Annotated in this window: 48 protein-coding genes and 1 pseudogene (2 of these 49 only partly in view); 23 read left to right on the forward strand and 26 right to left on the reverse strand. The window is 71.7% G+C overall.

Annotation, left to right across the window (positions count from 1 at the left end; genetic code table 11):
* Positions 1-467: the 3' end of a pirin family protein gene (locus tag L3Q67_RS28510; RefSeq protein ID WP_499184511.1), read on the forward strand. 517 nt of this gene lie to the left of the window's left edge; only the last 467 of its 984 coding nucleotides appear in the window; the start codon falls outside the window, past its left edge; its stop codon occupies positions 465-467.
* 18 nt (positions 468-485) lie between these two features.
* Here L3Q67_RS28510 and L3Q67_RS28515 read toward each other — a convergent pair whose 3' ends face one another.
* From L3Q67_RS28515 to L3Q67_RS28540, 6 genes are all read right to left on the reverse strand, one after another.
* A complete protein-coding gene (locus L3Q67_RS28515; RefSeq protein ID WP_499184512.1) occupies positions 486-1706 on the reverse strand; it encodes a PP2C family protein-serine/threonine phosphatase in 1221 nt (406 codons plus the stop codon).
* Positions 1703-2710 (reverse strand): PP2C family protein-serine/threonine phosphatase, encoded by a 1008-nt coding sequence (locus tag L3Q67_RS28520; RefSeq protein WP_499184513.1) that lies wholly within the window; start codon positions 2708-2710, stop codon positions 1703-1705. The genes L3Q67_RS28515 and L3Q67_RS28520 overlap by 4 nt, the downstream gene beginning before the upstream one ends.
* Positions 2707-3135 (reverse strand): ATP-binding protein, encoded by a 429-nt coding sequence (locus L3Q67_RS28525; protein ID WP_499184514.1) that lies wholly within the window; start codon positions 3133-3135, stop codon positions 2707-2709. The genes L3Q67_RS28520 and L3Q67_RS28525 overlap by 4 nt, the downstream gene beginning before the upstream one ends.
* Positions 3122-3511, reverse strand: a complete 390-nt coding sequence (locus tag L3Q67_RS28530; protein ID WP_499184515.1) for an STAS domain-containing protein — start codon at positions 3509-3511, stop codon at positions 3122-3124. The genes L3Q67_RS28525 and L3Q67_RS28530 overlap by 14 nt, the downstream gene beginning before the upstream one ends.
* On the reverse strand, positions 3508-4395 hold the full coding sequence (locus L3Q67_RS28535; RefSeq protein ID WP_499184516.1) for an STAS domain-containing protein: 888 nt from the start codon (positions 4393-4395) through the stop codon (positions 3508-3510). Before L3Q67_RS28535 ends, L3Q67_RS28530 begins: the two co-directional genes overlap by 4 nt.
* A 123-nt stretch (positions 4396-4518) precedes the next feature.
* Positions 4519-5934, reverse strand: a complete 1416-nt coding sequence (locus tag L3Q67_RS28540; RefSeq protein WP_499184517.1) for an acyl-CoA carboxylase subunit beta — start codon at positions 5932-5934, stop codon at positions 4519-4521.
* Between the two features lie 218 nt (positions 5935-6152).
* On the opposite strand from L3Q67_RS28540, the gene L3Q67_RS28545 reads away from it, so the two are divergent.
* The 6 genes from L3Q67_RS28545 (at position 6153) to L3Q67_RS28570 (ending at position 18512) form a co-directional block, all read left to right on the forward strand.
* On the forward strand, positions 6153-6923 hold the full coding sequence (locus tag L3Q67_RS28545; protein ID WP_499184518.1) for a thioesterase II family protein: 771 nt from the start codon (positions 6153-6155) through the stop codon (positions 6921-6923).
* 518 nt (positions 6924-7441) lie between these two features.
* Positions 7442-10312, forward strand: a complete 2871-nt coding sequence (locus tag L3Q67_RS28550; RefSeq protein WP_499184519.1) for a helix-turn-helix transcriptional regulator — start codon at positions 7442-7444, stop codon at positions 10310-10312.
* Positions 10309-13026 (forward strand): helix-turn-helix transcriptional regulator, encoded by a 2718-nt coding sequence (locus L3Q67_RS28555; RefSeq protein ID WP_499184520.1) that lies wholly within the window; start codon positions 10309-10311, stop codon positions 13024-13026. The genes L3Q67_RS28550 and L3Q67_RS28555 overlap by 4 nt, the downstream gene beginning before the upstream one ends.
* 4 nt (positions 13027-13030) lie before the next feature.
* The gene (locus tag L3Q67_RS28560) at positions 13031-15850 is read left to right on the forward strand and encodes an ATP-binding protein (RefSeq protein WP_499184521.1); all 2820 of its coding nucleotides are present in this window, start codon (positions 13031-13033) and stop codon (positions 15848-15850) included.
* 512 nt (positions 15851-16362) lie between these two features.
* The gene (locus L3Q67_RS28565; protein WP_499184522.1) at positions 16363-17055 is read left to right on the forward strand and encodes a LuxR C-terminal-related transcriptional regulator; all 693 of its coding nucleotides are present in this window, start codon (positions 16363-16365) and stop codon (positions 17053-17055) included.
* 200 nt (positions 17056-17255) lie between these two features.
* A complete protein-coding gene (locus tag L3Q67_RS28570) occupies positions 17256-18512 on the forward strand; it encodes a cytochrome P450 (RefSeq protein WP_499191667.1) in 1257 nt (418 codons plus the stop codon).
* Here L3Q67_RS28570 and L3Q67_RS28575 read toward each other — a convergent pair.
* On the reverse strand, positions 18479-18868 hold the full coding sequence (locus tag L3Q67_RS28575; protein ID WP_499184523.1) for an STAS domain-containing protein: 390 nt from the start codon (positions 18866-18868) through the stop codon (positions 18479-18481). The genes L3Q67_RS28570 and L3Q67_RS28575 overlap by 34 nt on opposite strands.
* 138 nt (positions 18869-19006) lie before the next feature.
* On the opposite strand from L3Q67_RS28575, the gene L3Q67_RS28580 reads away from it, so the two are divergent.
* Together L3Q67_RS28580 and L3Q67_RS28585 are read left to right on the forward strand one after the other, a co-directional pair.
* Positions 19007-19627 carry an L-threonylcarbamoyladenylate synthase gene (locus tag L3Q67_RS28580; protein ID WP_499191668.1) on the forward strand — a complete coding sequence of 207 codons (621 nt, stop codon included), beginning with the start codon at positions 19007-19009 and terminating at the stop codon, positions 19625-19627.
* A 19-nt stretch (positions 19628-19646) separates the two neighbouring features.
* Positions 19647-20504, forward strand: a complete 858-nt coding sequence (locus tag L3Q67_RS28585; protein ID WP_499184524.1) for a hypothetical protein — start codon at positions 19647-19649, stop codon at positions 20502-20504.
* 13 nt (positions 20505-20517) lie between these two features.
* Here the strand turns inward: L3Q67_RS28585 and L3Q67_RS28590 are convergent, their stop codons facing one another.
* The 4 genes and pseudogenes from L3Q67_RS28590 to L3Q67_RS28605 all read right to left on the reverse strand — a co-directional run bounded on the left by L3Q67_RS28590 (position 20518) and on the right by L3Q67_RS28605 (position 23118).
* Positions 20518-21342, reverse strand: coding sequence for an ABC-2 transporter permease family protein (locus tag L3Q67_RS28590; RefSeq protein WP_499184525.1), 825 nt, complete (start codon positions 21340-21342; stop codon positions 20518-20520).
* Positions 21329-21838, reverse strand: a complete 510-nt coding sequence (locus L3Q67_RS28595; RefSeq protein WP_499191669.1) for an AAA family ATPase — start codon at positions 21836-21838, stop codon at positions 21329-21331. The genes L3Q67_RS28590 and L3Q67_RS28595 overlap by 14 nt, the downstream gene beginning before the upstream one ends.
* Positions 21824-22210, reverse strand: a pseudogene (locus L3Q67_RS28600) (ATP-binding cassette domain-containing protein); the annotation flags it as partial. The gene L3Q67_RS28595 and the pseudogene L3Q67_RS28600, both read right to left, overlap by 15 nt.
* A gap of 254 nt (positions 22211-22464) precedes the next feature.
* On the reverse strand, positions 22465-23118 hold the full coding sequence (locus tag L3Q67_RS28605) for a dioxygenase family protein (protein WP_499184526.1): 654 nt from the start codon (positions 23116-23118) through the stop codon (positions 22465-22467).
* A gap of 115 nt (positions 23119-23233) precedes the next feature.
* Between L3Q67_RS28605 and L3Q67_RS28610 the strand changes: the two genes are divergently transcribed.
* From L3Q67_RS28610 to L3Q67_RS28620, 3 genes are all read left to right on the forward strand, one after another.
* Positions 23234-25768 (forward strand): ATP-binding protein, encoded by a 2535-nt coding sequence (locus L3Q67_RS28610; protein WP_499184527.1) that lies wholly within the window; start codon positions 23234-23236, stop codon positions 25766-25768.
* A 136-nt stretch (positions 25769-25904) separates the two neighbouring features.
* Positions 25905-26159: a WhiB family transcriptional regulator gene (locus L3Q67_RS28615; RefSeq protein ID WP_499184528.1), complete on the forward strand. Its 255-nt coding sequence runs from the start codon at positions 25905-25907 to the stop codon at positions 26157-26159.
* 145 nt (positions 26160-26304) lie between these two features.
* Positions 26305-26847: a hypothetical protein gene (locus L3Q67_RS28620; protein ID WP_499184529.1), complete on the forward strand. Its 543-nt coding sequence runs from the start codon at positions 26305-26307 to the stop codon at positions 26845-26847.
* Here L3Q67_RS28620 and L3Q67_RS28625 read toward each other — a convergent pair.
* A complete protein-coding gene (locus tag L3Q67_RS28625) occupies positions 26834-27991 on the reverse strand; it encodes an amidohydrolase family protein (RefSeq protein ID WP_499184530.1) in 1158 nt (385 codons plus the stop codon). The two genes, L3Q67_RS28620 and L3Q67_RS28625, sit on opposite strands and share 14 nt — an antisense overlap.
* Positions 27992-28076: 85 nt before the next feature.
* Between L3Q67_RS28625 and L3Q67_RS28630 the strand changes: the two genes are divergently transcribed.
* Positions 28077-28499 (forward strand): SRPBCC family protein, encoded by a 423-nt coding sequence (locus tag L3Q67_RS28630; protein WP_499184531.1) that lies wholly within the window; start codon positions 28077-28079, stop codon positions 28497-28499.
* A gap of 48 nt (positions 28500-28547) precedes the next feature.
* Positions 28548-29840, forward strand: coding sequence for a nitric oxide synthase oxygenase (locus L3Q67_RS28635; RefSeq protein WP_499184532.1), 1293 nt, complete (start codon positions 28548-28550; stop codon positions 29838-29840).
* On the opposite strand, the gene L3Q67_RS28640 is transcribed toward L3Q67_RS28635, so the two are convergent.
* The 3 genes from L3Q67_RS28640 to L3Q67_RS28650 all read right to left on the reverse strand — a co-directional run bounded on the left by L3Q67_RS28640 (position 29756) and on the right by L3Q67_RS28650 (position 31373).
* Positions 29756-30226, reverse strand: a complete 471-nt coding sequence (locus L3Q67_RS28640) for a hypothetical protein (RefSeq protein ID WP_499184533.1) — start codon at positions 30224-30226, stop codon at positions 29756-29758. The genes L3Q67_RS28635 and L3Q67_RS28640 overlap by 85 nt on opposite strands.
* Before the next feature lie 91 nt (positions 30227-30317).
* Entirely contained in the window at positions 30318-30656 is a 339-nt protein-coding gene (locus tag L3Q67_RS28645) for a DUF1330 domain-containing protein (protein ID WP_499184534.1), read from the reverse strand.
* A 57-nt stretch (positions 30657-30713) separates the two neighbouring features.
* The gene (locus L3Q67_RS28650; protein WP_499184535.1) at positions 30714-31373 is read right to left on the reverse strand and encodes a GntR family transcriptional regulator; all 660 of its coding nucleotides are present in this window, start codon (positions 31371-31373) and stop codon (positions 30714-30716) included.
* Positions 31374-31496: 123 nt separating this feature from the next.
* Here L3Q67_RS28650 and L3Q67_RS28655 point away from each other — a divergent pair, with 123 nt between their 5' ends.
* Together L3Q67_RS28655 and L3Q67_RS28660 are read left to right on the forward strand one after the other, a co-directional pair.
* Positions 31497-32297, forward strand: a complete 801-nt coding sequence (locus tag L3Q67_RS28655; protein ID WP_499184536.1) for a carbon-nitrogen hydrolase family protein — start codon at positions 31497-31499, stop codon at positions 32295-32297.
* 126 nt (positions 32298-32423) lie between these two features.
* Positions 32424-33617 (forward strand): glycoside hydrolase family 64 protein, encoded by a 1194-nt coding sequence (locus L3Q67_RS28660; protein ID WP_499184537.1) that lies wholly within the window; start codon positions 32424-32426, stop codon positions 33615-33617.
* 65 nt (positions 33618-33682) lie between these two features.
* On the opposite strand, the gene L3Q67_RS28665 is transcribed toward L3Q67_RS28660, so the two are convergent.
* The 7 genes from L3Q67_RS28665 to L3Q67_RS28695 form a co-directional block, all read right to left on the reverse strand.
* Entirely contained in the window at positions 33683-34771 is a 1089-nt protein-coding gene (locus tag L3Q67_RS28665) for a hypothetical protein (protein WP_499184538.1), read from the reverse strand.
* Positions 34772-34796: 25 nt separating this feature from the next.
* Positions 34797-34967: a hypothetical protein gene (locus L3Q67_RS28670; RefSeq protein ID WP_499184539.1), complete on the reverse strand. Its 171-nt coding sequence runs from the start codon at positions 34965-34967 to the stop codon at positions 34797-34799.
* Between the two features lie 324 nt (positions 34968-35291).
* The gene (locus L3Q67_RS28675; protein WP_499184540.1) at positions 35292-37625 is read right to left on the reverse strand and encodes a SpoIIE family protein phosphatase; all 2334 of its coding nucleotides are present in this window, start codon (positions 37623-37625) and stop codon (positions 35292-35294) included.
* The gene (locus L3Q67_RS28680) at positions 37626-42137 is read right to left on the reverse strand and encodes a HAMP domain-containing protein (RefSeq protein ID WP_499184541.1); all 4512 of its coding nucleotides are present in this window, start codon (positions 42135-42137) and stop codon (positions 37626-37628) included.
* 87 nt (positions 42138-42224) lie between these two features.
* Positions 42225-42653, reverse strand: coding sequence for an ATP-binding protein (locus tag L3Q67_RS28685; protein ID WP_499184542.1), 429 nt, complete (start codon positions 42651-42653; stop codon positions 42225-42227).
* A gap of 65 nt (positions 42654-42718) precedes the next feature.
* Entirely contained in the window at positions 42719-43087 is a 369-nt protein-coding gene (locus L3Q67_RS28690; RefSeq protein WP_499184543.1) for an STAS domain-containing protein, read from the reverse strand.
* Between the two features lie 4 nt (positions 43088-43091).
* The gene (locus L3Q67_RS28695; RefSeq protein WP_499184544.1) at positions 43092-43982 is read right to left on the reverse strand and encodes a DUF3800 domain-containing protein; all 891 of its coding nucleotides are present in this window, start codon (positions 43980-43982) and stop codon (positions 43092-43094) included.
* A 252-nt stretch (positions 43983-44234) separates the two neighbouring features.
* On the opposite strand from L3Q67_RS28695, the gene L3Q67_RS28700 reads away from it, so the two are divergent.
* Positions 44235-44792: a dihydrofolate reductase family protein gene (locus L3Q67_RS28700; protein ID WP_499184545.1), complete on the forward strand. Its 558-nt coding sequence runs from the start codon at positions 44235-44237 to the stop codon at positions 44790-44792.
* Between the two features lie 2 nt (positions 44793-44794).
* Here L3Q67_RS28700 and L3Q67_RS28705 read toward each other — a convergent pair whose 3' ends face one another.
* Positions 44795-46261: an aminotransferase-like domain-containing protein gene (locus L3Q67_RS28705; protein WP_499184546.1), complete on the reverse strand. Its 1467-nt coding sequence runs from the start codon at positions 46259-46261 to the stop codon at positions 44795-44797.
* Positions 46262-46321: 60 nt separating this feature from the next.
* Between L3Q67_RS28705 and L3Q67_RS28710 the strand changes: the two genes are divergently transcribed.
* Positions 46322-47503, forward strand: coding sequence for a trans-sulfuration enzyme family protein (locus L3Q67_RS28710; RefSeq protein WP_499184547.1), 1182 nt, complete (start codon positions 46322-46324; stop codon positions 47501-47503).
* A gap of 6 nt (positions 47504-47509) precedes the next feature.
* Here L3Q67_RS28710 and L3Q67_RS28715 read toward each other — a convergent pair whose 3' ends face one another.
* Positions 47510-47794 (reverse strand): hypothetical protein, encoded by a 285-nt coding sequence (locus L3Q67_RS28715; protein WP_499184548.1) that lies wholly within the window; start codon positions 47792-47794, stop codon positions 47510-47512.
* 379 nt (positions 47795-48173) lie between these two features.
* Here L3Q67_RS28715 and L3Q67_RS28720 point away from each other — a divergent pair, with 379 nt between their 5' ends.
* Positions 48174-48929, forward strand: coding sequence for a chitinase (locus L3Q67_RS28720; RefSeq protein ID WP_499184549.1), 756 nt, complete (start codon positions 48174-48176; stop codon positions 48927-48929).
* Positions 48930-48980: 51 nt separating this feature from the next.
* Here L3Q67_RS28720 and L3Q67_RS28725 read toward each other — a convergent pair whose 3' ends face one another.
* Positions 48981-52253 (reverse strand): glucodextranase DOMON-like domain-containing protein, encoded by a 3273-nt coding sequence (locus tag L3Q67_RS28725; protein WP_499184550.1) that lies wholly within the window; start codon positions 52251-52253, stop codon positions 48981-48983.
* A gap of 116 nt (positions 52254-52369) precedes the next feature.
* On the opposite strand from L3Q67_RS28725, the gene sucC reads away from it, so the two are divergent.
* The 4 genes from sucC (at position 52370) to L3Q67_RS28745 (ending at position 56772) form a co-directional block, all read left to right on the forward strand.
* Positions 52370-53533 carry a succinate--CoA ligase subunit beta gene (gene sucC, locus L3Q67_RS28730; RefSeq protein WP_499184551.1) on the forward strand — a complete coding sequence of 388 codons (1164 nt, stop codon included), beginning with the start codon at positions 52370-52372 and terminating at the stop codon, positions 53531-53533.
* A gap of 3 nt (positions 53534-53536) precedes the next feature.
* Entirely contained in the window at positions 53537-54424 is an 888-nt protein-coding gene (sucD, locus tag L3Q67_RS28735; RefSeq protein WP_499184552.1) for a succinate--CoA ligase subunit alpha, read from the forward strand.
* Positions 54425-54465: 41 nt separating this feature from the next.
* On the forward strand, positions 54466-55323 hold the full coding sequence (locus L3Q67_RS28740) for an NAD(P)-dependent oxidoreductase (protein ID WP_499191670.1): 858 nt from the start codon (positions 54466-54468) through the stop codon (positions 55321-55323).
* A 246-nt stretch (positions 55324-55569) separates the two neighbouring features.
* Positions 55570-56772: an IS30 family transposase gene (locus L3Q67_RS28745; RefSeq protein ID WP_499184553.1), complete on the forward strand. Its 1203-nt coding sequence runs from the start codon at positions 55570-55572 to the stop codon at positions 56770-56772.
* A 143-nt stretch (positions 56773-56915) separates the two neighbouring features.
* Here L3Q67_RS28745 and fdhD read toward each other — a convergent pair whose 3' ends face one another.
* Positions 56916-57246, reverse strand: the final stretch of a protein-coding gene (fdhD, locus tag L3Q67_RS28750; RefSeq protein WP_499184554.1) for a formate dehydrogenase accessory sulfurtransferase FdhD. Its footprint extends 509 nt past the window's final position; 331 of the gene's 840 nt are visible here — the last part of the coding sequence; the start codon falls outside the window, past its right edge; its stop codon occupies positions 56916-56918.

Genomic DNA, 57246 nt, shown 5'->3' on the forward strand with positions numbered 1-57246 from the left:
GCGGCGTGGTCGCGACCGTGCTGATGGGTTCGCTCGGTGACGCCGTTTCGGCCGCCACCACCTACACCCCGTTGCTGGGCGCGGAACTGGCCGTGGCCGCCGGGGCGGAGGCCGTGCTGCCACTGCGTTCCGACTTCGAGCACGCCGTGCTGGTGATCGACGGTGAGGCCGAAGTGGACGGTGTGCCGGTCGGCGCGGGTCCGCTGCTCTACCTCGGGACCGGGCGCACGGAACTGGGCATCACCGCGACCGCGGACGCGCGGGTGCTGCTGCTCGGCGGTGAGCCGTTCCCCGGCGAGCTGGTGATGTGGTGGAACTTCGTCGGACGCGGGCACGACGAGATCGCCGCCGCCCGCGCCGACTGGGAGAGCGGCACCCGGTTCGGCGAGGTCGACGGCCACGACGGGCAGCGGATCCCGGCCCCGGTCCTGCCGGGCGTCCGGCTGACCCCGCGCCGCCGCCGATAGCCGGGTCAGGCAGCCGGGTCAGGCGCGGAAGCGGGCGGCCAGCAGCAGGGTGTCGTCGAGGTGCGTGACCACTTCGTGCATGTCGCGCACCACCGCCTCGGTCAGGACGTCGACCGGTGAATGCGCGTGCCGCCGGGCGGTTTCACGCAGGCGCTGCTCGCCTTCTTCGGCGTCCTTCCGGCTTTCGGTGAGCCCGTCGGTGTGCAGCAGGAGCAGATCGCCCCGGCGCAGCCGGTGCCGTACCAGGGTGTCGCTGCCCGGCGACGGGAAACCGATGCCGCGCCCCGGGGTCGGCAGGAACAGGCAGTCCTCTTCGGACACCACGAGCGCGGGCGGGTGCCCGCCACCGGCCAGCCACAGCTCACCGGTCTCCGGGTGCAGCCGGGCCACCTGGACGGTCGCCCGCAGCAGCGGCTCACCGGCGAGCACGGTGTGCGCGGTCCGCTCGATCAGCTCCTCCAGCGGCCGCCCCTCCAGCGCCAGCGCCCGTACCGCGTGCGTGACCTGCAACGCGTGCCGCGTGCAGGTCACCCCGTGCCCGACCGCGTCGACCACGGTGATGTGCAGGGTGCCGTCCGGCAGCAGGAACCAGTCGTAGAGGTCACCGCCGGTGGGTGCCTGCGGATCGGCCGGGTCGTACCGCACGCCCAGTTCCACACCGGGCACCACGGGCGGCGGCGGGCGCAGCGCGTGCTTGAGTTCGCGGAAGATCAGCGCGTGCGCCTCGCGCAACTGCTCGTCGCGTTGCTCCAGGTCGACGTACATCGCCAGCACACCGCTGTTCGTCTCGGCGATCTCGTGCTTGAGCTGGCGGTGTTCCTGCTCGATCCCGTCCATGCGCGCGAGCACGGCCCGCAGTTCGTCCTCGGTGGCCAGTTCCTCATCCGCCGCCGGGGCGCCGAATTCACCGGCCGCGGGGGTCACCGGAGCGGGTAGCCGCCAGACCAGCTTGCCGGGCCCTTCGGCCTCGGCGGGCAGCGGCAGTTCCGGCAGCCCGGCCGGGGGAGTGGTGAGTTCCACGGTGATCACCAGTACGGCCGGGGTGGTGTCGTGCTGGACGGTGGCGCTCAGGATGAGCGGTGAGCCCGGCGGCGCGGCGCGCGCCACCATCGTCGCGGCCAGCACCAGCCGCGCCCGCACCTCCAGCCCGATGCCGTGCCGGTCGCACAGTTGACGCAGGTTCGCCCGCAGCTGCGGCAGTCGCTGCTGCGGGGTGGTGGTCCGCAGTTGCCAGGTCATGCCGGCTCCCCGGGGAACTTGACCGCGAGGACGGCCGAGTCGTCGCGGGTCACCCGGTGCCGGTGCACCAGCGAGCCCACCAGCAGCGAGGGCACCAGCCCGGCGCTCGTGGTGGCCGCGGGCAGCCAGTCGCCGGAGATGCCGTCGGAGTGCAGCACCACGGTGGTGCCCGGCGGGAGCTCGACCGGGCGCACGGTGGCCGGTGGCAGGCGCAGGCCGACCACGCCGGGCAGGCTCAGCAGCTGGCGCGCCGAACCGCCCGCCAGCACGGCCGCGCTGACGTTGCCGATGCCGAGGAACTCGCCGCGGGCACCTCGCTGCCGCAGGACCGCGACCGCCGCGCCCCTGGTCTGCCGGGCGCCGCGGTGCAACTCGGTGAACAACGCGGGCAGCGGACGGGCCGGGTCACGGTCGAAGGCTTCGAGCACCGCGGCGGACGCCGCGGCGGCGTCCGGCCCGTGCCCGAGCCCGTCCACCATGAGCAGGGTGAAGCCGGCTTCGGTCTCGCGCACGGCGGCGAGGTCTCCGCTGACCTCCTCACCGGGGGCGGGCACGTTCACGTGCGCCACCGGCGGGGTGCGGGTGGTGCCCGGCGCCAGCACCCGCGCGCTGATCAGCGTGCCCTCGCCCGGCACGGTGTGCACCGCGAACTCGGCCGCCATCCGGCGGATCGCGCCCAGCCCGGCGCCGAGCGTGCCGGTGGTGGTGTGCCCGTCGGTCAGGCAGCGGTCCACGTCGAGCATGCCGGGACCGGTGTCCGCGGCGACGATGTCCACGCCGGTGCCGTGCAGGACCGGGGAGATGTAGAGCTGGCCCTCGCGGGCGTGCTTGTCCAGGTTGCTGGCCAGTTCCGAGGCCACCACCGCGGCCTGGTCCGGCAGCGACGACGGCAGCCCCGCCGCCTTGGCCACCGTGCGCGCCACCCGCGCGGCCACGTGGACCGCGCTGACGTGGTCCACGCGCAGGTGCCGGGTGAACTCGCCGGTGGCGAGCGGGGTGCTCATGCCCAGCGCTCCACCACGATGGTGGTCCCGCGGCCGGGTTCGGTGTCGATGGCGAAGCTGTCCACCAGCCGCCGGGTGCCGCCGAGGCCGTGGCCGAGCCCCGCGCCGGTGCTGTAGCCGTCGCTGAGCGCGGTGTCCACGTCCGGGATGCCCGGGCCCTGGTCGCTGACCACCAGCCGGACGCCCCGGCGCCTGCCCGCGCCGGTCAGCGGCACGATGCGCAGCACCCCGCCGCCACCGTGGATGTAGGCGTTGCGCACCAGTTCGCTGGCCGCGGTGACCAGCTTGGTCTGGCCGACCAGGTCGAACCCGGCGGCCACGGCCGCGGCGCGGACCGCGTGCCTCGACCGCAGCAGGTCCCGCTCGTCGGCGATGGCGTGGCGCTCCTCGGGCGCGGCGCCGGTGGTGGTCTCACCCTGCGGCATGGGCCTCCGCCCGCCGGGGTCGCTGTTCCCAGCCCAGCCGCGCCATCGCGCGTTCGGCGTTGAGCGCGGTCTCCACACCGGACAGTTGCAGGCCGAGTTCGGACAGGGTGATCGCCACCGCCGGGCGCATCCCGGCCACGATCATCCGCGCGCCGAGCAGCTTGCCGGTGCCCGCGAGTTCCATCAGCACCCTGGCCACGAACGAGTCGATGATCTCCAGCCGGGAGATGTCGATCACCACGCCCCGGCTGCCCTCGGCGGAGATGCGGTCGACGAGCTCACCGGTGAACTCCAGCGCGGTCCGGTCGTCGAGGTCGTTGAGCAGCCCGGTGAGGAGGATGTCGCCCAGGCGCAGGATGGGCACGGGGCCGGTCACCGGGCACCCGCGATCTGCTCCGGGCCCGAAGCCCCGTCCTCGGCGTGGATCACCCGCATCGCCTCGGCCAGCGCGTCGGCCAGCGTGCTGCGGGTGCTGATCATCGACAGGTCGATGCCGAGCTGGGTGATGGTCTGCGCGATCGCCGGGCGGATCCCGCTGATCAGGCACTCCGCGCCCATCAGCCGCACCGCGCCGACGGTCTGCAGCAGGTGCTGGGCCACCACGGTGTCCACAGTGGGCACCCCGGTGATGTCGATGATCGCCACCCTGGCCTCGTTGGCCTGGATGGACTCCAGCAGCCCGTTCATCACCACCTGCGTGCGCGCGCTGTCCAGGGTGCCGATCAGCGGCACCGCGAGGATGTGGCGCCACAGCTGGACGACCGGGGTGGACAGGTCGAGCATCTGCTCGTGCTGCAGCCGGATGATCTCCTCCCGTCCCTCTACATAGGACTGGAAGGCGAGCAGGCCCGCGGTGTCCAGCAGCCGGTTCACCTCGAGCGCGGTCTCCAGCAGCGCGGCCGGCTCGGTGGTCTTCCGGCGCACGGCGGTGAGCAGGACCTCCTTGAGCGACAGGATGGCCATCGCGGTGTCGCCCGGCGCGGCGCCGTCGCGGGCACGCCGGGAGGACAGGTCGGTGATCGCGTCGCGCAGCGGCTGGTGCTCGCGGACGATCCGGTCCACCGGCAGCTCCGACTCGAGCCCGGTGCGCAGCGCGCCGACCACCGCGGCGGCTTCGGCCGCCAGTTCCGCCCGTGCGGGCTGGTTTCCTTCGGCCAGACGGCCCAGCTGGGCCGTCACCCAGCTCTCGGTCAGTTCGTCGCCCGACGCCCGCAGCACGCGGGCCAGCTGGGTGCGCACAGCGTTTTCGGTCCCGGTCACGCTCATCCCTTCCGGCGGGCACCGGAGAACCCGCCCTGGCCACCACATCCCCGGTGCGGCAACCCTACCCAAGCGGGCGGGGGCACGCGGGATCGAGCGTGGTGACCAGCGGCGAAGGCCGTTCTACAGTGGGATGTTGCGGTGATCTCCCCGCGTGCCGGGGAAGGAGGCGAACAGCCCGGCCAGCCGGTCGCGGGTGTCCGCCGGTTCGATGACCTCGTCGACCACGCCGATGCCGAGCGCGCGGCCGACGCCACCGGCGATCAGTTCGTGCTCGGTGACCAGCGTCGCCAGCAGTGCCTCGCGCTCGTGTTCCGGGGCGGCGGCGAGCTTCTTGCGGTGCAGGATGCCCACGGCGGCCTCCGCGCCCATCACCGCGACCTCCGCTTCCGGCCAGGCCAGCACCGCGCTGGCGCCCAGCGAGCGGGAGTTCATCGCGATGTACGCGCCGCCGTAGGACTTCCTGGTGACCAAGGTGATCCGGGGCACGACGGCCTCGGCGAAGGCGTGCAGCAGTTTCGCGCCGCGCCGGACCACCCCGCCCCATTCCTGGCTGACGCCGGGCAGATAACCCGGCACGTCGACCAGCACCAGCAGCGGAATGCCGAAGGAATCGCACATCCGCACGAATCGCGACGCCTTCTCCGCGGACAGGGAATCCAGACAGCCGCCCTTGCGCAGCGGGTTGTTGGCGATGACGCCGATGGACTTCCCGCCGATCCGGCCGAAACCGACGACGATGTTCGGCGCCCACTTCGCCTGCAGTTCGGCGAAATCGCCGTCGTCGAGCAGGGCGCGCACGAGCGGTTTGACGTCGTAGGCGCGGCGCGGGGAATCCGGCAGCAGCGCGCGGAGGTCGCCGGCCGGTTTGATCGCGGTGGTGTCCACCGAACCCGGCCTGCCGACGAAACCGACGATGCGCCGGGCTTCGGCGTAGGCCTCGGCCTCGGACCCGGTGGTCACGTGCACCACACCGGACTTGCGCCCGTGTGCTTCGGCGCCGCCCAGACCGGCCATGTCGATCTGCTCGCCGGTGACCGAGCGGACCACGTCCGGTCCGGTGACGAAGACGCGGCCGGACTCGGACATCACCACGAGGTCGGTCAGCGCCGGGCCGTAGGCCGCGCCACCGGCGGCCGGGCCGAGCACCACGGAAAGCTGCAGGACGCGGCCCGAAGCCCGCACCATCGCGGCGAACATGCGGCCGATGCCGTCCAGCGCGGCGACGCCCTCGTTGAGCTTCGCGCCGCCGGAGTGCCAGACGCCGATGACCGGGCAGCCCTCCTCGACCGCCAGGTCGATGGCGTCCACGATCAGCGGTGCCTCGTCGACGCCGATGGCGCCGCCCATCCGGCTGCCGTCGGTGCAGTAGGCGATGACCGGGGTGCCGTCGACGAGCCCGCGCGCGACCGCCAGCCCGAGCCCTTCGCGCGAATGGATCGGTACGAGCGAACCCGCGTCCAGCAACTGCGACAACCGGTGCACGGGGTCGCGGTGGTCCACCGACTCGGTCGAGTCCGGCACGGCGAAAATCGTCATCACTCACCTCAGCGGTGCGCTCCGGGAAGGGGCGGCACCAGTAGAACCGCAGGACCGCCCGAGAAACGCCTAGTCTTCGCCGAGTTCCCCGGTTCTCCGCGGTGTTTCCGCGAATCGCGGACGCTGCGTAAGCCTCGGAAAGCTCCCGGGACTAGCAACTTCCTCGTCGGCACTGGTGTTCGCTGACCGGGCGCGTACCCGCTCGCCCAGGAGGACCCATGCCCAGCTCACCCGTGACCTCCACCCCGGACACCGACCTGTGGCTGCGCCGCTACCACCCGGCGCGCGCCGGGGCGCCGCGGGTGATCTGCTTCCCGCACGCCGGTGGTTCGGCCAGCTGGTACCACCCGATGTCGGCGGCGTTGTCGCCGAAGGCCGAGGTGTTCTCGGTGCAGTACCCGGGCCGCCAGGACCGCCGCGGTGAGCGGCCGGTGGACGACCTGACCGAACTGGCCGGGCGGGTGGCGGGGGTGCTGGCCGGGCTGGCCGACCGCCCGCTGGTCTTCTTCGGGCACAGCATGGGCGCGGTGGTGGCATTCGAGGTGGCGCGGGCCTTCGCCGCCCGCGGGCTCGAAGCCCCGGCGCACCTGGTGGCCTCCGGCCGCCGCGCCCCGGGCACCCACCGCGACGAACGGGTGCACGAACGGGACGACGACGGGGTGATCGCCGAGCTGAAGCTGCTCAGCGGCACCGACACCCGGGTGCTCGGCGACGAGGAGATCCTGCGGATGATCATGCCGGCCGTGCGCGCCGATTACCGGGCGATCGAGACCTACCGGTGCGCGCCGGGGTCGCCGCTGGACTGCCCGGTCACCGTGCTCACCGGGGACGGCGACCCGAAGACCAGCCTGGACGAGGCGAAGGCGTGGGCGTCGGTGACCACCGGCCCGTTCGCGCTGGAGGTCTTCGCCGGTGGCCACTTCTTCCTGACCCAGCACCTCGACGCGGTGCTGGCGCTGACCGCGGAGATCGCGGCGGGTGCCGGATAAGACACCTTCTGTTATTGTGCGAATGCGGTTGGTGAATGTCTGACGGTCATCGGGAAAATGGAGTGACCACAACCGGCGGTGCGCACCGTGTGCGCGTGACCCCGTTCCGTGCGAGTCCTCCCGGCCGGTTGAACGGGTTTTTCCACCGGTCGCCCATCGGGCGGTAACTGCGTCGCACCCCCTCGCGGCGGCGAATCCGGGCCCGGCGTCCTCGCCCGCGCGGCGGAATCGGTCATGCGGTGTCCTCCGTGGACCCCGGTGGCGGCGCGGAAGACCTGCTCGGCGGGGTCATCGGTGAATCGTTCACCGCCAACCGTTGCCGGGCGCCCGCGAATGCCGTCCGTGCCCGGCCGATTCACCGTACGAACGTACGGTTCCACCGCCGGATCACTGGCCCTGCGCGATGCCCCGCCGTCCACCTAACCTGAGACCGCGGATGCGGCGTGGGGGCCGGGATGCGGGGGTCGCCCGCCATCTGGCGAAGTCGTCACGGGCTGCGCCGCGCAAGGGAGGGCCAGTTGGTCGAGCGGACGGACGTCCCCGGCGACTCCGGCGTGCTCATCGGCCGGGGTGGCGAACTGGGGGCGCTCGCGCGGCGGTCCGCGGCCGCCCGCGAGGGTGACGCGGGCCTGGTCGTCCTTTCCGGACCGAGCGGGATCGGCAAGTCCAGCCTGCTGCGGGCGTTCACCGCGGTCGCGGCGCGCGAGGGCATGCGGGTGCTCCACGGGACCTGCGGCGAGGTGGTGGCGGGCACCGGGTACGGCGGCGCGCAGGCGTTGTTCGGTTCGCTCAAGCTGACCGGCGACTCACCACTGCTGCGGGGTGGTGCCCGGCGTGCCATGGTCGCGCTGGCCGCAGATCCCGACAACGCCGGTTCCTCGGCCGCGGACTACCCGGCACTGCACGGGCTCTACTGGCTCGCGGTGAACCTGATGGCCGAAGGCCCGCTGGTGCTGGCGCTGGACGACGTGCACTGGTGCGACGAACGGTCCCTGCGCTGGCTGGAATTCCTGATGCGGCGGGCGGACACGCTGCCGCTGCTGGTGGTGCTCGCCCAGCGCACCGAGATCGAACCCGTGGCGCCCGGCGCGCTCGCCGACATCTGCGCGCAGCCGCGCTCGGTCACCATCGGGGTGGGCCCGCTGACCGACGCCGACGTGGCCACCGTCATCGGCCGGGACTTCGCCGGCCCGGTGGACCCGTCCTTCGTGCACAACGCCGCCGTGGTCTCCGGCGGCAACCCGCTGGTGCTCACCCGCCTGTTGCAGGAACTCCGCGACCTCGGGGTGGCCGCCGACCGCGACGGGGCCCGCCGGGTCACCGAGGTCGGCCGGTACGTGGTCGCGACCTCGGTGCGCTCCACGCTGGACAGCAAACCGGAGTGGGTGCGCGCGGTCGCGGTGGCCGTCGCGGTGCTCGGCGACCAGGGCGAGGAACTGCTCGGCGCGCTGGCGGGCGTGCCGTCCGGTCAGGTGGAGGCCGCGCTCGAAGTGCTGCGAAGCGCGGACATCCTCGCCGCCGGCCGCACCGAACCGGTGCACGACGTGGTGCGGACCGCGGTGCTCGACTCGATCAGCCCGGCCGACCTCGGCGCCCTGCGCGTGCGGGCCGCCAGCCTGCTGAGCGACGCCGGGCGGCCCGCCGAGGACGTGGCGAACCTGTTGCTGCTGGTGCCGGAGGTGAACCGGCCGTGGATGGCGGGCGTGCTGCGCGCGGCCGCCGCGCGCGCCGAACTGCGGGGCGCGCCGGAAGCCGCGATCCGGTACCTCTACCGGGTGCTCGAAGCCGAACGGGAGAGCGTGCCGGTCCGGCTGCAACTGGCCAGGTCCCTGGCGGAGATCGACCCGCCGAAGGGCGCGGCGCTGCTGCGCGAGGCACTGGTGCTGGCGCTGGACGTGCGCACCAGGGCGATGGTCGCGGTGCAGTTCGGCATGACCTGCCTCCACGTGCAGAAATCGCCCGAAGCCGTGCAGGTGCTCAGCGAGGTGCTCGACGCGCTCGACCTGGAGCTGGGGCCCGACCCCGACCCGGCCGACCGCGAACTGCGCACCCACGTCGAGTCGGCGCTGCTGCTCACCGGGGTCGACGAGAAGGTCACCATCGCGCCGATCCGGGAGCGGGTCGCGCGGATGACCCCGCCGCCGGGGGACACCCCGGCACAGCGGCAGCTGCTCGGCACGATGACCGTGGTGACCGCGATGGACGGCACCTCCCCGGCGCTGGCGGTCGAGCAGGCGCGGCGCGCCATGCGCGGGCCCGGCGTCACCCTCGGCGGCTGGTCGCTGCTGTCCTCCGCGCTGGCGCTCAGCTTCGCCGACGAGGTGGGCGACTGCATGGACGCGCTCGACCGGGTCCTCGACCACGCCAGGGAGAACGCGGCGGTGCGTACCTACGTGCTGACGCTGTCCTTCCGCGCGTTCATCATGCACGGGCTCGGCGAGCTGGCCGACGCGATCTCCGACGCGCAGGTCTCGCTCGACGTGAGCCGCGGTGAGCCGTGGGGTGACGCGGTGACCATGCCGCCGACCGCGCTCGCGGCCGCGCTCGTCGACCGCGGTGACGCGGTCCGCGCCGAAGAGCTGCTGGCCGGTGTGGTCCGGACGGACCTCGACCGGTTCGTCTGGGAGTACCACTGGTTCCTGATGACCCGTGCCCGGGCGCGGTGGGCGATGGGCGACGCCGAAACCGCGCTGGCGCTGTTCGACGAGTGCGGGCGCTCGCTCAAGGACGCCGGGCTGGTGAACCCGGCGTTCGTGCCGTGGTGGGTGGAGTCGGCCTGCGTGCTCGCCGACACCCGGCGGCCGGGGGACGCACTCGAGATCGTCGAGTACGGCACCCGGCTGGCCCGGCGCTGGGGCACCCCGCGCGTGCTCGGGCTGGCCGCGCTGGCCCGCGGGGTGATCACGCCCGGCACGGCCGGGATGAACCTGCTCGCCGAAGCCGCGACCCTGCTGGCGCGCTCACCCGCCCGGCTGGAGCAGGCGCGGGCCGAATTCCGCCTGGGACAAGCACTTCTGGAGTCCGGGCACCGGGAACGGGCCCGCGGGCACCTGCGCACCGCGGCCGATCTCGCCCGCCGCTGCGGGGCGCTGGCACTGGCGAAGTCCGCCCGTCGCGGGCTGGTCGCCGCGGGCGGGCGGATGCGGGAGATCACCGAATCGCCGGTCGACATGCTCACCGGGACCGAGCGCAAGGTCGCCGCGCTGGCCGTGGCCGGGTCGAGCAACCGCGCGATCGCCGAATCGCTGTTCGTCACCGTGCGCACGGTCGAGTCCCACCTGACCAATGTCTACCGCAAGCTCGGCGTCGGCTCGCGGGCCGAACTGGACACCGCGCTGGCCGACATGCCGCGTTCGCTCGGCGGCCCGGCGAAGCGGGTGCTGTCGTGAGCGACGAGGTGCTGCGCCTCGAACGGGAGGCCGAGCGCAACGCGCTGACCGCCGTGCTCGGCGCGCTCGACCGCGGGATCCCGTCCATGGTCACGATTTCCGGCGCGCCCGGCCTCGGGCAGCTCGAACTGCTGCGCTGGCTGGCCCGGCTGGCCGCCGGGCAGGGGGTGCGGGTGCTGTGGGCCAGGGCGTCCCCGGCCGAGCACGCGCTGCGCTACGGCGTGGTGGCGCAACTGCTCGCGCCGCTGGTGCCGCGGGCGCGGGAAGTGCTGGCCGGGACGGAACAACTGCCGGGGCTGGCCGAACTGCTGCGCAAGGCGCGCACGCGGCCGACGATGATGATCGTCGAGGACGCGCAGTGGCTCGACCCGGCGTCTTCGGCCTGGCTGCAGGCGCTGATGCGCAGGCTGCCCGGCACGCGGATCGCGCTGCTGGCCAGTACCGGTGGCACCTGCGGGGATTCGGCGGGCGACGAGTACTCGGTGGCGAACCTGGTACCCGACGGGCAGGTCAACGCCGTCGAACTGATGCTCAGCCCGCTCAGCGCGCGCGGGGTGGCGGACGCGGTCGAACTGGTCTTCGGCGTGCCGGGGGAGCCGGAGTTCTGCGCCGCCGCGCTGGCGGCCACCGGCGGGAACCCCTGGCTGCTGCGGGAAGTCCTCGGCGATTTCCGGGACCGCGGCGGGCAGCCGGTGGCCGCCGGGGTGCCCAGGCTGCGCGCGATCGGCGATGCCGCGCTGGGCGAGTACACCACCCGGGTCGTGGACGGACTGTCCGAAGAGGCCATGTCGGTGCTGCGGGCCATCGCGGTCTGCGGGGACGTGCTGGACTTCCCGCTGGTGTGCCGCCTGGCGGGGGAGCCGTACCTGCACGAGTCGCGGATCCGCTCGATCATCGCCTCCAGCGGGCTCACCGTGAGCTCGGGGGAACGGCTGCGGGTCCGCGCGCCGGTGGTCGCGGCCAGGGTGCTGGAAAGCATGCCGGGACCCGAGCGCGCCGAACTGCACGCGCGGGCCGCCGAACTGGCCTACCGGGCCGACGTCCGCGACGACGACGTCGCGCGGATCCTGTTGTGCGCCGGGCCGATCGGCACGCGGTGGGTGGTGCACCTGCTTCGCCGCAGCTTCGCCGCGGCACTGCGGAACGGGGAGGACGGCCTGGCCGTGGCCTACCTGAACCGCGCGCTGGACGAACCGCTGGACCCGCTGTCCCGCGCCAAGCTCAGCTTCGAACTCGCTTCGGTGCAGGTGGCCAGGGTGCCGGTGGCCAGCGACCGCAGGCTGACCGAACTGGCCTCCACGCCGGGGCCCGAGTTCGCCGGGCTGCGCGTGCGCGCGGTGGACGCCAAGCTGAGCCGCGGCGACAGCCACTGGGCGCGCCGGGTGGCCGCGGAAGCGGTGCTGGCCGAGCACGAGTCCGAAAAGGACGCGATGCTGGCGCTGTACTGGCTGTCCGAGCAGACCCGGCAGGACGACGGCGAGCCGATGGTGCCGGAGATGCCTTCGCTGCCGGACCACCCGCTCGACACCGCGCAGGCCGGGGCCAGGGCCTGGCAGCTGGCCGCGTCGGCGAACGACCTGCAGGCCACCAGGGTGCTCGCCCGGCGGGCGCTGCGCCGGGAGGATTCGCGGCCCCTGCTGGTGATGCCCCGGCTTTCGGCCTGCCGCGCGCTGTTCCTCACCGACGACCTCGAAGAGGCGGAGGTCCAGCTGAACGCGCTGCTCGCCGACGTGCAGCGCGAGCACCTGCGGGCGGGCACCGCGCGCGTGCTCGTGGCGCGGGCGGAACTGGGCATGCGCACCGGCCGCAACGACGCCGCCGAACGCGACCTCGCCGCCGCCGAGCGGGCGCTGCCGCTGAGCGGCTGGCACCCCAACCTGGCTTCCTACCCGACCTCGCTGCAGCTCTGCATCGATGTCCAATATGGACGGCTCGACCGGGCCAGGAAGCTGGCCGCGCGGGAAAGCCCGGCCGAGGGCGCCTTCTCCGCCTACTTCATGTTCGCCAGGGCGCTGCTGGCACTGGCCGAAGGCCGCCCGGTCGACGCGCTGGACATGTTCCGCGAGTGCGGCAGGCGGCTGCTGCGGCAGAACATCGTCAACCCGGGCCTGCTGCCGTGGCGCTCGGTCGCCGCGGGCGCGGCCGCCGCACTGGGCCACATCAAGGAAGCGCAGCGGCTCAGCCTGGAAGAGTGGACGCTGGCCGAGAAGTGGGGCGCGCCGAGCGCGCTCGGCTGGGCGGAGATGGGCTTTTCCCGGTTGTCCGGCGAACACCGCGTGGTGCGGGCCCGCGAAGCGCTGCGCGTGCTGCGCGGATACCGGCTGAGCCCGGTGTACACGCTGGCACTGCTGGAAGTCGCGGCGGCCGAACTCGAGGACGGCGACCCGGCGGCGGCGCCCCCGCTGCTGGCCGAAGCCTCCGCGCTGGCCACCATCCACCGCTCGCACTGGCTCAGCGCGCGGCTGCGGGAGCTGAGCGAACGGGCGGGCACCAAGCCCGCCGCGCCGGTTTCGCCGATCTGGACCTCGCTGTCCGAACCGGAGCGTAAGGTCGCGGTCATGGTCGCCCGCGGGCGCGTCAACGGCGAGATCGCCGAGACGCTGTCGGTCACCAAACGCACCGTGGAGCGGCGGCTGAGCTGCGTCTACCGCAAGCTCGGCATCAGCGGGCGGGAGGAACTGGGCGCGCTGGTCCGGTCGATGGAGGGATTCTAGAACCATGTTGTTCGAGCGGGACGCCGAACTCGCGCTGGTGGGCGGGGCGCTGCGCGCCGCCACGGCGGGCGAGTCCGCGCTGATCCTGCTGCGCGGGCCGCTGGGCATCGGCCGGTCCGCGTTGCTGCAGCGGCTCCCCGGGCTGGTCACCGGGTCCGACGCCAGGGTGCTGCGGGCGAACGCGGCGCCGATGGAGCAGGACTTCGCCTTCGGGGTGGTGCGCCAGCTGTTCGACAGCCTGCTGGCGGGCACGCCGGAAGAAGCCCGCGAGCACTGGATGACCGAACGCGCCGGGTTCGCCAAGCTGGTGTTCGCCGACGACGCGATGCCGCCCGCGGAAGTCCACGACGTCGCCCAGTCCGACGCCGTGCTGCACGGGTTGTGCACGCTGCTGGCCAACGTCGGCGAGGAAACCCCGCTGTTGCTGCTGGTCGACGACCTCCAGTGGGCCGATGTGCCGTCGCTGCGGTGGTTCGCCTACCTCGCGCGGCGGTTGCGGGGCCTGCGCGTGGTGGTGGTCTGCACGCTGCGCGACGGTGATCCGCGCGCACAGCACGCGCTGGTGCGCGAGGTCGCCGACGCGGCGACGCGGGTGCTCACCCCGGCGCCGTTGTCCGTCGAGGCCACCAAGGAAGTGATCCTGGGGCACTTCGGCGAGGCGGCCGACGAGGAGTTCGCCCACGCCTGCCACGAATCCTCCACCGGCAACCCGCTGTTCCTCAACTCCATGCTGTTCAGCCTGGTCGCCACCGGCTGCCGCCCGGAAGCCGCGCAGGCGCAGCAACTGCGCACGCAGCGGCCGTCGAAACTCCGTGAGCGGGTGGAAAGCGGACTGCGCAACCAGCCGCGGCCGGTGCGTGACCTGGCCGCGGCCATCGCCACCTTCGGCGAGCAGGGCGATCCCGAGCTGATCGCGCGGCTGGCCGGGCTCGACGCGATCGGCTTCGCCGGTGCCCTGCGTTCGCTGCACCAGCTCGGCCTGCTGGCCACCGAACAGGAACCGCGGTTCTTCCACCGCGTGGTGCAGGACGCGGTCGAGTCGTCGATGACCGTGGTCGAGCGCGAGCGGCTGCACGATTCGGCCGCCGCCCTGCTCTACCGCTTCGGCGCGCCCGCCGAGCAGGTGGCGGCGCAGCTGATGGCGGTGACGGTTTCGCGTCAGCCGTGGTCGGTGGTCGTGCTGCGTGCCGCCGCCGACACCGCCCTGCGCCGCGGCGCGCCGGACACCGCCGCCCGGTACCTGCGGCGCGCGCTGCTGGACAGCTCCACCGAGGGCGAGGACCGCGCGCGGCTGCTGATCGACCTGGCCACCGCCGAACGCGGGTTCGACCCCGCCGCCTGCGAACGCCATGTCTCCCAAGCGGTTCCGCTGCTGACCACCCCGCGCGACCGGGCCGCGGCGGTGCTGCGGATCGCGCCGACCGTGCTCGGCGCGCCACCGGCGTCGATGATCGACCTGATCGGGCAGGTGGCCACCGACCTGGGCAGTGCGGACACCTTGGACGGTTCGGCGCGGGAAATCGCGCTGCGGCTGGAAGCCCGGCTCCGTCACGCCGGGCACGAGGACCCGGCGGAGCTGGCCTCCTCCAGCGAACGGCTGCGTGGTCTGGGCGAAAGCCCGCCGATGCGCTCGGGAGCCGAACGCGAGCTGATCGTGGTTCTGCTGCACGCCGCCACGATCAGCGCCCGGCGCCCGGCCGCCGAACTGGCTTCGCTGGCGAACCGGATCCTGGAGCGGGAACCGGCCACCCCGTCGCACGTGCACACCGCGCTGCCGTTGCTCGTACTCACCCTCATCGCGGCGGATTCGGTGCAGGGCATCAGTTCCTGGCTCTCCATCGAGCGGCAGGCACGGCGCCAGCACGTGACCGTGGCCGACGCGCTGGTCCATGTGGAGCATTCGCTGGTGCTCACCGCGCGCGGCAGGCTGCCGGAGGCACGGGACCAGGCCGAGCGCGCGATGCAGCTGGTCGACGCCGACTGGCACGAGGTCAGCGCGTGCGCCACGGTCTCGCTGGCCGCGGTGGCGCTGGAACTGCGCGACATCGAGCTGAGCAAGCGCATCGTCAGCGGCGTGGGCAGGCGGCGGTCGGAAAGCCTGAGCCTGAACGCGGTCTCGCAGATCCTGGAGTCCGCGATCGACGCGCACCAGGGCCAGTGGGTCAGCGCGCTGGACGGCCTGCTCACCGTGGGCAGGCTGCTGGAGGCCTCCGGCTGGCGCAATTCCTCGCTCTACCCGTGGCGGCCGTGGGCGATCAGCCTGCACCAGCGCCTCGGCGACCACGCGTCCGCGCTGGCGCTGGCCGAGGAGGAGCACGCCTGGGCGGAATCGTGGGGCGCGGCTTCGGCCGTCGGCCGGGCACTGCGGTTGCAGGGCTGGCTGCACGGCGGGGAACGCGGCGTCGAGCTCCTGCGTGACGCGGTGGGCACGCTGCGTGGTTCGGCCAACGACCTCGAACTGGCCAGGGCGCTGGTCCTGCTGGGCAGGCGGCTGGGCGAGTCGGCCGAAGCTGCGGCCGCGCTGCGCGAAGGCGCCGAACTGGCCACCGCCTGCGGGGCGAACTGGCTGGTGGAACGCGCCCGGCCGGGCACCGCGGGCAAACCGGGCACCGCGCCGGCCCCGAAGGCGTCGCTGACCCGCACCGAGCGGCGGGTGGCCGAACTGGCGGGCACCGGCCTGACCAACGCCGAGATCGCCGGCCGGCTCGGGGTGTCCTCCCGCGCGGTGGAAAAGCACCTGACGAATTCCTACCGCAAGCTCGGCGTGGCCGGGCGAGCCGGGCTGGCCGCGGCGATCTCGGCCGATGTGCCCGATGCGAGTTGACGAATAATTCCCGCCTCCGACGGGTGTTCGCGCTCACTAACCAGCTAGGGAAGTTCCGTCGTTTCCCGCCGGTAAACTCACCGTCAATCCAGGCGTTGAAAGCCGGATTCGGTGGCCGCGGCTAATCCACCGGTACGCCGCCCGGATGGTTCGGTGTCGGTCCCGCCGGTGTCGGTGGTACGGTACGGCCGACGGGGTAAACGCCTGGTGAACGGCCGTGTCGTCGCCGGTTGAACCGGGGTACGGGGGGACCGACCGTACCGAACCACCGAAGGGTCCCCCGTCGGCCCGTACTACTTCGACAAGTTCCCACAGGCTTCTCACCCAGTTACCGCCTTCATTGACGCCCCGCTGCCCGGCTGGCTAGTTTTTCCCTGCGACTTGACGGCGTAGAGCGCTCTAAGAAACGCAGGGCGGGAACTCACGCGGAACCGCCGCCGGGAATCGAAACACCGTTTCTGAATGGTGCTCCCGGCGTTGCTTCCTCGATGACCGAAGGGATGGGCAGTCACATGACGAGTGCAGCACTCGCGGAAGCCGGCCGGGCACCGGTCCGCGGCCTCGAGCACGAATTGACCGTGGACAGCGAGGCCCAGGCGCACGCCGAGAAGTCCGGGCTGATGGTGTGCCTGGACCAGGCGCTGCGGATCCAGCAGGCCAACCAGGAGTTCTTCCGCCAGTTCGGGATGGCTTCGGCGGACGTGTGCGGCCGCGGCTTCACCGAACTGGTCCACCCGAGCATGCAGCAGGCGCTGCGGCGGCAGTTCGCCGGGCTCGTCGAGGGCAAGCGCCACCGCTTCGCCGCCCACGTGGTGCTGGTGCGGGCGGGCGGGGTGGCCTTCCCGGCGACGCTGACCGGGGTGGCGGTGCGCGGCGGGGCGCCCGAGGTCGGCGGCTCCACCACCATCCTGGTGATGATGCGCCCGGCGCAGGGTGCCGCGGACGCCGGTGTGGTGACCAACCGCAAGAAGATCCTGTCCGAAATGGACGCCCGGATCCTGGAGGGCATCGCGGCCGGGTTCTCCACCATCCCGCTGGCCTCGCGGCTGTACCTGAGCCGGCAGGGCGTGGAGTACCACGTCAGCGGCCTGCTCCGGAAGCTCAAGGTGCCCAACCGCGCGGCACTGGTTTCCCGCGCCTATTCGATGGGCGTGCTCAACGTCGGCATCTGGCCGCCGAAGGTGGTCGACGACTTCGTCAAGTAGTCCGGGTCCTTCCCACCGCCCTGACCGGAGGCCATGACCCAGGGGGTCGTGGCCTCCTTCCAGTTCCCGGGAGCAGGCTCCGGCAACCGGGTGGATCGCCGGGTGGATCATTGTGGGCTGCCGCACCCGGACCCATGGGGGTGTGGGCGGTTTGCCGGAGTCGGGGTACCGTCGGCGGCGTGGGGCAGCTTCGGACGCGAGTGAGTGCCTGGCTGGCACGCCGGTATCTCAGCAGGGTGCGCAAAAAGGGCTTCGACCTGTCGAAACTGGGGGTGTTCCCGGAGTCGACGCTGATGCCGCTGCGGCGCGACGGGCTCGACCCGGTGCCCGAACTGGCGCGGCTGCGGGCGAGAGAACCGATCAGCAAACTCGACATCCCGTTCGGGGTGAACGTCTGGCTGGTTTCCGGTTACGAGGAGTCGAAGGCGGTGCTCAGCGACGTCGCCCGGTTCAGCAACGACTTCGCCAACCTGGTCGGGGACAGCGGCGCGAACGCCGACGCCAACCCCGGTGGTCTCGGTTTCGCCGATCCGCCGGTGCACACCCGGCTGCGCAAGCTGCTGACCCCCGAATTCACCATGCGCAGGCTGTCGCGGCTCAAGCCCGGCATCGCCCGGATCATCGACGAGCGGCTGGACGCGATGGCCGCGGCCTCGGTGGACGGCCCGGTGGACCTGGTCGCGGAGTTCGCGCTGCCGATCCCGTCGCTGGTCATCTGCGAGCTGCTCGGCGTGCCGTACGAGGACCGCGAGGAGTTCCAGCACCTCAGCGTGTCGCGGTTCGACCTGTTCAGCGGCGCGGAGGCCTCGCTCGGCGCGATCTCGGAGTCACTGGAGTACCTGCTCGGCGTGGTCCGCAAGCAGCGGGAGAACCCGGGCGACGGCCTGCTCGGCATGATCATCAAGGAGCACGGCGACGAGGTCGACGACCAGGAACTGGCCGGTCTCGCCGACGGCGTGCTGACCGGCGGTTTCGAGACCACCGCCAGCATGCTCGCGCTCGGCGCGCTGGTCCTGCTCCAGGACGGCGACACGTTCAAGCGCATCCACGACGACGACGCGGCCATCGGTGGTTTCGTCGAGGAAGCGCTGCGGCACCTCACCGTGGTGCAGGCCGCCTTCCCGCGGTTCGCCAGGGAGGACCTGGAGATCGGCGGGGTGCGGATCGGCCAGGGTGACGTGGTGGTGTGCTCGCTGAGCGGGGCGAACCGCGATCCGAAGTTCGGGCCTGCGCTGGAGGACTTCGACGCCTTCCGCGCCCCGACCTCGCACGTCGCCTTCGGGTACGGCGTGCACCGCTGCATCGGCGCCGAGCTGGCGCGGATGGAGCTGCGGGCGGCCTACCCGGCGCTGGTCCGGCGGTTCCCCGACCTGCGGCTGGCGGTGCCCGCGCACGAACTGAGCTTCCGCAAGGTCTCGGTGGTCTACGGGGTGGAATCGCTGCCGGTGCTCGTCTGACTCAGCTGCCCGATGGCTTGCTCGACGGTGTCGTAGAGCTGCAGCAGGCTGACGACGCCGGTCGCTTCCAGCGCCCGCAGCACCGGCCGGGTGGCCCCGGCGACGCGGAAGTCGACCCCGCGCTCGGCGGTCTCCCGGTGGACCAGCACCAGCGTGGCGATCCCGCTGCTGCCGAGGAACTCCACGCCTTCGAGATCGGCGACGAGCACGTCGGGCGGGGAGTGCAGGGCGCCGGCCAGCGCGGTGTCCCAGGTGGTCAGCGTGCCGAGGTCGATCTCACCGGCGGCGCGGACCACCACCACGCCCGCGGCGGGTCGTTCGGTCCGGACGTCGAGGGTGGTGACTGGTCGGTCCACGGCGATACCTCACTCACCCGTGCGCGCCCGATCGCGCATTGTGACGGCTTGCCCGAAACGGTACGGGTCCGGCCGGGCCCCGACAAGACTCGCCGCCCGGTCCGGCGCGCGGCGATCACCGTCTCTATGCTCGCCGCCATGGCCAGGTACTTCGACGTGCACCCCGACAACCCCCAGCGCCGGGCGATCGGCCAGGTGGTCCGGCTGATCCGCGAAGACGGCCTGATCGCCTACCCCACGGACTCGTGCTACGCGCTGGGCTGCCAGCTGGGGAACAAGAACGGGATCGACCGGATCAAGGAGATCCGCGCGCTCGACGACAAGCACCACTTCACCCTGATCTGCCAGGACTTCGCCCAGCTCGGCCAGTTCGTGCACGTGAGCAACGCGGTGTTCCGGCTGGTCAAGGCGGCCACGCCGGGCAAGTACACGTTCATCCTGCCTGCCACCAAGGAGGTCCCGCGCCGGCTGATGCACCAGAAGAAGAAGACCGTCGGCGTGCGGATCCCCGAGCACGTGGTCACCCAGGCGCTGGTCGCCGAACTCGGCGAACCGATGCTGTCGAGCACGCTGCTGCTGCCGGACCAGGAAGAGCCGATGACCCAGGGGTGGGAGATCAAGGAGCGGCTCGACCACCAGGTCGACGCGGTGCTCGACTCGGGGGAGTGCGGCACCGAGCCCACCACGGTGATCGACCTGTCCGAGGGTGAACCGGTGATCGTGCGCGTGGGCGCGGGCGATACCTCACGCTTCGAGTGAGGTGTGTTTTGCTGAACCGATGGACCTCGATTCGATAGCCGCCGAGCTCTACGCCGGGTCGCGTGAGGAGTTCACCGGCAGGCGCAACGAGCTGGCGGCGCAGGCGCGCAAGGCGGGGGACCGCGACCTGGCCGCCCGGATCAAGGAGCTGCGCAAGCCGACGAGCGCGGCCTGGCTGACCAACCGCCTGGTCACCGCGCACCCGGACGAGGTCGAGGAGCTGACCGAGCTCGGCGGGTCGCTGCGGCAGGCGCACCGGGACCTGGCCAGCGACGACATCCGCGAGCTGTCGCACCGGCGGCGCGAGCAGATCAACCACATGCTCGGACTGGCCCGTGAAGTGGCGCGGTCCGAGGGCGTGGCGATGAGCGAGTCGATCACGCGGGAGATCGAAAGCTCGCTCGAAGCCGCCGTCGCCGGGGAAGAAGCCGCGGAACAACTGGCGGCCGCCCAGCTGAGTACCGCGCTGACGCCGGACATGACCGACATGTGGCTGATGGCCGCCACCGCTTCGCCCCCGAAAGCACGGGAGAAACCGAAGCCGGAAAAGAAGTCGAAAAAAGCGGCGCCGGTCCACGACGAACTCGCCGCGAAACGCGCCGAAGCCGAACGACGGCGGCAGGAAGAACGGCAGCACGCCGAAGAACGCGCGAAGCGCACCGCCGCCGAACGCGACGCGGCCGAGCGCGAACTCGCCGAGCTGGAAGAGGAAGCCGAGGATCTCGGCACCCGCGTGGAAAACCTCGAAACCGAACTGGCGAAGCTGAAGCAGAAGCACCGGGAAGTCCGCAAAGCCGCCGCGGCCGCGGAGAAGGCCCTGGAGAAAGCGACCTCCGCCGCGGGTGCCGCCGACCGGGCCCTCTCGTCGCTGCGCTGAGAGCCAGCAGCCCTCAGAGCACGTCCCGGCGGTGCAGGAGCCAGCCGCCCAGGGTGGTGAAGGCGAGCAGGTAGGCGGTGAGCACCAGCGTCGCCTGCAGGGGGCTGGTCAGTTCCGCCACACCCGGCGACTGCGCCGAGGCGCCCAGAGAGGCCACCAGCGAACCCGCGTTCGAGCCCGGCAGGCCGAGCTGCAGGTCGTTCACCCAGGGCAGCAGCGGCGCGGCCACGCCCAGCAGCAAGTTCTGCACCACCAGCAGCCACACCAGGCCCAGGCCCATCGGCAGCGCCACCCCGCGCATCCCGATCGCCAGCAGCGCGCCCAGCACCGCCCACGTCGAGGCGATCAGCCAGCCCGCGCCGACGCCGGTGACCAGGTCGCCCACCGCGGGCCAGATCATCGGCGAGCCCTGAGACAGGGCGATCGCCGTGCTCACCAGCGCGCCGGTGGCGAAGATGGTCAGCACCAGCACGAGCATCGCCGCGGCCAGTGCGGCGAGCTTCCCGCCGTAGACGGCCAGCCGTGACGGGCCCTGGGTGAGCACGGTCTTCCAGGTGCCCCAGCCGTATTCGGTGCCGACCGCGAGCACCCCGATGACCAGTGCGATGGCGCCGAGGAACACCGGCAGCCCGCCGATCGAGTTGCCGACGAGCCGGTCGGGCAGGGTGGCCGCGAGCCCGCGATCGCTGTTCGGCGCCCCGGTCGCGCCGGCGGCCCCGGCCAGCGGGAGCAGGTAGGTGAAGGTCAGCCCGAGCGCGGTGCCCACGGCCAGCATCAGCCAGTTCGCCGGCCGCCGCGCCAGCTTGGTCAGTTCCGCGGCGGTGCTACGCAGCAGCATGATTCCCACCCTCTCCGGTGAGTTCGAAGAACACCTGTTCCAGGTCGCGTTCGATGACCCGCAGTTCGCTGACGCCCAGTCCCGCGGCGACCAGTTCGCCGTTGAGCCACGCCGCCTTCTCCGGATCGGTGGTCAGTTCGAGCGCGTCACCGCGCACGCGGACCCGGTCCGCGCCGAGCAGGCGCGCGGCCACCTCGGCGGCGCGCGGCAGGGGATCGGCCACCACGTGCAGCACCGAACCACCTCGCAGTTCGGCGACGGTGTTCTCCGCGACCAGCTTGCCGCGCGAGACCACCCCGACGCGGTCGCAGAGCTGCTGGACTTCGCCGAGCAGGTGGCTGGACAGCAGGACCGTTCGGCCGCTCGCGCCGAGGTCGCGGATGAGCGCGCGCATGTCGGCCATACCCGCCGGATCGAGCCCGTTCGTCGGCTCGTCGAGCACCAGCAGCCGGGGATCCTTGAGCAGGGCGGCGGCCACGCCCAGCCGCTGCTTCATGCCCAGCGAGTACGCGGCGTACCGGTCACCACCCCGCGCCCGCAGGCCGACCGTGTCCAGCACGGTCTCCACGCGTTCGTTCCCGGTGCCGGTGTAGCGCGCCAGCACGCGCAGGTTCTCGCGGCCGGAAAGGTACGGGTAGAACGCGGGGGATTCGATGAGCGCGCCGACCGCCGACCGGTCGCCGTCGTCCCGGCCGAACAGGCGGACCTGCCCGGACGTCGGGCGCAGCAGGCCGAGCAGCACGCGCAGCGTCGTGGTCTTCCCGGCGCCGTTCGGGCCGAGGAAGCCGTAGACCTCGCCCGGCCGCACGGTCAGGCTCAGCCGGTCCACGGCGAGCACGCCGCCGTAGCGCTTCGTGAGTTCGCGGATGTCCACCGGGAGGTTCATGCCGGGAATGGTGGCCGCCGGGCGCGGCTCGCCGCGTCGTGCGCGAGGCGGCACCCCGCGCTACGCCACCGGACGTAGCCGCGGTCACGAAGGAAGGCCGGGGCCGCCATGGGCCCCGGCCTTCCCCCGCGGTGCGGGGCAGACTCCGGTCCGGCACGAAGGGGCCGTCCTCTGCCACGACCGCTCCGGGGCCATCGCCGGACGGGAGTTCCGCCGCACCTGACCGGCGAGGACCCTCAGCTGATGTTCAGCACGAAGTCGAAGGTCGCCTCCCGGCCGCCCGTGGGGGCGTTCCGCACGGTCATCAGCAACCGCGGGTCGAAGATCGGATCGGTGTTGTTGCGGGGTTCGTTCGGGAAGTACAGCTGCGTGGTCAGGATCGGCCTGCCGGGCGCCTGCACCTTCACGTGCAGGTGCCGCGTCCGGCCCGGGTAGAGGCCGGGCACGATGGTGGACAGGGTGAACTTGCCGTCGGCACCGGTGAACTGGTGCCCGCGGAAGTTGTAGCCCACGTTGTCGTAGCCGCCCTGGCTGTTGGCCTGCCAGAAGTCCAGCAGCGCCTGCGCCACCGGTACGCAGGACCGGGTGAACACGTACCCGGTGACCAGCAGCCTGGTGCCCGGGGTCTGCGGCGTGACCAGCGTGGTGCGCCGCGGCGAGTTCGGTTTGAAGTAAGGGCCTTCCATCTGCGGGATGGTGGCGTCGTCGCCGTCGTCGCACTCCGGCGTCGGTTCCAGGTTCTGCGGTACGGCGTCGGACTGCGCGGTGGGCATGGCGGCGCTGAGGGCGGCGGCCGCCGGGACGGCGAGCAGGCCGAGTTGCAGTGCGCGCTTGCGGGAAATGCCGTTCTCGGGCGCTTCCCCTGGGGGCAGGTTCGGGTCGTCGGTCATCGCGGGGTCTCCTTGTGGGTCGCGAGTGGTTCAGACCATGCAGGACGGAACGCGACCGTTGCAATGCGTAGCGCTACGGACTTAAATGTCCGGTCTTGCCGCGAAGGAGCCGAAGTTGACCGAGCAGATCGCGATGGTCGGGCGCGCTGACGCGCTGACCGCGCTCGACGCCGTCGCCGCGCCCGCGCTGATCCTCGTCGGCGGAGAGGCGGGTATCGGCAAGACCCGACTGGTGGCCGGGATGCGGGAGACCGGGCGACGGCTGGCCGGGCGATGTTCGCCGTTGCGCGAGCCGCTGCCGCTCGGGCCGGTGGTCGAAGCGCTCGGCGTGGCCGGGGGATTCCCCGCGTTGCGCCAGGTGCTCGACGACGCCGGCCCGGCGACACTGGTCATCGAGGATCTGCACTGGGCCGACAACGCCACCTGGGAGTTCCTGCGGTACCTGTGCCCGCAGCTCCCGCCGAGGCTGCGGGTCGTGGTGACCTACCGGCCGCGGGAAACGCGGCCGATCGACCTCGCCGCTGGTGCCGCGTCGGCGGTGGAGATCGACCTGCGGCCGCTGAGCAGGGCCGAAGCCGCGGAACTGGCCGCCGCGCACCTCGGGGTGCGCACCGTTTCCGCGGCCTTCGCCGACCGGTTGTACGAACTCACCGCGGGGGTGCCGTTCGTCATCGAGGAAGTGGTCCGCGCACTGCCCGATTCCACCGCGTTGTTCGGCGACCTGCGGCCGTCGGTGGCGTTGCGCGGCTCGTTCGCCGAACGCCTCGGCCGGATTTCCGCGCAGGCACGGGCGGTGGTGGTCGCCGCGGCGGTTTTCGCGGTACCGGTGGAAGAATTTCTCCTGGGCGCACCCGAAGCGGTCGACGAGGCGCTCGACGCCGGGCTGCTGGTGACGACCAGCCCCGGCCGGTTCTCCACCCGCCACGCGCTGGCTTCCCGTGCCATCGAGGACCTGCTCTCACCCGCCGAACGCCGTGCCGTGCACCGGAGCGCCGCCGACGCACTGGCTGCCCTCGAACCGGCGCCCGCGCTGCGATTGGCGCACCACAGCCGCGAAGCCGGGCGGTTGCGGGACTGGGTGCGGTACGCGCTGGCGGCCGGTGAGCAGGCCTACCGGACCGGCGAAGGCGACGCCGTGGTCGACCAGCTGGCCGGGGCGCTGGCGGCGCCGGGGGTGGGGCAGGCCGACCGCCTGCGCCTGGCGACCCTGCTCGGCCGGGTGGCCGGGCACGGCAGCAGGCACGACGTCGCGATCAAGGCGCTGCACGGTCTGCTCACCGAGGAGTTTTCCCCGGTGCAGCGCGGAGAAATCCGACTCGCGCTGGCGATGTTGTTGTGCGGTCAGGGTTGTGACCGGCCCGCCGGACGGCACCAGCTCACCGTGGCGGCGGGGGAACTGGCGTCGCGGCCGGACCTCGCCGCCCGCGCCATGGCGGCGCTCGCGGTGGCCGGGGACGGCACGGAAGCCGTGGCGGACCGCCGGAAGTGGGCCGAACGCGCGCTGGCTTTGCTGGACCGGGTCGAGGATCGCGGGGTGCGCACCGCGGTACGGGTCAACCACGCGACCGTGCTGCTCTACGCCGGTGATCCCGGTGGCCGGGCCGCGGCGGAGCGGGTGCTCGCCGAGCCGGGGGAGCCCGCGCAACTGGCCAGGGGCGCGGTCAACTTCGCCGACGCGGCCGCCTGGCTCGGCCGTCCCGAAGACGCGCGGCGGATGCTCACGCGGGCGCGGGACCTGGCCGGTCCGGAGGAGGACGAGTACCTGGCCACGGTGATGGCGGGCGCCCGGCTGCGGGCCGATTTCGCCGCCGGGGACTGGGCTGGGCTGGCCGAGCGCGCCGAGGCGGTCCGCGTGGACGCGTGGCGATTGCCCGAACTCGCCGCGGAGGCCCGGCTGGTGCTCGGTGAACTGGCGCTGGCGCACGGCGACCTGGTGACCGCGCGGCACGAACTGCACGCGGTGGCCGAGGTCGCCGCCCGTGACCTGTCCATGCCGATGCTGCTGGCCGCGCGGACCGCGCTCGCGCGGATCGAACCGGAGCCGCTGACCGACTTGCTGGCCGCGATCCGCAAACAGGATCTGTGGGTGTGGGCCGCCGATGTGGTGCCGCTCGCGGCTCGGTGTTCACCCCGTGAAGCCGGGCAATTACACAGCGAATTCCGTGCCGGAATCGACGGCCTGGACGCCCCGATCGCGGCTGCGGCGGCCCACCTCACCAGCGGAATCGTGCACGGGCGGGAAAACAGTTTCGCCGCCGCCATCGAAGGGTACTCGAGCCTCGGCCGACGGTATTCCGCCTTGCGCGCGACTGAGGCCCTGGCGGAATCGCGGCTACGAGGGAGGGACGAGAAAACGATGGTTCGCACGGTCGCCGAATACACCGCGCTCGGCGCTTCCTGGGACGCCGCCAGATGTGCGGAGACATTGCGGCGAAACGGTTTCCGGCTACCGCACCGCAGAGGCAGACGGGGCTACGGACAGGCCTTGTCACCGCGGGAGGAATCGGTCGCCGAACTGGCCGGGCGCGGGCTGACCAATCGCCAGATCGCCGAATCGCTGTTCCTGTCCATCCGCACGGTCGAGGCCCACGTGGCCAGCGCGATGCGTAAGCGCGGCATCCGCGACCGGCGCCTGCTCGCCGGGGAATAACCCCCGCACCACCCGTGTTGGATGCGGTGTTCCCAGCACGGCCGCCGAAAATGGCGCGCGCCGTGCTGCCCTCGTCACGCAGAATCAAGGACCACCCGAGTTGCACCACCACCGTCCGGAAGGGGGCGGCTAACCCATGGAATTCGCTGACTGGACCGAACGTGCCGCCTGCGGCGACCACGAGCCCGAACTGTTCTTCCCGCTCTCCGACGTGGGCCCCGGGGCCCGCCAGGCGGAGCGGGCCAAGGCCGTCTGCGCCGGGTGCCCGGTGCGGGCCAAGTGCCTGAGTTACGCGCTGGACCACGGCCTCGACCACGGTGTCTTCGGCGGCGCCACCGAACGCGAGCGCCGGGCGCTCAAGCGCGCCACCGCCGCCCCGCGGGCCGCCTGAGTCCACCGTTTAGTTCACAGAGGAATCAGCACGGTGCCGTACGCTCCCCGGCGTACGGCACCGTGTCGCGTACCCGGCTGGGCGCAGGCGGCGAAGCCGGAACTCGGCGGACGACGAGAGCCCGCCCGCGGCCCACACTTTTCCCATGCACACCACCATTCCCGCCGCCCGGTCCGCGCCCCGCTTCCCCCGGCTCAGCCCGCGGGCGCGCAAGACCGTGGTGGTCGCCCACGTCGTGTCCTCGGTCGGCTGGCTCGGCCTCACGCTCGGCAACCTGGTGCTGGCCGTCACCGGTGTGAACGCCACCGACCCGGCCCGCCAGCACGCCGCCTTCCTGGCCATGGCGATGCTCGGCGAGACCCTGCTCGTCCCGATCAGCCTGGCCGCCTTCGCCAGCGGGCTGGTGTTGTCACTGGGCACCAAGTGGGGCCTGTTCCGGCACCGGTGGGTGGTGGCCAAGTTCGCCCTGACCCTGATCGCGGTGGTGCTCACGCCGCTGTCCTCGGTGCCGGGCCTGCGGGAACTGGGCGCGGTCGTCGCGGCCGCGCCCGCCGATCAGCTGATCGACACCGGGGAGTACGCCTTCGGCCTGCTCGCCGCCGGATGCGTGTCGTCGGGCATGTACCTGGCCTGCGTGATCCTGACCGCCTTCAAGCCCGGCGGGCGCACGAAGTTCAGGCGCGGCTGACCGGCTCGCCGTTGTGCCACACCGCCCGGATCCGGCTCGCCAGGCCGGCGGTGTCCAGCTCGGTTCCGTGCAGCAGCACCAGATCCGCGCGCTTGCGCTCGGTGATCTCGCCGCGGTCGGCCGCCAGTCCGAGCAGCCGCGCGGCGTCCAGTGTGGACGCTCGCAGGGCACCGGCCGCGCCGAGCCCGGCTTCGGCGAGGTAGTGGATCTCACGCAGCGCCTCGGTGTGCGGGGTCACCGGGTTGTCGGTGCCCAGTGCGATCGGCACCCCGGCCGCCAGTGCGAGGCGCACCGACTCCCGGTGTGCCTCGACCCGCTCGGCGGGGACGTCCTCCAGGCCGTGCGTGCAGGACAACGTCGGCACGAACCAGGTCCCGGCCGCGGCCATCGCCGCGACGGCCGCCTCGTCCAGGTAGATCCCGTGCTCGACGCTCGCCGCGCCCGCCCGCGCCGCCAGCTCCGCCGCGCGGGCACCGTGGGCGTGGACCATCACCTTCCGCCCGCCCTGCCTCGCCGCCTCGTCGACCAGCGCCGTCAGCTCCGCGGCGGTGAGCTGGCTGTCGTGCACCCCGGTCCCGGCGGCGACGGACCCGGTCGCGGCCACCTTGAGCCAGTCCGCCCCCGCGCGCACCATCCGCCGGACCACCGCGCGGGCCTGGTCGGGGCCGTCGAACACCGGATCGGGCATCGACGGGTCGCCGAAGAAGTCGACCTTCCCGGTGACCGGGGTCCAGTGGTCGCCGATGCTCCCGGTGGTCCCGATCTGACGCAGGCTGAGCAGTACCTGCGGCCCCTCGATCCAGCCCCGCTCCAGCGCCAGGCGCAGGCCGGCGTCGGCGCCCCAGGCGTCGCGCACGGTGGTGATCCCGAGGCCGAGCAGGGTGCGCAGCACCGGCACCGCGGACAGCGCGCGGGCCGAACGCGGCAGCCCGAACGGGTCGCCGAGGGTCTGCGACATGCAGACGTGGGTGTGGCAGTCGATGAACCCGGGCAGCAGCAGGCCGCCGGTGCAGTCGACCGCCTCGTCCCCGTCGAGGTCGGTGCCGACCGAAACGATCCGGTCGCCGTCGAGCACCACGTCGGCCCGGCTCACTTCGCCGGAGGCGGCGTCGAACACCGAGCCGCCGGTCAGGAGTGATCGCATCGGGGCATCCTGCCAGTTGCGCACCCGGGCCCGCCGTCCGTATGCTGCGGTGGCAATATTGCCACCAAGGAATATAGGAGGCGTCGTGCGGGGTGTCGGCGGAGTGACCGAGGACGGCCGGTTCGCGCTGCGGTTCGAACGGCGTTTCGAGCACCCGCGGGAGAAGGTCTGGCGCGCGCTGACCGAGCGGGACGAGCTGCGGGTGTGGTTCGTGCAGATCCTCGACTACGACCGGTCGCGGCTGGAGTTCACCGAGGGCGCCGAACTGGCCTTCGTGCCGAAATCGGGGGACACCGGGACGGGCACGGTCGTCCGCGCCGACCGCCCGCGGCTGCTGGAGTACACCTGGGACGGCGAGACCCTGCGCTTCGAGCTGGCCGCCGAGGGCGAGCACGCGTGCGTGCTGGTGTTCACCAATGTGCTCGACGACCGTGAGACCGGTTCCGCGGTCGCCCCGGGCTGGGAGGCCGGATTGGACCTGCTCGCCGAATCGCTCGGCCGGCGGTAAAACAATCACCGGCTTGAACTGAGTGCAGAAATGCGCTAATTCGAATTCATGAGGTACGCTGCCCCTTTGTCATTTTTCGGCCTGGCCACATTCGAGAAATGGGGTAAAAAGGTGACCGGAACCGCCGTACGAGTGGATTCCCCGCCGGGGCAGCGGCTGGGTGGTGAACGCAGCGTCACCTTCGCCGCGGCGGAGGAGTTCCTGCGTTTGCTGTACCAGGAGCAAGCTTCTGGCGGCGAGTTGTCCTTGCGGTTGAACGAAGTCCGGCGTGAGATCGAGCGGACGGGAACTTACCGGCACACCGGGGCCGAGCTGGAATTCGGCGCCCGCGTCGCCTGGCGCAACGCCGGCCGGTGCATCGGCAGACTCTATTGGCGGAGCCTGAAAATCCGTGATCGCCGCGCGGTCACCGACGCCGCCGGTATTGCCGAGGAATGCTTCGGGCACCTGCGGGAGGTGACCAGGGATGGACGGATCAGATCCGCGGTCACGATCTTCGGCCCCGATTCATCCGCAGGTCGCGGGCCACGGATCCGGAACGAACAATTGATCCGGTATGCCGCGTACCGCGGTCCGGGTGACACTGTTTTCGGCGACCCGCGGAACCTCGCGCTGACCGAGTTCGCCCAGCGGCTGGGCTGGTGCCCGCCGCGGCGGCGCGGCCGGTTCGACCTGCTGCCGCTGATCGTCGAGACGGCCGGGAGCGAGCCGCGCTGGTTCGCCCTGCCCGAGGACGTGGTGCTCGAGGTGCCGTTGAGCCACCCGGACCTGCCGTGGTTCGCCGAACTCGGCCTGCGCTGGCACGCGGTGCCGGTGATCAGCCACATGCCGCTGGAGATCGGGGGCGTGCGGTACCCGGCGGCGCCGTTCAACGGCTGGTACATGGGCACGGAGGTGGGGGCGCGCAACCTCGCCGACACCGGCCGGTACGACCTGCTCCCGCTGATCGCGCGGCGGCTGGGGCTGCGCACGGAAAGCGAGCGCACGCTGTGGCGCGACCGCGCGATGGTGGAGCTGACCGCGGCCGTGCACCACTCGTTCGACGTGGCCGGGGTGACGATCACCGACCACCACACCGAGGCGCACCGGTTCCTCGAGCACCTGCGGCGGGAGGAAGCCGCCGGGCGGCGGTGCCGCGCGGACTGGAGCTGGATCGTGCCGCCCCTCTCGGGCAGTCAGACGCCGGTGTTCCACCGCTACTACGACCCGCCGGACCCGGGGGTCCGCCCCGCGTTCCTGTCCGCCGAGCCCGCCGGTCAGCCCGGCAGGGCGAACAGTTCTCCCTGCACCGGCTCGGCGGCCGGTGGCCCGGCGTCGGCGGGCGGCTCGTCCGGGGCCTGAGCGCACCACCGTTCGAGCGCTTCGAGCGACTCGGCGGCCGCGGCCCTCTCCGCCGGGTCTTCGTGCGGGGCGCCGGCGAGCGCGGCGCGGGCGGTGAAGAGCAGGCGGTCGCGGTCGGCGGGGGACAGCCAGCCGGTCCGCTGCCAGGTCTCCAGCCGGTGGCGGGCCTGCTCGGCGAGTTCGGCGAGCAGCGCGAGGTCCTCTTCGTCGAAGTCGAGCACGCCGGGCGGGGCGCCGAGCCCGCCCGCGGTGTAGGTGGCGGCGGCCGGGACGGTGCCGGCGTAGGTGGCGGCGGCGTGGTCCTGGCCGCGGACCGCGGCTTCGGTGGCGCACCAGGTCGTGATGGTCGAAACGAGCGGTGGCGCGGTGTCGGACACGGTGGTCATGGACGCTCCCCTCGGGTCGGGTGCTGCCCCGATGGTGCCACCGCCGCCACCGCGCACCGGCGTGGGTGTGCGGGTGTGTCGCCGATCGGGCTCAGGAGCGCGCCAGCCGGTCGGCCAGCTCGGCGGCTTGGTGACCGGGCGAAACGCCGGGGACCAGCAGTGTGTCGCCGTCGAGGTGGTCGGTGCGCAGCGGCAGGATCTCCTGGTAGGCGGGTGAGGCGTACCAGGCCCTGGCCCGCTCGATGTCCGGGAAGGCGATCAGCACCAGGTCGCCGGGCCACTCGCCCTCCACCACCTCGACCTGGCCGCCGTGCACCAGGAACTCCCCGCCGAACGGGTCGAGGGTGGCTTGCACCCGCTTCATGTACTCGAAGACGCCGGGGTGGAGGGTCTCGGGGCGGCGGAGGTGGGCCAGCGCGTAAGCGGTCATGGCGAGAATGCTGCCCGCCACGGCGTTCGAGGTCGATTACGCCGGAGGTAAAGCGCCTCAGTCGGGCAGCAGGGACAGGACTTCCGAAACCGGGCGCAGGTGCTGGTGCAGGATGCGCGATGCCTCGGTCTCGTCGTGCCCGCCGAGGGCGGCGACCAGCTCGCGGTGCTCGGCGTTGATCACCGGCAGCCGGTCCGGCCGGGCCTGCAGCGCGCGCACCGCGACCCGCTGCTGGCGTGAGCGCAGCGCGTCGTAGACCTCGGTGAGCACCGAGTTCCCGGCCGCGTTCACCATCGCCCGGTGGAAGGCGCGGTCCAGGCCCGACACTTCGAACCACTCGCCGGCCTCCCCGGCGCGCTCCATCGCTTCCAGCAGTTCGGACATCTGCTCCGGCACCCCGGCGCGCGTCGCGCACAACAACGCGATGGCGTGCCCCTCGATGAGCCGCCGGGTCTGGTAGACCTCCTCCAGTTCCCGCGCGGTGACCGTCCTGACCTGCGCGCCCTTGCGCGGCAGCAGGCTGATGAACCGCTCGGCGGCCAGCCGGTGGAAGGCCTCCCGCACCGGCGTGCGAGACACCCCGACCACGCCGGAAACCCAGTGCTCGTCGAGAAACCGCCCGGCTTCGAGTTCGCCGGAGATGATCTCGTCGCGCAGCCAGGTGTACACCCGGTCGCGCGCGGGCCCGCCGCCCGCGGCGGGTGCGGTCCTGGTCATGGAGCTCCCCTCGTCGGCACGCGCGCCCGATCCTACACTCCTGGACATCCCGTGTATCCGCCATGTATACAAAGAGGATCGAGTGGATGCCGGTCCCCGGAGAAGCGGAAAGAGGCTGAGATCATGGTGCACGTCGCCGTCGCGCAGTTCGCCCCCGGACAGGACAAGCGGGCGAACCTGGCGAAGGTCACCGAGCTGGTGGACGAGGCGGTCGCCCGCGGGGCGCGGATGGTGGTGCTGCCCGAGTACGCCATGTTCACCGTGCCCGCGATGGACGAGCGGTTCGTCGAGTCCGCCGAATCGCTGGACGGTCCGTGGGTCTCCGGCCTGCGCGCGCTGGCGGAGGAGCGCCGGGTCACCCTCGTCGCGGGGGTCAACGAGGAGTTGCCAGGCACCGGTCGCATCTCCAACACGCTGGTCGCCGCCGGTGAGGACGGCTCGATCGCCGCGCTCTACCGCAAGCTCCACCTCTATGACGCCTTCGGCTTCCGTGAGTCGGACTTCGTGCGCTCGGGCACGGTCGAGGCACCCGAGACCTTCAAGGTCGACGACCTCACCTTCGGCCTGCAGACCTGCTACGACCTGCGCTTCCCCGAGGTGACGCGCCGCCTGGTCGACGCGGGCGCCGACGTGGTGCTGCTGCCCGCGGAGTGGGTGCCCGGCCCGCTCAAGGAGGACCACTGGACCACGCTGATCCGCGCGCGGGCCATCGAGAACACCATCTACGTCGCCGCCGCGGGGCAGTGCGCGCCGACCGGTTCGGGCAACAGCCTGATCGCCGACCCGATGGGCGTGGTGCTCGCCGCGGTGGGGGAGCGGACCGCGACCGCCGGGGCCGAGTTGACCAGGGCGCGGCTGGACGAGGTGCGCGCCAAGAACCCGGCTCTGGGGCTGCGCCGGTTCACCGTGGCCGAGCGGGAGTAGGCCCAAGATCACGGCTTGACCGATTCCGATCAGTTCCGATCGCAGGTTTGACATCTCCCGGTGGTCTGGACCACATTGCAGTTGGTTAGTAACTGTCCGGTCCCCTCATTGCCGAGGAGTCTTCTCATGATCTCTCGCCGCGCCTTCATCGGTGGTTCCGCCGCGGCGCTGGCCGGTGTCGCGCTCAGCCGGTTCGCGCCGGCTTCGGCCGCCACACCGGAGACGTTCGAATTGGCCATCCGCAACGAGTCCGGCTCCGGGACCGCGTACGCCTACGTCACCGGCCTGTCCGGCGGCAAGCCGGTGTTCGTCAAGGAAGGCGGCGCGACCTACTTCCCGCCGTCACCCGGAGCGCCGACCACGCCGCTGGCCGAGGACTGCGCGATCCCGCTCGGCGGGCCGGGCAGCACCACTTCGGTCCGCGTGCCGCGCATGTACGGCGCGCGGATCTACGTGGTCACCGGGCAGAAGATGACCTTCTTCGTCAACCCGGGGCCGAACGTGGTGCACCCGAGCTTCCTCAACCCGGACGACCCGAACTACCAGCTGGACTGGTCGTTCGCGGAGTTCACCTTCAACGAGGCCGAGCTGTTCGTCAACGTCAGCTACGTCGACTTCGTCGCGGCACCGCTCGCGCTCGGGCTGACCACGCTCTCCGGGGCGTCCGACAGCGTGCCCGGCCTGCCCGCCGGTGCGCTCGACGGGATCTGCGCCGCGCTTGAAGAACAGGCGGCGAAGGACGGCGCGCCGTGGGGCAAGCTGATCCAGAAGGCCGGTGACGGCCGGAACCTGCGGGCGATGAGCGCGCACTACCAGTCCGCGGAGTTCGGCGACTACTTCGCCGGGTACGTCGACGAGGTCTGGGCCAAGTACAGCGGGAGCCCGCTGACCGTGGACACCCAGGCGTCGTGGGGCAAGGTGACCGCGCAGGTCGCCGACGGGGTGCTGAAGTTCGACAACGGCGAGACCTTCGCGAAGCCGAGCACCGCCGACATCCTCAGCTGCGACTCGGGCCCGTTCGCCCTCGGCGGGGCGAGCGATGTGCGCAAGGCGATCATCCCGCGCCTGGCGGCGGCGTTGAACCGGACCACGTTGCGGGACAACGCGGATCAGCCGAACGGGGAGAGGCCGGAGAACTTCTACCAGACGGAGAAGACGAACCACTACGCGCGGATCGTGCACGAACGGCTGCCGGACAACCGGGGCTACGCCTTCCCGTACGACGACGTGACTTCGACCGGTGGGCCGGACTTCAGCGGGGCGGTCCGGGCGGGGGATCCGGCTACCCTGACGATCACCCTGAAGTCGTTGCACTCGTAGAGGATGCCGTGAAGGTGGCTTTCACGGCGGAATGCGCCGTGAAAGCCACATTCACAGCGGTGTGCTCAGGTCGGCAACTGCCTGAGTTCGCCGTGGACGTGCTTGTCCGCCGGCACGGTGCTCATCACTTCGCCGAGCAGCGCGGGCAGGCGTTTCGTCAGCTCGCCGATGCCGCCGCTCAGTTGCTCGCACGTGTCACGAGCTTTTTCGAGGTACCAGTTGAGGATGTCCACGCACGAGTGGGACCGGGCACCGGGTATCGCGAAGTCCTGCGGGGTTTCCTTGGCTTTCGCCTGGGACTCGATCGTGCTGATGGCCATGGAGGCCAGGCCGATCCCGAACGTGATGGCGTACGGCAGCCCGGGGATGAAGCCGGCCAGCGCGAGCAGTGTCCCCGCCACCTTGACCGGATCGGCGTCCTGCCCCTGCTCCAGTCGCCGCAGCGCCGCGACCGTGTGTGCCATGAGCTCGTTCAGTTGCTTCCTGGCCGACTCGATCAGGGCGGCGTAGGCGACCACGGTCGCGCCGAGTTCCGCGTGCAGCGGCCCGCGGATGTAGATGAGGAAGTTCATCAGGCTGATCAGGTTGTCCAGTGCGGCTTCTTTGGCGTCACTGTCCCACCCCGACTGGATCACCGCCTGCATCGCACCGTTCAGTTCGCCGAAGTCGGCGACGGACTCCCGCACCTGCCCCGACGGCGAGCCCGTCTCCATGCCCTTGTCGAACGCGAGGTGCTGGTAGGCCCAGTCGATCGGCGTGACGTAGGCGTCCGGCCCCGCGGGACCGGTGTCACTCGTGGCGACGTGCTGCCCCGACAACACCTGGGCGAAGGCCATGAAGTGTTCGGGGGTCGTGCCCAGGTACTGGATCACGGTGCAGATGTACTCGGGACCGAAGTCGAGGTGGTGGTAATTGCCCACGGGGATCGAAGAATCCGCCGAGCCGCCCGGGTGGCCGTTGGCGTGCATTTCGTAGATGTCGGGACCTATGCTCGCGATGTAAGGGGTCCACGAGTAGGTGTCGTCGGAGCTTTCCGCCAGTTTCTGCAAGCAGGCGGCGAATTGCCTGGCGTGTGGCATCTGCTCGGTGTCCACGCCGGCCAGCAGGCCGTGCCAGTCTTCGAGTGGTCGCGGCGTCGGCCAGTCGTTCTCCATGGCTGTTGTCCTCCCCCAGGACCGGTTACATCTCTTCCAGGATCGACTGAAGGGCCTTGCGGGCATTGACGTCGGCGTGGGCGTACATGGCGGACGCGTTCTTGACCGCCTCGGCGTGTGCGCCGATGAGGTTGACGAAACGCTGCTCGAGGACCAGCACCCGTTGCAGTTGCCTGAGCCATTCGGTGCCGAACACCTCGTAGTTCCGCTTGAACGCGCCCGTTTCGCCTTCGTGCCCGCCGAAGAACGGGTCCTGGAGCGGGGTGCCCAGCGCCGCCAGGGTGTCGCCTTGGCCTGGAAGTATTCCCGCACCGCGGTCAACTTCTGGTGCGCCTCGTCGAGGCCTGCCGTGCTGACGTGGAAGCCGCCTTTGCCACCCTCACCGGGTGAATTCGTCTCCATGTGACCACCCTCCCCAGGCATGAGCGCGATCGTAGCGCTGTAGCACCGCCGGTGTGGGCGTGACCGGGAATTCGGCTGGGACTTGTTGCCGGGGGTATTTCCGGACATCCCGGGACGGTCAAGCCAGTTCGATGGCGACGATGCAGGTGTCGTCGTCGGTGTCGGCGTTGCTGTGGGTGAGCAGGTGGTCCAGGCGTTGTTCGAGGGTGTCCGCGGGGGCCTCCGCCAGGGTGAGCAGTTGCGCGATCGCCTCGTCGATGGAGCGGCCTTTGCGCTCGATGAGGCCGTCGGTGTAGAGCAGCAGGATGTCCGAGGGGGCCAGCTGGATGCTTTGCTCCTCGTACTCCGCGGCCGCGGTCGCGCCCAGGAGGATGCCGCCGATCATGGGCTGCCCGGTGGCCGTTCCCTCCCGGATCAGCACCGGGGGCAGGTGCCCGGCCCGCGCCCAGCGCAGGATGCGCGTCGCCGGGTCGTAGATGCCGCAGACGGCCGTGGCGATCACGCGTTTGGTCAGGTGGTGCGCCACCAGGTTCAGCCACGTCAGCAGCTGCGCCGGACCGGCGGCGGTGGCGGCGAGGCCGCGCAGCGCGTTGCGCAGCACCACCATGCCGGTCGCGGCTTCGATGCCGTGGCCGGCGATGTCGCCGACGGAGAGCAGGATCTGCTTCGACGGCAGGGTCACCGCGTCGTACCAGTCACCGCCGACCAGCTGGTCGTTTTCGGCGGGGCGGTAGTGCACGGCGATCTTCAGCCCGGCGGTGTCGATCGGGTCGGGCGCGGTCGGCATGATCGCGCGCTGCAGGTGCAGGGCCAGCCGGTTGCGCTCGGCCGACTGCTGTTCGGTGTGCGCGAGCTGGTCCCGCGTGGCCGCCAGCGCCACCTCGGTCCAGTGCTGCGCCGAGATGTCCTGGTAGGCACCCCGCACGGTGAGCAGCCGCCCGTCCGCGTCGAGCACCGGGTCCGCGATCACCCGGATGTGCCGCGAAATGCCGTCCGGGCGCTGCAGGCGGAACGCGGTGGACGCGGGACGGCGGTGGTGCAGCAGGGTGCGCAGGAACCGGCCGATCGCCGTCGCGTCGTCGGGGTCGGCGTGCGCGGGCAGGTGGTGCAGCGCGATCGGCCGGGCGGTGACCGGCAGCCCGTACAGCGTGTAGACCTCGGTGTTCCAGGCGATCTCGCCGGTGACCGCGTTCTCCTCGAAGCCGCCGATCCGCCCGAGCCGCTGGGCGTGCTGCAGCAGCCCGGCCAGCCGCGCGGTCTCGTCCTGCACCCGCCAGATCAGCAGCACCGCGTCGCCGTGGCGGGTGACGCTGATGCCCGCGGTCAGCGTCACCGGGACGTCCTCGACCAGCGTGGTGAGGGTGGTTTCCTTGGCGCGGAACGGTTCCCCGGTCGCGTGCACGTGCTCGACCTTGTCGAACAACCCGCTCTTCCCGGCCACCATCGGGTAGATCTCGAGCAGGGGCGCGCCGACCACCGCGTGGCGCGGGCGCCCGGCCGGGTCGGCGAACGCGCTGTTGGTGTGGTGGATGCGGAAATCGGTGAGCCTGCCGCCCGCGTCCAGTTCCGGCAGGAGCACCAAAGCCGGGTCGAGCACCGCGTCGGCCACGTCGATCAGCTTGTCCGCGTCCCTCTCGAACGACGGCGCGACCTCGGCGACGTGCGTGTCGAGCGCGCGGGCGCACAGTTCGGCGAGCGCCTCGATCTGCCGCTCGATCTGCGGTGACTGGTGGGAAAGCGGTGCGGGCCAGCAGATTTCGAGTACGCCGAGGATGCGCCCGCCCGCGTCGGCGGGCACGGTGACCCGGGCACCCGGCACCTCGCGCTGGCCGATCGACGGCGGCCCGGTGCGGGCGAGATCCTCCAGCCAGACCAGCCGTCGTTCGGAAAGCGCGCGGCGGGCCGGGGTGGCGAGGCCCGGCGGCACGTACCGCCACCGCTTCGCCTCTTCCGGCGGCAGTCCCGCGAAGCCCGCCAGCGCCAGGGAAGCGTCCGAACCGGCGGCCCAGACGGCGACCGCGGTGGCGCCCAGCGGGGCCAGCGCGTGTTCGAGCAGCGACTCCGCGACCGCCTGGGCGTCGGTGGCCGCCAGGACGCCGCCTTCCGCGCTGCGCAGGCGGACCGCGGCCGACGGGCCGGGGTCCGGCACGGCCGGGTTCGCGGTCAGCAGCTCGCCCGCCGCTTCGCCGAGCTTGTCCCGCGCGGACTGGTTGACGATGTCGGCGGCCAGTTCCAGCTGCGGCAGCCCCGCCTGGGCGGCCAATTCCGCCAGCTGGTGCGCGGCCTGCGAAGGTCCACAGTGGAGCCTTTCGACCAGGATGCCCTTGGCCAGCTCCAGCAGCGCGCGGCCCTCGGTCTCGGCGTGGGCCTGGCGCACCTGCGCCCGCAGCCGCTCGACCGTGGCCGCCAGCCGGGTCAGGTTCGCCGCTCCCGCTTCGGCTTCCACGCCCACCTAGTCCTCCAGCCAGCGCTGGATGCACGCCAGCAGGTGCGCCGAATCCACCGGTTTCGTCACGTAGTCGCTGGCGCCGGAGCCGAGGCTCTTCTCCTGGTCACCCGGCATCGCCTTGGCGGTCACCGCGATGATCGGCAGCTCGCGGTGCTCCGGCATCGCCCGGATCGCCGCGGTGGCCGCGTACCCGTCCATCTCCGGCATCATCACGTCCATCAGCACCAGGTCGATCTCCGGGTGCGCGACGAGGGTCTCCAGCCCGCGGCGCCCGTTCTCCGCGTGCAGCACCTGCAGGCCGTGCGTTTCCAGCATGCTGGTCAGCGCGTAGACGTTGCGGGTGTCGTCGTCGACCACCAGCACCGTGCGCCCGGCCACCCGCCGGCCCAGCTCCTTCGGCGACGGCCCGCCGACCGGGGGCTGCGGCCGGACCAGCGGGACGACGTCGCCGGGCTGCGCGGCGGTCATGTGCAAGGCGATCCGCTCGCGCAGCTCGTCCAAACTGGACAGCAGTTCGAGCGGCTGCACCCCGGCCCTGGCCTGCAGCACGCGTTCGGCGTCCTCGTCGAGCCGCCGGTTGTGGTGGGCCAGCACCGGCACCGAGCGCAGCGCGGAATCGCCGTCCATCGCGGCGAGGAAGCGCAACCCGGCTTCCTCGGGCATGTCCAGTTCCAGCACCACGCAGTGGAACGCCTGCGTGGCGAGCGCGGCGGCGGCCTCCTCGGCACCGACCGCGGTGACCAGCTCGACCTGGCCACGGGTCTCGATCAGGTCCGGCACCTCGGCGAGGTCGGCGATCACGCTTTCGGCCACCAGCGACAACAACCCGCGCGGGTACTTCTCGATCACCAGCAGCCGCCGCTGCTGCGGTGGCTCGGGCACCGCCTGCGGGGCGGGCGCGGGGGCGGCCGCCGGTGCGGGGGAGACCTCTTCGAAGTCCGGCCGCGCCACCGGCAGGTACAGGGTGAACGTGCTGCCCCGGCCGGGACTGCTGGCCACGGTGATCACCCCGCCGAGCAGGTAGGCGATCTCCCGGCTGATCGACAGGCCCAGCCCGGTGCCGCCGTACTTGCGGCTGGTGGTGCCGTCGGCCTGCTGGAAGGCGCCGAAGATGGACTGCAGCTGCTGTTCGGGGATGCCGATGCCGGTGTCGATCACCCGGAAGGCGATCGCCGCGCCGTGGTGGGCGACCGAGGCGGGCACCTCCGGCGGTGCCACCGGTTCGATGCGCAGGTCGACGCCGCCCTCTTCGGTGAACTTCACCGCGTTGGACAGCAGGTTGCGCAGCACCTGGCGCAGCCGCGAGTCGTCGGTGAGCAGGTCGACCGGCACGCCGGGGGCGGTGGTCACCCGGAAGCTCAGGTTCTTCTGCGTGGTCAGCGGCCGGAAGGTGGCCTCGGCGTAGTCCAGCAGCCGGCGCAGCGGCACGCGCTCCGGGCTGATGTCCATCTTGCCCGCCTCGACCTTCGACAGGTCCAGGATGTCGTTGATCAGCTGCAGCAGGTCCGAACCGGCCGAGTGGATGATCCCGGCGTACTCCACCTGCTTCGAGGTCAGGTTGCGGGCCGGGTTCTGGGCCAGCAGCTGCGCCAGGATGAGCAGGCTGTTCAGCGGGGTCCGCAGCTCGTGGCTCATGTTCGCGAGGAACTCGGACTTGTACTTCGAGGCGATGGTGAGCTGTTGCGCGCGGGTCTCCAGCTCCTGGCGCGCCTGCTCGATCTCCAGGTTCTTCGCCTCGATGTCGCTGTTCTGGCTCGCCAGCAGGGCGGCCTTCTCCTCCAGTTCGGCGTTGGACAGCTGCAGTTCCTCCTGCCGGATCTGCAACTCACCTGACCGCGACTGCAATTCGGTGGCCAGGCGCTGCGACTCGCCCAGCAGCTCGTCGGTGCGCGCGTTGGCCACGATGGTGTTGACGTTGACGCCGACGGTCTCCATGAGCTGTTCGAGGAAATCGCGGTGGGTGGCGGTGAACCGGTGCACCGACGCCAGTTCGATCACGCCGAGCACCTGTTCCTCCACCACGATCGGCAGCACGATCAGGTTCGTCGGCGCGGTCTGCCCGAGGCCGGAGGAGATGGCGATGAACCCGGCGGGCATCTCGTCCACCGCGATCGTCCTGCGGCTGCGGGCCGCCTGCCCGACCAGTGATTCGCCGAACCGGAAGCGGATGTCGCCGTCGGCGGCCGGGTGCCCGTAGGCGCCGATCAGCCGCAGTTCCGGCGTGGCCGCGGAGTCGTCGGCGAGGTAGAAGGCGCCGTACTGGGCCGAAACCAGCGGCGCCAGCTCGTCCATGATCAGCTCGGCCACCACCGCCAGGTCGCGGCGGCCCTGCATCAGGCTGGAGATGCGGGCCAGGTTGGACTTGAGCCAGTCCTGCTCCTGGTTGGCCTTGGTGGTCTCGCGCAGCGACTCCACCATCGAGTTGATGTTGTCCTTGAGCTCGGCGACCTCACCGGAGGCCTCCACGGTGATCGACCGGGTCAGGTCGCCCTCGGCGACCGCGCTGGTCACCTCGGCGATCGCGCGCACCTGGCGGGTCAGGTTCCCGGCCAGTTCGTTGACGTTCTCGGTCAGCCGCTTCCAGGTGCCGGACACGCCCTCGACCTCGGCCTGCCCGCCGAGCCTGCCCTCGCTGCCCACCTCGCGCGCCACCCTGGTCACCTCGGCGGCGAACGCCGAGAGGGTGTCGACCATGGTGTTTATCGTGGTCTTGAGTTCCAGGATCTCGCCGCGGGCGTCCACGTCGATCTTGCGGGTCAGGTCGCCCAGCGCCACCGCGGTGGTCACCTGGGCGATGTTGCGCACCTGGTTGGTCAGGTTGTTCGCCATGAAGTTGACGTTGTCGGTGAGGTCCTTCCAGGTGCCCGCCACGTTCGGCACCTGGGCCTGCCCGCCGAGCATGCCCTCGGTGCCGACCTCGCGGGCCACGCGGGTGACCTCCCCGGCGAAGGCGGAGAGCGTGTCCACCATCGTGTTGATCACGCCGGCCAGCGCGGCGACCTCGCCCTTGGCCTCCACGGTGATCTTCTGGGACAGATCGCCCCTGGCCACCGCGGTGGCCACCTGGGCGATGTTGCGCACCTGGTTGGTCAGGTTCGACGCCATCACGTTGACGTTGTCGGTCAGGTCCTCCCAGGTGCCGGACACCCCGCGCACGGTGGCCTGCCCGCCGAGGTTGCCTTCGGTGCCGACCTCGCGGGCCACGCGGGTGACCTCGTCGGCGAAGGCGGAGAGCTGGTCGACCATCGTGTTGATGGTCTCCTTCAGCTCCAGGATCTCCCCGCGCGCGTCGACGCGGATCTTCTGCGACAGATCGCCCTTCGCCACGGCGGTGGTCACCTGCGCGATGGAGCGCACCTGCGCGGTCAGGTTGTCCGCCATCACGTTCACCGATTCGGTGAGCGCTTTCCAGGTCCCGGAAACACCCTTCACATCCGCCTGGCCGCCGAGCCGTCCTTCGGTGCCGACCTCGCGGGCCACGCGGGTGACTTCGACGGCGAAGGCGGAGAGCTGGTCGACCATCGTGTTGATGGTGTTCTTCAGCTCCAAGATCTCCCCGCGCGCGGTGACGGTGATCTTCTGCGACAGGTCACCGCTGGCGACCGCGGTGGCGACCTGCGCGATCGAGCGCACCTGCGCGGTCAGGTTCCCGGCCATGAAGTTCACCGAGTCGGTGAGGTCGCGCCAGGTCCCGGAAACGCCCTTGACGTCGGCCTGGCCGCCGAGGATTCCCTCGGTGCCCACTTCACGCGCCATTCTGGTGACTTCGTCGGCGAAGGAGGAGAGCTGGTCGACCATCGTGTTGATGGTGTTCTTGAGTTCGAGGATTTCCCCGCGCGCGTCGACGTCGATTTTCTGCGACAAATCGCCTTTCGCCACCGCCGTGGTCACCTGGGCGATGTTGCGCACCTGATCGGTCAGGTTCCCGGCCATGAAGTTCACCGAATCGGTGAGGTCGCGCCACACCCCGCCGACCCCGGGCACCTGCGCCTGCCCGCCGAGCCTGCCCTCGCTGCCCACTTCGCGGGCCACGCGGGTGACTTCGTCGGCGAAGGAGGAGAGCTGGTCGACCATCGTGTTGACGGTTTCCTTCAGCTGCAGGATTTCCCCGCGCGCGTCCACGTCGATCTTCTGCGAGAGATCACCGCTGGCGACCGCGGTGGCCACCTGGGCGATGTCGCGCACCTGCGTGGTGAGGTTGCCCGCCATGGCGTTCACCGAGTCGGTGAGGTCCTCCCAGGTGCCCGAAACCCCCGGCACCCGCGCCTGGCCGCCGAGCCGCCCGTCGGTGCCCACTTCCCTGGCCACGCGGGTGACCTCGGAGGTGAACAGGGAAAGCTGGTCCACCATTCCGTTGAACACGGTCGCTATTTCGCCGAGCAGGCCGTCCGCGTCGCCCGGCAGGCGGATCCCGAAATCGCCGTCGCGGACCGCGGTGAGCCCCGCCAGCAATTGCCGCAGTTCCGGCTGTTCGGCTCTTTCCGGCGTCCGCGTTCCGACCGTCGCCTCACCCATGCCAACCCCGCTTCGATCCGGACCGTGCCGGATCGAGGCCCGGCCTGTTCAACTTACCGCCGGGAAGGCCCGGCGCGGACGCTCCGGTCAACCGGAGCGGTGACCGTGTCGCGCGACGGGACGCGGCCAGCTCATCCGCACGCTCGTGCCGTGCGCGGACGGACGGATCTCCACCGAACCCGCGTAGGCGCGGATCATCGGCAGCCCGCGGCCGCGCCCGGTGACCCGGGGATCGCGCGGCGGCCGCCAGCGCCCGTCGTCGGTGATCGTCACGGTGGCCCTGTCCTGTCCCGGCGGGCAGGTCGCGTGCAGGTCCAGCGGACCGGGCCGGTTGCCGTAGGCGTGGTCGACCACGTTGGCCATCGCCTCGTAAGCCGCGCTCACGACGGCTTCGGTGTCCTCCTCGGAGAGGTCCACCCGGTGGCACCACGCGGCCAGTTCGCGGCGGATCTCCGGCAGGCGCTCGGCACGCGCCGGGACGCGCACGTGCAGTTCGGTGTCCGGCTGGCTGAACACGGGCCAGTGCCCCCTTCGACCAACGTCGGGTACGGCACTGGAAGGAATACCCGTGCGGGGACCGGCTAACCTCCGGCGAGCGCCTCGGCCCGGCTCGGGTAGACCGCGAGCACCTCGGTCAGGCCGGTGATCTCCAGCGGGCGCAGGGTGGCCGAATTGCCCGCGACCACCCGCAAGGGGGCCGTGCCGCTGGTCTTCTCCTGCAACTCGACCAGGGCCTCCAGCCCGGCGGAAGCCAGGAAACTGACGTCGGTGAGGTCGAGCACCAGCGCGGCGGGCCCCTCCCGCAGCGCCTCGGCGCCCGCTTCCCGGACCCGGGGCGCGGTGAGCAGGTCGATCTCGCCGGTCAGCACCAGGATCACCGTGGCGCCCTGCCGCTCGGTCCGCACGGTCAAGGCCGAGCCGCCGTCGGACGCCATCAGGTCGGAAGTCACGCGCTCATCCTCCCACGGGGAGGTCACGCCCCGGTGCCCGGCGCACCCCGTTCCACCAGGCGGAGGAAGGGGCGGCGAAGGGCCGCAGCAAGGTGGTCAGTTCCGGGTCGCCGCGGCCGTTCAGCTGATCGGAGGCGATCTTCCTGGCGACCCCGGCGAGGAAGTCGGCCACCTGCACCCTGGCGTCCAGGCGCGAGTCGACGAACCGCAGGCGCAGCGGGACGCCGCCGAGCAGGCCGCGCACCTGGGCGATCCTCTCCTCGGTCAGCGACGGCTGCTCGTCGTGCACCACCGAGACGCCGCGGCCGCCGTCACTCCAGTGGCGCACGGTTTCGGCGAGCGCGGGCAGCAGCGGGTTCAGCACCACGTCCTGGCGCCAGGCGGCCAGGTCGGCGTGGCGCAGCCGGTCCGCGAGCGGGGTCCCGGCGACCAGTTCGGTGAGGGAGTCGGGCGCGGGCTGGCGGTTGCTGGTGCGGATCAGATCGTTGAACGCGCCCAGGATCCGCGTCCAGCGAGCGGGACCGAAGGTGCGCGGCCCCTCCCGGTGCAGGTCGGCGTGGTCCTGCCCGAGCAGGCCTGCCAGCAGGCCCGAGAGGAAGAACGCCTTGTCCGTCAGGTGCACCTTGGCCACGCCGTGGATCGGCCCGGCGGGGCTGAGCAGCCACACCAGCACCGGCCGGTGCTTGGACCGCAGCAGGTGGTTCGACTTGTACTCCAGCGCGGGGGAGCGGATGCGCGCGCGGATCTCCCGCAGGCAGTCCACGGCCGCCTCGGTGCTCAGCCGCACCCCGGCGTGCGCGAAGACGTCGGTCTCGCCGCCGATGAGCTTCTCGCCCTCGGACCCCGATTCGTCGCAGGCGATCTCGACGAAGGTCCGCTCGCCTTGATCCACCACGTGATGATCCTAAGCGCTCGTCCGGTGGAGCAGCTCCCACCGAACCCGCCCGCCCCGGCACCCCTCCACCCGGCGAATGCTATGAGTGGGGCATTACTTGCATTGAACGCTAGTAATGCCCCACTCATAGCATTCGCCCGGGGGGGGCGGGGCTTGGGAGCGTTTCGGGGTGTCCGGTGAGTGGACCGATGAGTTTCGGGGCTCCCGGGAGTCACAGTCGGTAGAAGCGCTGCCCGCACCCGGAGGAGACCCATGGCCAAGCTCATCTACTCGATGCTCACCTCGCTCGACGGTTACGCCGAGGCGGCGGAGGGCGGCATCGGCACCGGGGCCGAGGTCCCGGAGGTGCACTCCTTCATCAACGACCTCTTCCGGCCCCTCGGCACCTACCTCTACGGCAGGCGGATGTACGAGACGATGGTCTACTGGGAGACCGCGCACACCGAGCCCGGCCAGCCGCCGCACGGCCTGCAGTACGCCCGTGACTGGCAGGCCGCGGAGAAGGTCGTGTACTCCACCACGCTGGAGTCGGTGTCCAGCGCGAAGACCAGGATCGAGCGCACCTTCGACCCGGACGCGGTGCGCAAGCTCAAGGAAGAGGCCGACGCCGACCTCAGCGTCGACGGCCCGAACCTCGCGGCCCAGGCGATCAGGGCCGGCCTGGTGGACGAGTACCACCTGTTCACGACCACGAGCGTGGTCGGCGGCGGCAAGCGGTTCTTCCCCGACGGCGTGCGCCTCGATCTCGACCTGGTCGACCAGCGCGCCTTCGACAGCGGGCTCATCTACGCCCACTACCGGACCCGCTGAACTCAGACGACCAGCGCGTGCACCGCGGCGGGCGCGGTGTCCCCGGTGCGCCGGTACGCCGTCCACGCTTCGGCCGCGCGGTGCAGGCCTTCGCGGAGTTCGGCCGTGGGCGCGGTGAACGGGATGCGCAGCCGGTCCGTGCTGCCGCCGCCCGCGTCGAGCGCGGTGCCCGGCAGCAGGGAAACCCCGTGCCGCAGGGCGAGTTGCGCGAACGCGGAGGCGTCACCGGCGGGCAGGCGCACCCACAGGCACTGCCCGCCGCGCACCGGCTCGAACTCCCAGCCGGGCAGCAGTTCGGCGAGCAGTGAGCAGGTCAGGTCGTGCCGCCGCCTCAGCTCCTTGCCGCGCCGGGCGGCGATGTCGTCGAGGTGGGGCAGCAGTTCCACGGCGGCCAGTTGTTCGAGCACCGGGCTGCCGAGGTCGTGCAGCGCCTTGATCCGGGCCAGCTGGCCGATGTCGGTCTCCGCGGCCCGGATCCAGCCGGTCCGCACCCCGCCCCAGACGGTCTTGGTCATCGAGCCGACGGTGAGCACCGCGCCGGGCTGGGCGAAGGCGGCCAGGTCCGGCGGCTCCGCGTCTTCGAAGGACAGTCCGTTCAGGACGGTGTCGTCGACCAGCGGAAGCCCTCGTGCCGCGGCGATTTCGACGATCCGGCGACGGGCGAGCGCGGAGAGCGTGTGCCCGGTGGGGTTGTGGTGCGTGGGATTCAGGTAGGCCAGCCGCGGCCGGGATCCGGCCAGCGCCGCGGCCCAGCCGTCGACCCCGGCCGGTGCCGTCCTGAGCACCGCGGCCGCCGCGCGGAACAACTCCAGCGCGCCAGGGTAGGTCGGTGTCTGCACCAGCACCTCGTCGCCGGGGGAGAGGAACAGCTGGGAGATCAGCGACAGCGCCTGCTGACCGCCGGTGGTGACCAGGATCTGTTCCGGGGTGGTCGGCAGCCCGCGGCGGGTGTACCGCTCGGCGAGCCCTTCGCGCAGCTCGGGGTGGCCGAGCGGGTGGTAGCCGATGCTCTCGCCGGTCACTCCGGGCAGGCGGGCGATCGCGCGCTGGTAGGCCTCGGTGAGTTCGGGCGGCACACCGGCGGGTGCGGTGCAGGCGAGCGACAGCACGCCCTCGATCGGCTCGAGGTAGTTGACGAACAGCGGGTTCGAGCCGGTCACGGCGGCGGGCCGGAGCCCGGACAGCACCGCGGGCGCGACCCAGGTGCCGCGGCCCTGGTGCCGTTCGAGCTTGCCCTCCTGGCGCAGGTGGTCGTAGGCGGCGACCACGGTGCTGCGGCCGACGGCGAGCAGCCCGGCGAGCACGCGGTCCGGCGGCAGGGCGGCGTACGGCGGCAGCTGCCCGGAATCGATGAGCCGGCGCAACCGGTCCGCGAGCAGCAGGTGCAGTGGGCCGCGTGCGGCCGACCAGCGGCCGAGCTGCGCGACCAGGCGGTCCGCGGGCCACGGGTCCGGCATTGGCTTCGTCACCAAACCAATTTAGCCGGATTGGCGCTGTCGGCGGCCACCGGCACGCGCCAGGCTCTGGCCATGCACACCGACCGGAAACCGGCCACCAGGGCCGTGCACGTGACCGCGCCACCGCTGAACGATTCCCGGCCCCTCAGCGTGCCGATCTACCAGGCGTCCACCTTCGCCTTCGACGACCCGGACGCGCTGGCCGCCGCGCTGGGCGCGCCCGACCAGGGCTTCACCTACAGCCGCTACCGCAACCCGACCACCCAGGCGCTGGAGGAGACGCTCGCCGACCTGGAGGGCGGGGTGGCGGCCGCAGCCACCGCGTCGGGCATGGGCGCGATCAGCTCGATCCTGCTGGGGGAGCTCGGTTCCGGTGACCACGTGATCGCGCAGAACTGCCTGTACGGCGGCACCTACGCGATCCTGCGGGACCTCTCCGCGCGGTTCGGCGTCGAGGTCACCTACGTGCCCGGTGACGACCCGGCCGAGGTCGACGCGGCCCGGCGGCCGAACACCCGGCTGCTCTACCTGGAGACCATCGCCAACCCGGTGACCAAGGTGGGCGACCTGCCCGCGTTCCTCGCCGCCGGGAAGGCGGCCGGGCTGGTCACGGTCGTGGACAACACCTTCGCCAGCCCCATCCTGTGCCGCCCGATCGACCACGGCGCGGACGTGGTCCTGCATTCGGCCACGAAGTACCTCGGCGGGCATTCCGACGTGACCGGCGGCGTGCTGGTCTTCGCCGAAGAGGAGCGGTACCGGCGGGCCTGGCAGCACACCATGGAACTGGGCGCCGCCGCGGACCCGTTCGCCGCGTGGCTGATCATCCGCGGCATCCAGACCCTGCCGCTGCGGATGGAGCGGCACTGCGCGAACGCCGGGCGGCTGGCGGACCGGCTGGCCGGGCACCCGGCGGTGGCGTCGGTGCGCTGGCCGGGCCGCGCCGATCACCCCGACCACGAGGTGGCGAGCCGGTTCCTGGCCGGCTACGGCGGCATGCTGGCCTTCGACCTGCACGGCGGGCGCGAAGCGGGGCGGCGGTTCGCGAAGGGCGTCCGGCTGGCGAAGCTCGCGGCTTCGCTGGGCGGGGTCGAAACCACGCTGATGCACCCGGCGAGCACGTCGCACCGCCAGTTCGACGCCGAGGCGCTGCGGGCGGCGGGCATCGGCGAGGGCACGATCCGGGTCTCGGTGGGGATCGAGGACGCCGACGACCTGTGGGCCGACCTGGCGCAGACCCTGGACGGGAGTTGACGCCGCTCAGGCGACCGGGCGGACCCCTTGCCCGATGGCCGAGGCGAGGAAGCACCAGCCCCGGGAGACGGTCAGGCAGGGCAGGTGCTTCTCCCGCAACCGGTGCAGCAGCGGGTCGTCGCTGTGCAGCAGATCCTGGTCGATCACCCCGCAGATGACCCCCTCGTCCACGGTGTCCGCGGCGAGCACGCCGTGGCGTGCCGCCCAGGCGGTGAGTTCGCGCATGGCCGCGGACTGGCCGAGGTAGACCACCCTGACCGCGGTTTTCTTTCTTCGATCGTCGGCTTGCATGGCTGACTCCCCTTCCGCTGGCGGCGCTGCCCGGGGATATCCGGAAACGCGGTCCCCAAAACCGTTCAACACCAGGCACCGGGGGAATTGCCAGTTCGTTTCCACGGAATCGATCAGGTGTTCCACCGGGTGGGGGCCGGGATGTGTGCCGAAGGCGAAGCAAACAATCCTGGGAGGACACGTCCGGGTGATCGCCGGGCCCTGTTGGTGAACGCTGTGCGCACTGTTGGGGATCTTCTGACAAAACCGGACAAGGTAACCGGGGCGCCTTGACGGAGACATTGGTCTAGTCCACTGTCGGTGCTCGTACGAGGTCGCGGAGGGTGTCCGTGCGCGGACGGCCCGCGACTGCCGGTCCCCACCTGGCACAGGAGGCACCATGTCGACTCGACGCACGCCCCTTCGCCGCAGGCTCGGCCTGCTCGCGGCTTCACTGGCCGCCGGCACCCTCGCGGTGGTCCTGCCCGCGGCCGCTTCGGCGGGCCCGGAGAGCACGGAGGGTGACGTGACCGCGGCGGCGTTCGTGGTCAGCGAAGACCAGTTCAACCAGATGTTCCCGAACCGGAACCCGTTCTACAGCTACAGCGGGCTGACCGCGGCGATGAGCTCCTACCCCGGCTTCGCCAACACCGGCAGCGACACGGTGAAGAAGCAGGAGGCGGCCGCGTTCCTGGCGAACGTCAACCACGAGACCGGTGGTCTGGTCCACATCGTGGAGCAGAACACCGACAACTACCCGCACTACTGCGACGCCACCCAGCCCTACGGCTGCCCGGCCGGGCAGGCCGCCTACTACGGCCGCGGCCCGGTCCAGCTCAGCTGGAACTTCAACTACAAGGCGGCGGGCGACGCGCTGGGCATCGACCTGCTCAACGACCCGTACCTGGTGCAGAACGACGCGGCCGTGGCCTGGCGGACCGGCCTCTGGTACTGGAACACCCAGAGCGGTCCCGGCACGATGACCCCGCACGACGCGATGGTCGGCAGCCGCGGCTTCGGCGAGACGATCCGCAGCATCAACGGCGCGCTCGAGTGCGACGGCAAGAACCCGGGCCAGGTGCAGAGCCGGGTCACCGCCTACCAGAACTTCGCCGGGGTGCTCGGCGTCGACCCCGGCGCCAACCTCTACTGCTGAACCCCTCTCGCCGAACCTCTACCGCTGAACCCCTACCGCTGAGCCACGCGCTCACCCCAGCGGGACGCCGCGGACCTCGACCGGCCCGCGGGTGAAGTCGAGCAGCACCCCTTGTTCGACGCCCGCCGGGGTGAGCGTGTCCATCACCTTGGGGGCCGTGGCCGGATCCGCGGCGCAGACCGGGCCGCTCGCCCCCGCGGCGCACAGGCCGAAGGCGTAGGGCCCGGCGGACGAGGTGAACGGGCGCGCCTGGTCCGGGCTGTTGCCGTCCTGCCCGCTGAGCACGACGGCGAACTTCCAGCCGGGACCCGGCGTGCCGAACGCGCTCTTGGGCACGCTGACGGTGATGGTCCGCGAAGCCTGGCTCGCCTGGACCGACGCGGCACCGAGCGGAACGCCGCCGGCGTCGACGAAGGACGGGTCGGCGAAGCCCTGCACCTCGATCCGCCTGCTCCAGGCGTCCTGCGCGGCGACCGAGTAGTTGCGGCTCGGGAACGGCGCGGTGGTGGCGCCCGGCGTGGCCGGGTCGTGCGCGTAAAGCGTGAGCAACTGCGCGCCCAGCGGTGAGCCGAAGGTCGGGGTCAGATCGCGCAGGCCGGCCCGCAGCACCAGCTGGTCACCGGTGTCGATCACCTGGAACCGCCGCAGGTCGAAGGCGCCGTCGTGGAAGTCGCCCGCGCTCGGGTAGGTGAAGGTGCCGGGGCCGTGGTCGTCGCCCTCGGGGTCGGTGACGTCCAGCAGCACGGTGCCGGAGACGAAGTCCGAGCTGATCACCTGCTGGGCGTGGCCGGTGCCGGACCCGGTCGCGGCGGCGGTCACCACGGTCGCGCCCAGCGGCGTCGGCACCTCGGCCTGGAACCGGCCGTCCGCGCCGGCGCTGGTGGTGAGGACGGTGGTCGGGCCACCGGTGTCGGCCGGGGACGCCGCGATGTCGACGGTGGTGCCGGGTGCGGCAGTGCCGGTGACCGTGGCGACCGGCGCGGACACCGAGCCGGGACCGCTCAGCGTGACCGGCTCCGCGGCGGGCGGGGCCCGGTCGACGTACCGGCCGCGCACCTGCGCGGGCTGCTCGATCAGGCGGCCGACGTCGATGCCGCGGGCCAGCCGGATCGACTCCGACTGCGCCCAGCTCAACGGCGAGGCCGAACCGGCCGCGCCCCCGGGCTCGAAGCCGATCGACGCGACCGCCGGATCGGTGCCGTGCGGCGACGCCGGGACCGCGGCGTTCTCCCAGACCTGCTCCGGGATCAGCCCGGAACCCGTGGCCTGGCCGCGCATCGTGGCCAGCAGCGCGCTCGCGCCCTGCCGGTCGCCGGTCTGCACGAGGTGCTCACCGCGTTCCCCGGCGAGCACCGGCCACAGGTGCCCGGACCCGGTGTTCGGCCCCGGCCACGGGCGCCCGGTCGGCCCGCAGTCCGTCGGGTCGGGCTGGTAGCAGTCGCCGTACCCGTCCTCGCTGCCCTCGGCCGCGGTCCCGTAGCGGTACCAGCCCGGCCCGCGCGGGGTGTCGCGCTTGAGGATCTGGTCCACCACGGTCAGCGAGCGCGTCACATCGGGGTCGTTCGCCGGGAGGATGCCGAGGCGCGGCAGTTCGAGGAACCCGGCGTCGACCACTTCGCGCTGGTCCACGGTGATCGAGCCGTTGCCCAGGTTGTACTGCACGCCGGAGTCCGGATCGCCGTTCTTGCTCAGCCGCAGGAAATACCGGCCGTCGCCGTGCGGGCCGGTGGTGGTCACCGTCCACGCCTTGACGCTGCGCTGGAAGTGGTCGGCGGTGGCCAGGTACAGCCGGGCGCGTGCCGGGTCGCCGTTGCGCTCGGCGATGGTGCCCGCCGCGACCAGCCCGGCGATCTCCGCGGCGATGGTCGAAGGGGAGTGGCCGCTCTGCTCCTCCCAGCGCTCGCTGCCGAACGACGGCCCGCGGGCGACGACGAAGTCCGCCGCGGCACGGATGTGGTCGCGGTAGAGCGCGCCGTCGCGGTCGAGCCCGGCCTGCAGCGCCATCAGGATCGGGTAGGCGGTCTCGTCGAGCTGGTCGCCACCGGAGTCGGGCGCCTTCTTGCCGTTGAGCAGCGAGTTGCGCGGGAAGCGGCCGTCGGGCTGCTGCTGGCGCTCGAACAGCCAGCGCACGCTCGCCTTGGCGGTGTCGAGATCGCCCGCCGCGAGCAGGCCGGAGAAGCTCTCGTACAGGTCGCGCGCGAAGATCTCGCGGTAGGAACCGAAGTAGACACTTTTCCCGCCGGGCGCGTCGCCCGCGCTGACCGCCTGACCCCACGGGCTGCCGAGCGAAGCGACGATCGCGCCGGGAAAAGTCTTGTCCTCACTGGCTTTCAGTACGTTGGCCGAATACTTGTAGGCCTCGGCGTCGCCGGAACGCAGGGGCTTGAGCCTGCGGTCGTAGTCGTCCCAGCCCTGTGCGTAGGCCTTCTTGCTGACGTCGAAGGGCGTCTGCAGGCTCGCTCCTGCCGTGTCGATGGCGGCTCGCGCGTCCGGCCCGAAGCCGAGTGACAGGGTCGTGGGCTGGTTCGGCTTGAGGTCGAGCTGTGCCGTTTGGACCACGTTCCCGTCGTTAGCCGACGGGTAGCGGTAGGTCAGCCGGCGGTGGCTGTCGAGCTGGGTGAGCCCGTCGGTCGGCGTACCGGCGAAACCGCTGACCGTGGCGAGGAACTTGCGATCGGCGCGCAGGGCGGCGGCCAGGGGAGTGCCGTAGTCGCGGGCGGGCGCGCTGCTCTCGGTTTCCGGGTCGGCGCTGACCAGCGCGGTGGTGGCCGCGTCGACCGCCGCGTCGTCGGCACCGCCGTTGACCGGGCCGCCACCACCGTTGCCGTTGATGTTCGCGTCGAACCGCACGAACACCTTCAGGTCGGCGCCCGAACCGGTCAGCGGTTCGAGCCGGGTGCGCAGCAGCACGCTGTCGCGCGCCGGATCCGTGTGGTACTCGGTGATCAGCCGGTACTTGCCGTTGCGCGCGGTCGAAGTGACCTCGCAGGCCATGCCGCCCGCCCCCGCGGATCGCACGGTGTAGGTGGTGTCGCGGCTCTGCAGGTCGGTGAAGGTCCGGCCGTCGGTCACCACGAACTGCAGCGATTCGACGTTGGTGTTGTCGATCGCCGGGGCGTAGACGTCGGAGAGCACCCCGCCCGCCACGGTGAACCAGACCTTGCTGGTGGTGTTCCGCGCGGTGCCGAGGCAGTCCTTCCGCGCCAGGCCGAAGTGCGAAAGCGTGCCGGGCCCCACCGGCTCGGCTTGTGCCGGCCCGGAGAGCAATCCGGAGAAAACCACTGCGGAAACCGCGATCACGCCCGCGCGAACCAGCCGACTCATGCGCAGATCCCAGCACAGCGCGGCCGTGCGATACAGCCTTGACCTGCGGGGCCAACCGTGTATGCGCCGACCGGCCCCTGGACAAGTTCTTACATACTGCATACAGTCTACAGATCGTGGATCTGTACGAGTACCAAGCCAAGGAGCTGTTCTCGGCGCACGGAGTTCCGGTCGGCCCGCAGCGCGTGGTCACCACTCCCGGCGCCGCCGTCGACGCGGCCGCGGGATTCGGCACTCCCGTGGTCCTCAAAGCACAGGTGAAGACCGGCGGGCGCGGCAAAGCCGGGGGAGTGAAGCTAGCCGAGACCCCCGAAGCCGCGCGTGCCGGTGCCGAAGCCATTCTCGGCATGGACATCAAGGGGCACGTGGTGCGGCGGCTGCTGGTCACCCCGGCCGCCGACATCCGCGCCGAGTTCTACGTTTCCTTCCTGCTCGACCGCGCCGGGCGCACCTTCCTCGCCCTCGCCTCGGCCGACGGCGGGGTGGACATCGAAGAGAACCCCGAGTCGCTGGCCCGCATCCCGATCGACGCCGTCGAGGGCGTGGACCTGGCCAAGGCCAAGGAAATCGCGGCCGCCGCCGGATTGCCGGACACCTCCGCCGAAGTGCTGGTGAAGCTGTGGGAGGTCTTCGTCGGCGAGGACGCCACGCTGGTCGAAGTGAACCCGCTGGTCCGCGACGGCGACGACCGGATCGTCGCGCTGGACGGCAAAGTCACCCTCGACGGCAACGCGGCCTTCCGGCACCCGGGCCACGCGGACCTGGTGGACACCGAAGCCGAAGAACCGCTCGAGTCGGCGGCAAAGGCGAAGGGGCTCAACTACGTCAAGCTCGACGGCCAGGTCGGCGTGATCGGCAACGGCGCCGGGCTGGTCATGTCCACTTTGGACGTGGTGGCCGGGGCGGGCGCGCGCCCGGCGAACTTCCTCGACATCGGCGGCGGCGCCTCGGCCGAGGTGATGGCCGCCGGGCTGGAGATCATCCTGTCCGATCCGGACGTGCGCAGCGTGCTGGTCAACGTCTTCGGCGGGATCACCGCCTGCGACGCCGTCGCCGACGGCATCGTCAAGGCGTTCGACCTGCTCGGCACGGTGGAACGGCCGATCGTGGTGCGCCTGGACGGCAACGGCGCCGAAGCCGGCCGCCGCATCCTCGACCGCGCCGCCCTGCCCGGACTGATCCGGGTGGACACCATGGACCAGGCCGCGCGGCGCGCGGCCGAACTCTGTGTCCGCACGGGGGACGACCCCCGGACCCCCGAACTACGCGGAGGAGCGTGACCCATGGCCATCTTCCTCACCGAGCGGTCCCGGATCATCGTCCAGGGCATGACCGGCTCCGAAGGCCGCAAGCACACCGCGCGCATGCTCGCCGCCGGGGCGTCCGTGGTCGGCGGGGTCACGCCCGGCCGCGGCGGGCAGACCGCCGAGATCGGCGGGCAGCGGCTGCCGGTCTACGACGACGTGGGCAAGGCGATCGCGGACACCGGCGCCGACACCTCGGTGGTGTTCGTGCCCCCGCGGTTCGCCAAGGACGCCGTCGTGGAAGCGATCGACGCGGAGATCGGGCTCGCCGTGGTGATCACCGAAGGCATCCCGGTGCACGACGCGGCGTGGTGCTGGGCGCACGCGGTGGCCAAGGGCGGCCGGACGCGGATCATCGGGCCCAACTGCCCCGGGGTGATCAGCCCCGGCCGGTCGAACGCGGGCATCATCCCCGCCGACATCACCGGCGCCGGCCCGATCGGGCTGGTGTCGAAGTCCGGCACGCTGACCTACCAGCTGATGCACGAGCTGCGGGACATCGGTTTCACCACCGCGGTCGGCATCGGCGGCGACCCGGTCATCGGCACCACGCACATCGACGCGCTGGCCGAGTTCCAGGCCGATCCGGAGACCGAGGTGATCGTGCTGATCGGCGAAATCGGCGGCGACGCCGAGGAACGCGCGGCGGAGTACATCAGGGAGCGGGTGACCAAGCCGGTGGTCGGCTACGTCGCCGGGTTCACCGCCCCGGAAGGGAAGACCATGGGGCACGCGGGCGCGATCGTCTCCGGTTCCTCCGGCACCGCCGCGGCGAAGAAGGCGGCGCTGGAAGCCGTCGGCGTGCTCGTCGGCCGGACGCCGACCGAGACGGCGAACCTGGTGCGCCGGATCCTGGAAGGGGAGTGAGGGATGTGAGCACCTCGATCGGCTTCATCGGGCTCGGCATCATGGGCGGTCCCATGTCGGCGAACCTGGCGGCCGCGGGTTTCGCGGTGTCCGGGTACGACGTGCACCGGCCCGCGCTGGACCGGCTCACCGCCGCAGGCGGGCAGCCGTGCGCCCGGATCGCCGAGGCGGTGGTGGACGCCGACGTGGTGATCACCATGCTGCCTGATTCGCCGCAGGTGGAGGAGGTGGTGCTGGGCGAGGAAGGCGTGCTGGACCACGCGAAACCGGGCACGCTCCTGATCGACATGAGCACCATCCGCCCGGAAACCTCCCGCCGGGTGGCCTCGCTCGGCTCCACCAGGGGCGTCCGGGTGCTCGACGCCCCGGTCAGCGGCGGCCAGCAGGGCGCGATCGACGGCGCACTGTCCATCATGGCCGGTGGCGAGGAACGCGATTTCCGGGCGGCTGGTGGGATTTTCGACGTACTGGGCAAGACCGTGGTGCACGTCGGCCCGCACGGTGCCGGGCAGACGGTGAAGGCGGCCAACCAGCTGGTGGTCGGCGGGACGTACGCCTTGGTCGCGGAGGCGATCGTGCTGCTGGAAGCGTCCGGAGTGGACGCTTCGGCCGGGCTCGAGGTGCTGGCCGGTGGGCTCGCGGGCAGCCGGATCCTGGAGCTGAAGCGGAAGACCATGGTGGCGCGGGAGTTCCAGCCGGGCTTCCGGATCGACCTGCACCACAAGGACATGGGCATCGTGCTCGACGCCGCCCGTGCGGCGGGGGTGGCACTGCCGGTGGGGGCGCTGACCGCGCAACTGATCGCCGCCGCTCGGGCGCAGGGGTATGGGGATCTGGATCATTCGGCGGTGTTGAGGGTGGTGGAGGGGTTGTCGAGGAGGCGTTCGGCGACGGGCTAGTCTGTCCACCCCGGTTTTTAGTGTGACTACGGCGGGGGTGCCGATGTCAAGGCGGGAAAGATGCCTTGACATCGGCACCCCCGCCGTGTTTTTGGCTGTGGACCGGGGATGGGGAGGGCTGGGTGGGTTTCTGGTCGGCTGTCGTTGCTGGGCGCCTGGTGGGTTGCGCGGGGGTGGGGCTCGGGTGTCACGAATGTGGCGCGGTGTCTAGCGGTGGTTGCAACTCCTGAGTGAGGAGGGGTTGTGATGGGTCGTCGGTTGTTGCCGGTGGGTGTGGTGGCGGGGTTTTGGGAGGGGGTGCGGGCGGGGTTGTCGGTGCGGGCGGCGTCGCGGGTGGTGGGCGTGTCGCACGAGACAGGGCGGCGGTGGTTCGCTCAGGCTGGTGGGGTGAGTGCGAACGCGAGGATTCCCCGGCCGGGGTCGGGCCGGTTTTTGAGCCTGGCCGAGCGGGAGGAGATCGCGGTGGGGATCGCCCGGGGTGAGTCCAACACGCAGATCGCCGCCCGGCTGGGGCGGGACAAGTCCACCATCGGCCGGGAGATCGACCGCACCGTGGGCCGGGTGCTGGGCACCGAACACGCCGGCACCGATGCGCGAGAACACTACCGGGCCTCGGTCGCGCACGAACTGGCCCGCGAACGCGGCAAACGGCCGAAACCGGCGAAACTGGCCGTGCACCGGCAACTGCGTGAGCAGGTCCAGGCCGGGCTGAACCAGAAATGGTCCCCCGCGCAGATCAGCGCCACCCTGCCCGAGCAGTTCCCCGACGACCCCGGCATGCGCATCAGCCCGGAAGCGATCTACCAATCACTGTTCGTCCAGGCCCGGGGTGCGCTGCGGCGGGAACTGGCCGCCTGTTTGCGCACCGGGCGGGCACTGCGGGTCCCGCGTAACCGGGCCCGCGCCCGCGCGCAAACCTCGAAACTGGGCCACCCGATCCCGATCTCCCAGCGCCCCGCCGAAGCCGCCGACCGCGCAGTACCCGGACACTGGGAAGGCGACCTCATCCTCGGCAGCGCCAACACCTCCGCGATCGGGACCCTGGTCGAGCGCTCCACCCGCTTCGTCATCCTGCTCCACCTGCCCGACGGGCACACCGCCGAACAGGTCCGTGACGCGATGATCCCCGCCATCACCGCCCTGCCCCAGCATCTACGCCGCTCCATGACCTGGGACCGCGGCAACGAAATGGCCCGCCACCCCGACATCACCCTGGCCACCCGGATGCCCATCTACTTCGCCGACCCCGCCAGCCCCTGGCAACGCGGCTCCAACGAAAACACCAACGGACTACTCCGCCAGTACTTCCCCAAACACACCAACCTGACGACCCACACCGCCCAAGACCTCGCCCACGTCGCCACCGAACTCAACAACCGCCCACGCCAGACACTGGGCTGGCACACACCAGCCCGATGCCTACGTGAACTACTATCCCAACCAACCTAAGTTGCAACCATCGGTTGAGACCACCTGGCTTTGGGGGCCGAATACGCCCCCAAAGCCACATTCGTGACATCGCCACCGTCCTGGGGACTTCTGTGGTGCCGTGAATGTGGCTTTCACGGCCGATTCCGCCGTGAAAGCCACATTCACGGCACCGGCGGGGGAGGGGTGAGGCGGTGGGTGGCGGTGTAGGCGTTCATGGTGTCCCCGCGTAGGAAGCCGATGAGGGTGAGGCCGGTTTCGTCGGCGAGGTCGGCGGCCAGTGAGGAGGGGGCGGAGACGGCCGCCAGCGCGGGGATGCCCGCCATGACGGCCTTCTGCACCAGTTCGAACGAGGCCCGCCCGGAGACGAGCAGGATCGACGAGCGCAGTGGCAGCAGGCCTTCGCGCAGGGCCCAGCCGACGACCTTGTCCACCGCGTTGTGCCGTCCCACGTCCTCGCGCAGGCACCGCAGTGAACCGTCCACAGTGAACAGT

This window comes from Saccharothrix sp. AJ9571 (assembly GCF_021725495.1).
Taxonomy (GTDB): domain Bacteria; phylum Actinomycetota; class Actinomycetes; order Mycobacteriales; family Pseudonocardiaceae; genus Amycolatopsis; species Amycolatopsis magusensis.

Excerpts from the sequence above, each read along its gene's own strand:
- L3Q67_RS28525 (WP_499184514.1), bottom strand. The coding sequence starts at position 3,135 with ATGCCGCAGGGTGAGACCACCACCGGCGCCGCGCCCGAGGAGCGCCAC.
- L3Q67_RS28655 (WP_499184536.1), top strand. The coding sequence starts at position 31,497 with ATGGTGCACGTCGCCGTCGCGCAGTTCGCCCCCGGACAGGACAAGCGG.
- L3Q67_RS28720 (WP_499184549.1), top strand. The coding sequence starts at position 48,174 with ATGTCGACTCGACGCACGCCCCTTCGCCGCAGGCTCGGCCTGCTCGCG.
- L3Q67_RS28520 (WP_499184513.1), bottom strand. The coding sequence starts at position 2,710 with ATGAGCACCCCGCTCGCCACCGGCGAGTTCACCCGGCACCTGCGCGTG.
- L3Q67_RS28715 (WP_499184548.1), bottom strand. The coding sequence starts at position 47,794 with ATGCAAGCCGACGATCGAAGAAAGAAAACCGCGGTCAGGGTGGTCTAC.
- L3Q67_RS28725 (WP_499184550.1), bottom strand. The coding sequence starts at position 52,253 with ATGAGTCGGCTGGTTCGCGCGGGCGTGATCGCGGTTTCCGCAGTGGTT.
- L3Q67_RS28605 (WP_499184526.1), bottom strand. The coding sequence starts at position 23,118 with ATGACCGACGACCCGAACCTGCCCCCAGGGGAAGCGCCCGAGAACGGC.
- L3Q67_RS28650 (WP_499184535.1), bottom strand. The coding sequence starts at position 31,373 with ATGACCAGGACCGCACCCGCCGCGGGCGGCGGGCCCGCGCGCGACCGG.
- L3Q67_RS28710 (WP_499184547.1), top strand. The coding sequence starts at position 46,322 with ATGCACACCGACCGGAAACCGGCCACCAGGGCCGTGCACGTGACCGCG.
- L3Q67_RS28590 (WP_499184525.1), bottom strand. The coding sequence starts at position 21,342 with ATGCTGCTGCGTAGCACCGCCGCGGAACTGACCAAGCTGGCGCGGCGG.
- L3Q67_RS28615 (WP_499184528.1), top strand. The coding sequence starts at position 25,905 with ATGGAATTCGCTGACTGGACCGAACGTGCCGCCTGCGGCGACCACGAG.
- L3Q67_RS28700 (WP_499184545.1), top strand. The coding sequence starts at position 44,235 with ATGGCCAAGCTCATCTACTCGATGCTCACCTCGCTCGACGGTTACGCC.
- L3Q67_RS28745 (WP_499184553.1), top strand. The coding sequence starts at position 55,570 with ATGGGTCGTCGGTTGTTGCCGGTGGGTGTGGTGGCGGGGTTTTGGGAG.
- L3Q67_RS28595 (WP_499191669.1), bottom strand. The coding sequence starts at position 21,838 with ATGAAGCAGCGGCTGGGCGTGGCCGCCGCCCTGCTCAAGGATCCCCGG.
- L3Q67_RS28645 (WP_499184534.1), bottom strand. The coding sequence starts at position 30,656 with ATGACCGCTTACGCGCTGGCCCACCTCCGCCGCCCCGAGACCCTCCAC.
- L3Q67_RS28565 (WP_499184522.1), top strand. The coding sequence starts at position 16,363 with ATGACGAGTGCAGCACTCGCGGAAGCCGGCCGGGCACCGGTCCGCGGC.
- L3Q67_RS28585 (WP_499184524.1), top strand. The coding sequence starts at position 19,647 with ATGGACCTCGATTCGATAGCCGCCGAGCTCTACGCCGGGTCGCGTGAG.
- L3Q67_RS28740 (WP_499191670.1), top strand. The coding sequence starts at position 54,466 with ATGGGCGGTCCCATGTCGGCGAACCTGGCGGCCGCGGGTTTCGCGGTG.
- L3Q67_RS28580 (WP_499191668.1), top strand. The coding sequence starts at position 19,007 with ATGGCCAGGTACTTCGACGTGCACCCCGACAACCCCCAGCGCCGGGCG.
- sucD (WP_499184552.1), top strand. The coding sequence starts at position 53,537 with ATGGCCATCTTCCTCACCGAGCGGTCCCGGATCATCGTCCAGGGCATG.
- L3Q67_RS28665 (WP_499184538.1), bottom strand. The coding sequence starts at position 34,771 with ATGGAGAACGACTGGCCGACGCCGCGACCACTCGAAGACTGGCACGGC.
- L3Q67_RS28640 (WP_499184533.1), bottom strand. The coding sequence starts at position 30,226 with ATGACCACCGTGTCCGACACCGCGCCACCGCTCGTTTCGACCATCACG.
- L3Q67_RS28540 (WP_499184517.1), bottom strand. The coding sequence starts at position 5,934 with ATGACGATTTTCGCCGTGCCGGACTCGACCGAGTCGGTGGACCACCGC.
- L3Q67_RS28625 (WP_499184530.1), bottom strand. The coding sequence starts at position 27,991 with ATGCGATCACTCCTGACCGGCGGCTCGGTGTTCGACGCCGCCTCCGGC.
- L3Q67_RS28660 (WP_499184537.1), top strand. The coding sequence starts at position 32,424 with ATGATCTCTCGCCGCGCCTTCATCGGTGGTTCCGCCGCGGCGCTGGCC.
- L3Q67_RS28620 (WP_499184529.1), top strand. The coding sequence starts at position 26,305 with ATGCACACCACCATTCCCGCCGCCCGGTCCGCGCCCCGCTTCCCCCGG.
- L3Q67_RS28545 (WP_499184518.1), top strand. The coding sequence starts at position 6,153 with ATGCCCAGCTCACCCGTGACCTCCACCCCGGACACCGACCTGTGGCTG.
- L3Q67_RS28635 (WP_499184532.1), top strand. The coding sequence starts at position 28,548 with ATGAGGTACGCTGCCCCTTTGTCATTTTTCGGCCTGGCCACATTCGAG.
- L3Q67_RS28515 (WP_499184512.1), bottom strand. The coding sequence starts at position 1,706 with ATGACCTGGCAACTGCGGACCACCACCCCGCAGCAGCGACTGCCGCAG.
- L3Q67_RS28560 (WP_499184521.1), top strand. The coding sequence starts at position 13,031 with ATGTTGTTCGAGCGGGACGCCGAACTCGCGCTGGTGGGCGGGGCGCTG.
- L3Q67_RS28680 (WP_499184541.1), bottom strand. The coding sequence starts at position 42,137 with ATGGGTGAGGCGACGGTCGGAACGCGGACGCCGGAAAGAGCCGAACAG.